A 57,671-nucleotide genomic window follows, 5' to 3' on the forward strand; every position below is an offset into this window, starting at 1 on the left:
GTGGCGATAGCGAAAAGGTCACACCCGTTCCCATACCGAACACGGAAGTTAAGCTTTTCAGCGCCGATGGTAGTTGAGGGTTTCCCTCTGTGAGAGTAGGACGTCGCTAGGCAAAGAAAAAAGCACCTGAGTGGGTGCTTTTTTGTTGTGTGTGTTTCTAATTGACTGTATGCTCGTATTTTTGTCTTTGAAGGTTAATTAGAAAGGCTCTATCTACCCGTAAGCAACTCCAGTTGCCTCAAATATTCAAACAGGAGGACTCTATCTGCCCGCAAGCAATTCCTTACCCCGCAAACGGTCAAATAGAAATGCCAAATGCCCAATGGTCAATCTACTGTCTCGTAAAACAAAAGAGCACCCTCACAGGTTAACGGGTTCTGTTACCTGTCACAAAAATCCAAAATGTATATTAAAATGACCATCAATTTGTATGTGAATTTGAGGGTCATTTTTTATTGATATAACGCGAATAATTATAAAAATAGACCTGAAACTGTAGTCCAATTTGTATATCAAAATGTAAGGTTACAGAGATTTCTGTTACCTCGCAAATTGGACTGCAAAATGCTGTGTTTTTTATTTACAAAACCACGTTTTTCTTTTGACTTTGGCTCTGTAATTATTCATTGATGATTTCGTATAGGTAAGAGAATTAATAGGCGGAGAATTTCCGGCTAATGTATATAGAGGAAGCTTAAGAAGCAGAAATAAGCGGAGGAATTCCGGTTAACTGCTCTAAATAAGCCAAAATTCAAAGATTTGGATCACATAAGCGGAAAAACTCCGCTTATTCTTAAGGAAATATGGGTATTTCCCAATTTAAACGGAATTTTTCCGGTTATTTTTCAAACTTAGAGAAATCAACATCAGTTTTATAACAGTACCTTGGCCATAAAATGCATGGCACTTTGTAATATTCTTACACAACAAAAAGCCCTGCATTTTGCAGGACACAATGTATAACAAAATAAGGAGATTTTTCAAACGTATTTTTTTAAAAAGTGACAGGTATCTGAACCCGTTACGCACAGGTGCTTTTTTTCGACCTCACCTAATGCTTCAAATGATACGGCAAGGTCGAAACAATAACATTTTTTCTATAAAGCAAGAAGGAACGGATTAGAAGGCTTGATTGGTTATGGAGCATATTATGCCAGCCTTTTTTCGGAATGAACTGAGGGATTAACACAGTTACCCGGTAATTAGACTCACTGGCTTTATGCTCGACTGTGTCGACAAATTTGGTGAGTGGGTGAATAATGCTTCTATAATGAGAATGTAAGGTGACCAATCGTACGTCAGGCTGCCACTTCTTCCATTTTTCTTCAAAGCGTTTTTCTTCTTCACGATCAAAGGCTACGTACACAGCAATTACTTGGCTTGCTGATAGTGACTTAGCATAGTTAATGGAATTCTCCACTACATGGGTAATGCCAGCCACAGGTACGATGATGACATTTCCTTCGATGGGAAGTGCTTCTTCACAAGTGGTGACCCGAAGCTGATCCGCAATTGCCTCATAGTGCTTATGGATTTTATGAAAGATCAGTACAATCACGGGAATAAAAACAAGAACCGGCCATACCTGGCTAAACTTTGTGATAAAAAACATTAAAGTAACCACGAAACTTATAAGAGCACCGGTTGTATTTATCGCGAGCTTTGATACCCAGCCGGTTGGCTTTTCGCGAATCCATTTCACCATCATTCCAGTTTGAGAAAGGGTAAATGGTATAAAGACACCCACCGCATACAATGGGATTAAATTTTCTGTATGTCCATGAAAGATTATAATTAGCAAGATGGAAGCAAAACCTAAAATAATAATACCATTTGAATAGCCTAGTCGATCGCCTCGAAGTGTAAACATACGAGGAATAAATTTATCATTTGCTAAGTTTACGGCTAATAATGGGAACGCCGAGTATCCTGTATTTGCCGCTAGTATTAAAATTAAAGCGGTTGTCCCTTGAATGAAGAAGTACATAAATGTTCGACCAAAGGTTTGGCTAGCAATTTGTGAGACGACGGTTTCTTCTGCCTTTGGTGTAATGCCGTAATAATAAGCTAAGACGACAATTCCAGATAATAGAATCGCGAGCAGTGTACCCATTAACATAAGTGTCCTTGCCGCATTTTTTGGTGCCGGATCTTTAAAGTTTGGAATGGCATTTGATATAGCTTCGACACCTGTTAGCGCAGAGCTACCTGATGCAAATGCCTTAAGTAAAAGGAATAAGCTAATTCCCGCTACTGGTGTTCCAATGGGCGTATGCAGTTCAGGAGGTACCTGACCTGTAATCACCTTAAATAAACCAACTCCAATTAAGAGAAATAAGGCTAGAACAAATAAGTAAACTGGATAAGCAAGAATAGAGGCAGATTCTGTTACGCCTCTTAAGTTTAGAATCGTTAAAAAGATAACAAAAATAATCGCAATTTCCACATTATAGTCATGTAAAGCTGGGAAGGCTGAAGTAATCGCATCGGTACCTGCTGAAACACTTACAGCCACTGTTAATATATAGTCAACCAATAGGGACCCTCCGGCCACTAGTCCTGGATTTACACCCAGATTGGTCTTAGATACCACATAGGCACCACCACCGTGGGGGTATGCATAAATGATTTGTCGGTAAGATAATATTAGGGCCGTTAATAAAAGAAGAACGCCAATCGCTATGGGAATAGAGTACCAAAAAGCAATGGCACCTATAGAAACGAGAACAATAAGTATTTGCTCTGGTCCATAGGCAACAGATGATAAAGCATCCGATGATAAAATCGCTAATGCTTTTGTTTTATTTAACTTTTGTTCACCTAACTGGTCAGACTTCAAAGGTCTGCCAATAAGTAATCTCTTAATAGAAGAGACCATGTTTTACACCACCATCTAGCAAGATATAATGAAAAAAATCCACAAAAAAAGTCTACAAGCCATCAAGAAATAAGACTTGTAGACATTAGCAATTTTGCTCCACAAGCTTCACCTTCCTTCTCAAAAAACGCTTACGAGGTTAGCTGTCGGATTCGGGCCTCATGAGTAGCCCTACCTATTAAAGGATTCACCCCCGGACATTTTGGGTCCCCCGTACCAATGGTTTCAGCGATTTAAGAATATGAAACTTTGATTATCATACTCCCGCAATTTAAAAATGTAAATGAAAATTTTGTTAACTATTTTGGGGCTTAAGTAAGCACAAAGTAGACTTCTATTACCCCGTATAAATGGGTATAATAGGTTAACTATTAAAGGACATTGAAAGGACTATTTAACATGACAAAACCAAAAAAAGCCATTTTTGAAGTTGAGGAAAACGAAACATTAAGTGATTGTCTTGAACGAATGTCGAAAGAAGGGTATACTCCTGTAAAAAGGACAGAAAAGCCAGTTTTTCAAGAGGTAAAAGATGCGGGTGAGGTTACTTATGAGCCGATCGCCAGGAAAATCGTATTCGAAGCTCGGTTAATAGAGTAAAACACGAACATTAACTATACTTAAATTATAAACGTTCGACAATTTCATTGACAGATTATATAACAGATTGTAATATAGACATGAGATTAAATTCAGAAATAGCCCTCGTATAATAATGGGAATATGGCCCATAAGTTTCTACCCGATTACCGTAAATGATCGGACTATGAGGAAATGTGATATGCCCGGAGTAAGAGGCGCTTCTTTTGTGTCTCTTCCATCTTGTATGAACAAGCCCGGACAGATTCCTTTCCTCGTCATGGAAAGAATCTGTGTGGGCTTTTTATATTATTTAGCTAGGAGGGGTACAATGGAAGCACTAGTTGGAATTATTATGGGAAGCAAATCCGATTGGGAAACTATGAAACTAGCGTGTACAGTGCTAGACGATTTAAATATACCGTATGAAAAGAAGGTGGTATCTGCACATCGAACTCCAGACTTGATGTTTGAATATGCAGAAACGGCTCGAGATCGTGGAATAAAGGTAATTATTGCAGGAGCAGGTGGAGCAGCTCACCTTCCTGGAATGGTGGCAGCAAAAACAACTTTACCGGTTATTGGTGTTCCAGTTCAATCAAGGGCGTTGAACGGTTTAGACTCCCTACTATCGATTGTGCAAATGCCTGGAGGTGTTCCGGTAGCAACTGTTGCAATTGGAACGGCTGGTGCAACAAATGCTGGATTGCTTGCAGCTCAAATTTTAGGAGCATTTAATGAAGAGATTGCTTTAAAGCTTCAGGAGAAAAGAGAAGCAACCAAACAAACCGTTTTGGAAAGTAGTGATGAACTTGTCTAATCCAGTGATTTTACCAGGACAAACGATTGGGATTATCGGTGGTGGACAGTTAGGCAAAATGATGGCCTTATCGGCAAAAGCTCAAGGGTACCGAGTGGCTGTCCTTGATCCTGCGGAGGATTCTCCTTGTGGCCAAGTATCTGATATTAGCATTGTGGCAGGGTATAACGATCTTGAGGCAATCAAAGAACTTGCGAGTGTGAGTGATGTCATCACATATGAGTTTGAAAATATCGATGCAGAAGCTTTAAAATGGCTTGCAGAGCATGCCAATGTACCACAAGGAACCCAATTACTAGAAATCACTCAAAATCGAATTACAGAAAAAGCTGCCATTGAAAAGGCTGGAGTGAAGGTGGCTCCTTATGCGGTCATCCTATCTGTACAAGACATTTATGATAATATAAAAAGGCTTGGATTTCCTGCTGTTTTAAAGACAGCTACTGGTGGATACGATGGCAAAGGTCAACTGGTCATCAAGACTGAAAAGGATCTGCCATTGGCTGAGAAGTTACTAGAACATGGTTCATGTGTGTTAGAGAAGTGGATTCCTTTTGAAAAGGAAATTTCAGTAATCGTTGTTCGCAGTGCAATTGGGCAGACTGAAGTGTTCCCAATTGGAGAGAATATACATCGAGACAATATTTTACATGAGACAATTGTTCCGGCTCGAATTAGTAGAGATGCAGCTGAAAAAGGATTTGAGCTTGCTGAAAAGCTTGCATCAGCCTTACAGTTGGTTGGCACTCTTGCAGTTGAGATGTTTCTTACAAAAGATGACGATATTTATATCAACGAGCTGGCACCACGTCCACATAATTCAGGGCATTACACAATTGAAGCATGTGAAACCTCACAGTTTGAACAGCATGTGCGTGCGGTATGTAACTTGCCGTTAGGACGTACGACTCTCTTAAAACCAGCAGTCATGGTAAATATTTTAGGAGAGCATCAAGAAGCTGTGATTCAAGCCATTCCTTCCGTAACCGATTGGAAGATTCATCTTTATGGAAAGATCGAACCGAAGTTTAAGCGGAAAATGGGGCATATTACCTTGCTTCGAGAAAACGTAGAAGAAGCACTAGCAGAGATTGAAGACAGTGGGATTTGGAGTAAAATTGAAGAATTGATCGGAGGATAAAACATGATTGATCGTTACACACGCCCGGAAATGGGAGCTATTTGGACAGAGGAAAATCGCTTTAAGGCTTGGCTTGAAGTAGAAGTCCTTGCATGTGAAGCATGGGTAGAGCTTGGTGAAATTCCGAAAGAGGATGTTGAAAAAATCCGTCAAAATGCTTCTTTCAATATTGACCGTATTAATGAAATTGAACAAGAAACACGTCATGACGTAGTCGCTTTTACAAGAGCAGTTTCAGAAACGCTTGGAGAAGAGCGTAAATGGGTACATTACGGACTAACTTCAACAGATGTGGTGGATACGGCACTTTCATATATGCTTAAGCAAGCGAATGATATCCTTTTAAAAGATCTAGAGAACTTTGTTGAGATCTTAAAAAATAAAGCTCAGGAGCATAAGCATACGGTTATGATGGGGCGTACACACGGAGTACACGCAGAGCCTACGACATTTGGTTTAAAGCTTGCTCTTTGGTACGAAGAAATGAAACGTAATTTAGATCGCTTTAAGCAAGCAGCTGAAGGCATCGAGTACGGGAAAATTTCAGGTGCGGTTGGAACCTATGCAAACATTGACCCGTTTGTTGAAAAGTATGTTTGTGAAAAGCTTGGAATTAAGCCAGCTCCAATCTCTACTCAAACCCTACAGCGTGACCGTCATGCACATTATATGAGCACGATTGCTCTCATTGCTACATCGATTGAAAAATTTGCAACCGAAGTTCGTGGGTTACAAAAGAGTGAAACGCGTGAAGTGGAGGAATTTTTCGCAAAAGGCCAAAAAGGATCTTCGGCTATGCCACATAAGAGAAACCCAATTGGGTCTGAAAATATGACAGGACTTGCTCGTGTGATTCGTGGATACATGATGACTGCTTACGAAAATGTTTCCCTTTGGCATGAAAGAGATATTTCACACTCATCTGCTGAAAGAGTCATTCTTCCAGACGCAACGATCGCATTAAATTACATGTTGAACCGTTTTGGAAACATTGTAAAGAACTTAACGGTTTTCCCTGAAAATATGAAGAGAAACATGGATCGTACACTTGGATTAATCTACTCACAACGTGTTCTTCTAGCTTTAATCGACAAAGGATTAACTCGTGAGGAAGCATACGATACCGTTCAACCAAGAGCAATGGAAGCTTGGGAAAAGCAAGTTCATTTCCGCTCACTAATCGAAAGTGACGAACTTATTACTAGCAAGTTAAGCCCAGCTGAAATCGATGATTGCTTCGACTACAACTACCATATCAAGTACGTAGATACAATTTTTGAAAGATTAGGTTTATAAGAAAATCGGAAGCGTCCCAGCGGCGCTTCTACTCAAAAAATTGCCAATATTCCGATTCAGGAGGTACGATTGCTAATGGAAAAAGGTTCCTTATTATACGAAGGCAAGGCGAAACGGGTGTACAAAACGGATGATGAACAAATCGTTTGGATTGAGTACAAGGATTCAGCTACTGCTTTTAATGGTGAAAAAAAGGCAACGATTGATGGGAAAGGGCGCTTGAATAACGAGATTACTAGTTTGTTATTTTTAAAGCTTCATGACGCAGGTATTCCTTCTCATTTTGTAAAGCGCCTTTCTGAGACTGAGCAGCTTGTTCAAAAGGTGGAGATTGTTCCTCTTGAAGTAGTCGTTCGTAATGTGGCAGCTGGAAGCTTTTCAAAACGCCTTGGAGTAGAAGAAGGCAAGGAGCTGTCAAAGCCATTAGTGGAGTTTTATTTAAAGGATGATGCATTAGGTGATCCGCTTATCACAGATGATCATGTAGAAGAATTAAAGCTTGCCACTCCTGAAGAGGTAGCACAACTAAAAGAGAAAGCACTGACTGTAAATGCGACTTTATCAAGCTTTTTCAAAGAGCTAGGAATTCGCTTAATCGATTTCAAACTAGAATTCGGGAAGAACGCTGCAGGAGAGTTATTACTTGCTGATGAAATTTCCCCAGACACATGCCGACTTTGGGATGCAGTCACAAATGAAAAGTTTGATAAGGATGTATTTCGCCGCGATTTAGGAAGTTTAACGGATGCATATGAAACAATTCTTGAAAAATTAGGAGGACCACAACATGTATAAAGTTAAAGTGTTTGTAACGTTAAGAGAGAGTGTATTAGATCCACAAGGAACAGCTGTTGTTCATTCTTTACATTCGTTAAATTATCAGGCGGTATCAGATGTTCGTATCGGAAAATATATGGAGTTAACAGTAGAAAAATCAGACCGTGATGTAGAAGAAGTAGTAAAAGAAGTATGTGAAAAAATCCTTGCTAACACGGTTATTGAAGACTATCGCTATGAGATTGAGGAGTGTGTTGCACAGTGAAATTTGCGGTAATCGTGTTTCCTGGCTCAAACTGTGACATCGATATGTATCATGCGATTAAGGATGAACTAGGAGAAGAAGTAGAATACGTATGGCATGACGCAACAAGCTTAGACGGATTTGATGCCATCCTTTTACCAGGCGGATTTTCTTACGGTGACTACCTAAGAACGGGTGCTATTGCTCGCTTTAGTAATGTCATGCAGGAAGTCGTGAAGGCAGCTGAAGCTGGTAAGCCGGTACTCGGTGTATGTAACGGATTTCAAATTTTGCTAGAAGCAGGTCTTTTACCAGGGGCTATGCGCCGTAACGAAAGCTTAAAGTTCATTTGTAAAAATGTTGAGCTTCGTGTGGAAAACAATGAAACGATGTTCTCTGGTAGCTATAAGCAAGGAGAAACCATCCAAATTCCTGTCGCTCATGGTGAAGGAAACTATTATTGTGATGAAGAAACATTAGCTAGATTAAAAGAAAACAAGCAGATCGTTTTCACATATACAAATAATCCTAACGGTAGCTTAGAGGATATCGCTGGAATTATGAACGAACAAGGAAATGTACTAGGAATGATGCCACACCCTGAAAGAGCTGTTGATGAGCTATTAGGTGGAGCAGACGGAGTAAAGTTATTCCAATCGATCGTTAAACAATGGAGGGACTCACATGTTGTTAAAGCTTGAGCCAAGTCCGGAGCAAATTAAACAAGAGAAAATTTATTCACAAATGGGCTTGTCTGACGAAGAATTTCAAATGGTGGAAGACATTCTTGGACGCACGCCGAACTACACAGAAACAGGTTTGTTCTCTGTTATGTGGTCAGAGCATTGTAGCTACAAGAACTCAAAGCCGGTTCTTCGCAAGTTCCCAACATCGGGTCCACGTGTTCTTCAAGGTCCTGGAGAAGGTGCAGGGATCGTGGATATCGGTGACGAACAAGCGGTAGTTTTTAAAATTGAAAGTCATAATCACCCATCTGCCATCGAGCCTTACCAAGGAGCAGCTACAGGAGTAGGCGGAATCATCCGTGACGTGTTCTCTATGGGTGCAAGACCAATCGCGTTGTTAAATTCTCTACGTTTCGGTGAGTTAGATGCATCGAGCCGTGTTCAATATTTATTTAAAGAAGTGGTTGCTGGAATCGCTGGTTACGGAAACTGTATCGGTATCCCAACGGTTGGTGGAGAAATTCAGTTTGATGCTTGCTACGAAGGCAATCCACTAGTTAACGCTATGTGTGTCGGCTTAATTGACCATAAGGATATTAAAAAAGGTCAAGCGCACGGTGTTGGTAACACGGTTATGTATATAGGAGCAAAAACAGGTCGTGATGGAATTCATGGTGCCACGTTCGCATCAGAAGAACTAACGGAGACATCAGATGAGAAGCGTCCAGCCGTTCAAGTAGGAGATCCATTTATGGAGAAGCTGCTTTTAGAAGCTTGCCTTGAGTTGGTCAAATGTGATGCTCTTGTTGGGATTCAAGACATGGGGGCTGCGGGTCTTACTAGCTCATCAGCGGAGATGGCTAGTAAAGCGGGATCTGGTATCGAAATGAATATGGATCTTGTACCACAGCGTGAAAAAGGCATGACAGCTTACGAAATGATGCTTTCTGAGTCTCAAGAGCGTATGCTAATTGTTGTTGAAAAGGGCCGTGAACAAGAAATTGTTGATATTGTCGCTAAGTACGATTTAGATGCAGTTGCGATCGGTGTGGTGACAGATGATAAGATGCTTCGTTTAATTCATAACGGTGAAGTGGTTGCGAATGTTCCTGCAGATGCTCTTGCAGAAGAAGCTCCAGTGTACCACAAGCCATCTGCTGAACCTGCGTATTTCCGTGAGTTCCAAGCGATGGAGAACACAGTACCAGAAGTAAAAGATCATAACGAAACGTTAGTGAACCTTCTTAAGCAAGCGACGATCGCAAGTAAAGAATGGGTTTACGATCAATACGACTATATGGTTCGTACAAGTACGGTTGTCGCACCAGGAAGCGATGCAGCAGTCGTTCGTATTCGCGGAACAAGAAAAGCATTAGCCATGACAACGGACTGTAATTCTCGCTACCTTTACTTGGATCCAGAAACAGGCGGGAAAATCGCGGTTGCTGAAGCGGCACGTAATATCGTTGCTTCTGGTGGAGTACCACTTGCAATCACGGACTGCCTAAACTTTGGAAATCCAGAGAAGCCAGAAATTTTCTGGCAGATTGAAAAATCGGTTGATGGAATGAGCGAAGCGTGTAACGTGTTAAGCACACCAGTAATCGGTGGGAACGTATCACTGTACAATGAAAGAAGTGGAACGGCTGTTTATCCAACACCGGTAGTTGGTATGGTTGGATTAGTGGAAGATATCGATCATATTACGACACAAAGCTTTAAAGAAGCGGGAGACCTAATCTATTTAATAGGGGAAACGAAGCCAGAATTCGGTGGAAGTGAGCTGCAAAAGCTTACAAACGGCGAAATCTTTGGTAAAGCACCTGAACTGAACCTAGAAGTAGAAGAGAAAGCTCAAAAGCAAGTTCTTTCAGCGATTCGTGCAGGAGTGGTAGCATCTGCTCATGACGTGTCTGAAGGTGGAGTAGCAGTCGCACTTGCTGAAAGCTTAATGGGTAGCGAAAACCTAGGAGCAGAAGTAACCCTTCAAGGCGAAGCAACAACAGCACTATTTAGTGAGTCACAATCTCGCTTCGTATTAACAGTGAAAAAAGAAAACCAAGCTCAATTTGAGATCTTAGTAGATGCAACATATATCGGTACAGTAACAGATTCTTCTGATTTAAAAATAACTTGTGGTGATGAATTGGTGGTTTCACAACCAGTTTCTACGCTAGAAAAGGCTTGGAAAGGGGCAATCCCATGCTTGCTGAGCTAAAGGGGTTAAATGAAGAGTGTGGTATCTTTGGTATTTGGGGCCATCCGGACGCTGCACAACTCACGTATTACGGATTGCATAGCCTTCAACACCGTGGTCAGGAAGGAACGGGAATGGTCGTTTCTGATCAAAAGAGATTGAAGGGCTTAAAAGGGGAAGGTCTTGTTGCCGAGATCTTTACGGCCAAGGCGATGGAAGAAATGACGGGAAATGCGGCAATTGGGCATGTTCGTTATGCAACAGCTGGAGGAGGCGGTTATGAGAATGTTCAACCGCTTCTCTTCAACTCACAGACGGGCAGCCTTGCTCTTGCACACAATGGAAACCTTGTGAATGCGAATCAGCTGAAGCTTCAGCTTGAGGGACAAGGAAGTATCTTTCAAACGAGTTCCGATACAGAAGTGCTTGCACATTTAATTCGTCGCGGTGGATTTTCATCGATTAAAGATCGTGTGAAAACGGCTTTAACGATGTTAAAAGGGGCGTATGCCTTCTTGATTATGACGGAAGATGAGTTAATGGTTGCCCTTGATCCGAACGGCATGCGACCATTATCCATTGCCAAATTGGGTGACGCGTATGTGGTTGCATCAGAGACTTGTGCCTTTGATGTAGTAGGCGCCGAGTTCGTTCGCGATGTATTGCCAGGTGAGTTAATTACGATTAATGCAAATGGCTTACATTCAGAAATGTATTCACATGCATCGAACCAAGCAATGTGTACGATGGAATATGTGTATTTTTCAAGACCGGATAGCAATATTCAAGGAATTAATGTGCATACGGCAAGAAAAGCAATGGGGAAAAAGCTTGCCTTAGAAGTGCCGATTGAAGCGGATGTCGTAACGGGTGTGCCTGATTCTAGTATTTCAGCCGCGATTGGATATGCAGAACAATCTGGTATTCCTTATGAAATGGGCTTAATTAAAAACCGTTATGTAGGCCGTACGTTTATTCAGCCATCACAAACTTTGCGTGAACAGGGAGTGAAGATGAAGCTTTCTCCAGTTCGTGGAGTGGTTGAGGGCAAGCGTGTCATTATGGTGGATGATTCGATTGTTAGAGGGACAACAAGCCGTAGAATTGTAACGATGTTAAAGGAAGCAGGAGCGAAGGAAGTACATGTGGTAATTAGTTCTCCTCCTATACAAAACCCATGTTTCTATGGAATTGATACCTCTACAAGAGAAGAGTTAATTGCTTCAAAGCTATCGCCTGAAGAAATTCGAGAGATGATTGGTGCGGATTCACTCACATTCTTGAGTGTGGAGGGAATGCTTGAAGCAATCGGGAAGGATCCACGAGAGGATCAATGCGGACAGTGCTTAGCTTGCTTTACTGGTAAATACCCAACGGAAATTTATCCAACGGAACTAACACTAGAAACGGTCAAATAATGGCAGCAGCACATGCTGCCTTTTCTTTGGAAGATAAGAAAGTATAAAATATTAAACTTTGAACAGTGTCTAGCTCCAGCGCCCAGCGACTAGTGTACTTCGCTCTCTTCCCTACGATAAGTCAACATCGGATCGCTTGCGCTCTCCGTGTTTCCTTTATCTCAGTCAGAGCGCTCCAGTCCATACGTCGCTAGACGGGCGCTTGCGCTTTTCTTATTACTTTGAAAAATGTCTAGCACCGGCGTCTACTTAAGACGCTTGCGCTTTTCTATGGAGGGTTTTTACAATGGCAAATGCTTATAAACAAGCTGGGGTAGATATTGAGGCTGGATACGAAGCTGTTTCCCGTATGAAAAAGCATGTAGAGCGTACAATTCGTCCAGGCGTGCTTGGAGGCTTAGGTGGGTTTGGCGGTATGTTTGACCTCTCGAGTCTAAACCTGAAGGAGCCGGTGCTCGTCTCTGGAACGGATGGCGTTGGAACGAAGTTGATGCTTGCGTTCATGCTCGATAAGCATGACACAATTGGGATTGATGCAGTGGCCATGTGTGTGAACGATATCGTTGTTCAAGGGGCAGAGCCACTTTACTTTTTAGATTATATTGCTTGCGGAAAAGCAGAGCCTAGTAAGATTGAAGCAATTGTTAAGGGGATTGCAGACGGTTGTGAACAAGCAGGTTGCGCACTTGTTGGTGGAGAAACAGCTGAAATGCCTGGTATGTACAGCGAAGAAGAATATGATCTTGCTGGATTCTCGGTAGGAGCTTGTGAAAAGTCGGCTTTAGTCAACGGTGCTTCCATTCAGCCAGGTGACGTGCTTATTGGACTTGCATCAAGCGGTCTACACAGCAATGGCTTTTCATTAGTTCGTAAAGTATTGTTAGAAAAAGCAGGACTTGACCTTACTCAGTACGTGGATGAACTAGGACGTACCCTTGGTGAAGAATTACTACAACCAACAAAAATCTATGTGAAGCCTCTTTTAGCAGCATTGAGAAAGTTTGAAATTAAGGGAATGGCTCATATTACTGGCGGTGGATTTGTAGAGAACATTCCACGTATGCTGCCAGAGGGGTTAGGAGCCGATTTAGAAGAGTCAAACTGGACGGTACCAGCAATTTTTAACCTGCTTGAAAAGCATGGTGAGCTTGACCGTAAGGAAATGTATAATATTTTTAATATGGGTACTGGCATGGTAGTAGCAGTGAATAAGGAGATTGCAGACGACGTAATTCGCTTCTTTAACGAAAGTGGAGAAGAAGCTTATGCAATCGGAACGGTATCAAGCCAAGAGGGAATACACATCGGGTAAGTGGAGGACAGTATGAAAAATATTGCTGTATTTGCATCAGGCTCGGGCAGTAATTTTGGTGCGATTTTAGAAGCGGTTCAAGGTGGCGAGCTCAGGTGCCAGGTGCAGCTGTTAGTATGTGACCAGCCGAGTGCATACGCCATTCAAAGAGCAGAAGAGGCAGGCGTTCCGACGTTTGTGTTTCGGGCGAAGGACTATTCTTCAAAAACGGAGTATGAGCAAGAGATTTGTGCTCTTCTTACAGAGAAAAACATTGATCTTGTGGTATTAGCAGGGTATATGAGATTAATTGGTTCTACCTTGTTAACTGATTTTGAAGGAAAAATCATCAATATTCATCCATCTATGCTCCCGGCTTTTCCGGGTAAGGATGCGATCGGTCAAGCGTTAGCTGCCAATGTGAAAGAGAGCGGAGTTACTGTACATTACGTGGATGCAGGTATGGATACGGGTCCCATTATCGCTCAACAGTCAGTAGTGGTTGATGAGGGAGAAACAAAGGAAAGTCTACAGAAAAAAATACATGAGGTGGAGCATAAGCTCTATCCAGCAGTAATCAGCGAGCTTTTAAAGGGTGAAAGGAGAACGGAAAGTGAAAAAACGAGCATTAATAAGTGTATCTGATAAAACTGGGGTTGTTGAGTTTGCCCGTCATTTAAGCGAATTAGGATATGAGTTAATTTCAACTGGAGGAACAAAGAATGCCTTACAGGCAGCGGGTGTTCCGGTTATTAGCGTAAGCGATGTAACGGGGTTTCCAGAGATTCTTGAGGGCCGGGTAAAAACACTTAACCCATACATTCACGGAGGCCTTTTAGCCAAGTTTTCAGATGAAAACCACCAAAAGCAACTAGCTGAGCATAAAATTGATCCAATCCAAATCGTATGTGTAAATCTTTATCCGTTTCAACAAACGATTGCTAAGCCTGATGTGACGGTTGAAGATGCAATCGAAAACATTGATATCGGTGGACCAACGATGCTTCGTGCTTCAGCCAAAAATCATGAGTTCGTAACTGTGGTTGTCGACCCTACTGATTACGAAGTAGTCCTAGAAGAGCTTAAAGCTTCAGGTGATGTAGAGAAAGCCACTCGTCGTAAGCTTGCTGCCAAGGTATTTAGACATACAGCTGCGTATGATGCGATGATCGCTGAATATATGACGGATCTTGCTGGTGAAGAAAACCCAGAAAAAATGACCGTTACTTATGAATTAAAGCAAAGCCTTCGTTATGGAGAGAATCCACATCAAAAGGCAGCCTTTTATCGTAAGCCACTAGGCTCTGTTTTCTCGATTGCTAATGCAACTCAACTTCATGGCAAAGAGTTATCATATAACAATATTAATGATGCGGATGCAGCTCTTCAAATCGTAAAGGAATTTACGGAGCCTGCTGCGGTTGCCGTTAAGCATATGAACCCTTGTGGTGTAGGAACAGGAACGGATGTTTATGATGCATTCACAAAGGCGTTTGCTGCTGACCCTGTATCGATCTTTGGTGGAATTATTGCCTTGAATCGTGAAGTGGATAAACAAACAGCTGAAAAGCTACATGAAATCTTTTTAGAAATTATTATTGCTCCTTCTTATTCAGAGGAAGCTTTAGAGGTATTAACAAGCAAAAAGAACCTGCGCTTGCTAACGATTCCGTTTGATGAAAAAGCAAAGGTAGAAAATAAGCATGTTTCAATTGAAGGCGGACTACTTGTTCAAGATCAAGACCGTTTTACGCTAGAAGATGCCACTGTATCGGTAGCAACGAAGCGTGAACCTAGTGAAGAGGAATGGAAAGCACTAAAGCTTGGCTGGAAGGTTGTTAAGCATGTGAAATCCAATGCGATCGTTGTCAACGATGCAGACATGACACTTGGAATTGGTGCTGGTCAGATGAACCGTGTAGGTGCAGCGAAAATTGCTTTAGAACAAGCAGGAGAAAAAGCAACGGGTGCGGTACTTGCTTCGGATGCATTCTTCCCAATGGATGACACCGTTGAAGCAGCGGCAAAGGCTGGAATCACAGCGATTATTCAACCAGGTGGATCCATTCGTGATGAAGATTCAGTGAAAAAAGCAGATGAGTACGGAATTGCGATGGTATTCACTGGAGTTAGACATTTTAAACACTAATTTTCGAGTGGGGGTACAAACCATGAACGTTCTAGTAGTAGGTCGTGGAGGGCGTGAGCACGCTATTTGCTGGAAGGTAAGCCAAAGTCCTTCTGTGAAAAAGGTGTTCGTCGCTCCTGGGAATGTAGGAATGACAGACGTAGCAGTGCGTGTGGATATTTCTGAAGAGGAACAAGACAAGTTAATTGATTTTATAAAAAAAGAAAATATCGGTCTTACGATCATCGGACCTGAAGCACCTTTACAAGCGGGACTTGCCGATCGAATTCGCGCGGAAGGGCTAGCCGTTTTTGGTCCAGATCAAAAAGCAGCTGTAATTGAAGGCAGCAAATCATTTGCAAAAGAGCTTATGGAGAAGTACCAAATTCCAACAGCTGCTTATCAATCCTTCACAAACTTTGAAGAAGCGAAAGCCTATGTTGAGGAAAAAGGAGCTCCTATTGTTATCAAGGCGGATGGTCTTGCGGCAGGCAAGGGAGTAACCGTTGCTCTAACATTGGAAGAAGCGATTGACAGCCTGAAAGAAATGCTTGTGAACAGCAAGTTTGGTGCAGCTTCTGCGAAAGTAGTGATTGAAGAGTTTTTAGAGGGAGAAGAATTCTCGCTCATGGCATTTGTGAATGGTGACGTTGTAGTGCCAATGGAAATTGCTCAAGATCATAAGCGTGCTTACGATGGTGATCAAGGACCAAACACAGGTGGAATGGGTGCTTATTCTCCTGTTCCACAAATCAGCCAGAAGGCAGTTCAAACAGCAGTTGAAACGGTCCTAAAGCCAGCAGCTAATGCCATGATAGCAGAAGGAAGAAGCTTCTGTGGAATTCTTTATGCTGGTCTAATTCAAACCACTCAGGGCCCTAAGGTAATTGAGTTTAATGCCCGATTCGGTGATCCAGAAACACAAGTAGTCCTGCCAAGAATGGAATCGGATCTTGTGGAAGTAATTCTTGCAGTGTTGAACGGAGAAAAACCAACGATTCATTGGTCAACTGACTCAGTGGTTGGTGTCGTTGGCGCGGCAAAAGGCTACCCTGAAGAGCCAATAAAGGGCAGTGTCATAGAAGGTCTTGATCTAGTGAAGAACGCACTTGTTTTCCACGCTGGAACAGAGGAAAATGAGGCAGGAAAGATAGTTACGGCAGGTGGACGTGTATTGCTTGCAGCTGCTAAGGCAGACACTCTTCAAACAGCACAAGAGCGTGTGTATGCCGAGTTATCAAATGTGTCGAGCGATGGACTTTTTTACAGAAAAGATATTGGACATAAAGCCATTACGTTTGCCGCTTGCCAGACTTCTTGATATAAACAAATAGAAGAGCAACGATACTTCCAATCAAAGCGATCAGAACGAAGGACATGTCGCTAACATATTCCCAAAACATAACAGTGATAACTCCTTTCAATAGTGAGATTCCCCCTCTAAACAAATAGAGGGGGTTTTTTTATTGTCCAGCTTCAGCGCCCAGCAACTAGTGTACTTCGATCTTCTCCCTACGATAAGTCAACATCGAATCGCTTGCGCTCTTAGTGTTTCCTTTATCTCAGTCGAAGCTCTCCAGTCCATACGTTGCTAGACGGGCGCTTACGCTTTTTTTATTGGGTGCTGTACGGTAAAAACTGTTCCGTCATTGATTTTTCGTTAGAAGATTGATTTTGATTGCTTCTCAAATTTTGTTCTCTTTCATATAGGGCAACGACTGGACAATAGCGAACAATACCCTCTGCTACCTTCATAGCACCTAAAACTCCTAGCAATACATAGGAATCTCTCCAAGGCATTTTTGAATGTTTCGCTGTACTCCATGCTAAGACACTTAAACCAATGGTAATACGGACAAGAGCATTTAAGATACCGATATTGGGCTTTACATTCATGGAATTGTCACTCCTTTACATTTTTTTAAAAAATTTAGTAATTCTTTACTGCGTTAAACAGTGAAATATGATACTATAAAAACCAAACCTATAAAATGTAAGGGTTTTCATTTTGTGTAGGTAGAGTTGTATTTCTAACAAGATATTTAAAAAACTGTGTGAAAAAATCTTACAAACCAATGGTAGATTTTTGATATTTCAACTATTGTTACCCGTAATATGACAAAATTTTTCTAAGATAACAACACTGCTTAAGGAGGGACATACATGCTGGATCAGCGATATCGATGGAAAAATAAACATATTAGAGAACATATTTCCGTTCTAGATGGAAATGTTTCTCCGACTATTCTATTAACAAATGCCAAGTACTTAAATCAAACGTTTCGTGCTTGGATGACAGCAAATATATGGATATACGACGACCGTATTATTTACGTTGGCGACAAATATCCTGACAATGTAGAGCGTTGTGAAATCGTGGATTGCTCAGGTCTTTTATTGGTGCCAGGCTATATTGAGCCGCATGCCCATCCCTTTCAAATATATAATCCCCATTCGCTTGCGCACTATGCATCACAGTGTGGCACGACAACACTAATCAATGACAATATGGTGCTTGCGTTGCAGATGGAAAAAAATAAAGCGTTCTCATTTATGAGGGAGATGCGTAAATCGCCAACCTCCATGTATTGGTGGTGCCGCTTTGATGCACAAACAGAGATTCGAGAAGAGGAACAAATATTTTCACATAGCAATGTGAAATCTTGGCTCGAACACGATGCGGTCATTCAAGGAGGAGAGCTGACCGGTTGGCCTAAACTCCTTGATGGTGATGATATGATGCTTCATTGGATGCAAGAAGCCAAACGAATGAGAAAGAAAGTGGAAGGTCATTTTCCAGGTGCATCTGAAAAAACATTGGCGAAAATGATGTTATTTGGTGCGGACTGTGACCATGAAGCGATGACAGGAGAAGAAATTTATAATCGTCTGATGCAGGGTTATATGGTTTCTTTAAGACATTCATCCATCCGTCCAGATTTACCTGTCCTTTTAGATGAAATTCATCAACTGGGTATTACCATGTACGATAAATTTATGTTTACTACGGACGGGGCATCTGCTCACTTTTACGAAAATGGAATCATTGATGAAATGATTCGTATCGCCATTGAAAAAGGAGTACCAGTCATTGATGCATACAATATGGGGACGATCAATGTAGCACGCTACTATAATGTAGAACACTTGCATGGAAATATTGCGACAGGAAGAGTAGCAAATATTAACTTTTTGACAGATGAACATAATCCAACTCCTGTATCTGTTCTTGCAAAAGGACAGTGGGTGAAAAGGGACGGAGAAGACACCAATGCCTATGAGCCACTAAATTGGGTGGACATGGGGTTTGAACCGTTAAAGTTAGACTGGGAACTATCCATGGATGATTTTCAGTTCTCCATGCCATTTGGAATTAAAATGGAGAATGCGGTGATTACAAAGCCATATTCTGTGTCTATTGATGCAAATTACGATGAGCTTTCGTATGACCATGATGAGTGCTTCTTCATGTTAATTGATAAACAAGGAAAATGGAGAATCAACACGATGTTAAAAGGATTCTCTAACAAGGTGCAGGGCTTAGCTAGCTCGTACTCGAATACAGGAGACATTATTTTAATTGGAAAAAACAAGTATGAAATGATGAATGCCTTTCATCGAATGGTCGAGTTGGGTGGAGGAATTGTCATCAGTGAAGAAAGAAGGATCGTGTTAGAAATTCCACTGCCATTAAGTGGAGTGATGAGTGATCACTCGGTTGAGAGACTGGTGGAGGAAGATAAGGAATTGCTTGCTTATCTGAAAACAAAAGGGTACGCGTACTCCGATCCTTTTTATACCTTGCTTTTCTTCTCATCTACTCATCTACCGTATATCCGAATTACCCAGCAAGGGATGTACGATGTGATGAACAAAATGATACTCTTTCCAACGATAATGCGTTAAAATATAAAAGGGCATCATAGAATGAGCATATAAAAAGATTATTAGGGGTGTAATGATGCTTAGGAAATGGATAACAGTCGGGTTAGCATCTGCCTTTTTACTAACTGGCTGTAATAAAGTAGAAGAGGTTCAACAGGAAAGTGAAAAACCAGTGGAAGAGGAAGATCAAGTCGTAGAAGAAGCAGAAGAAGTAACAAAAGCTTTTGAAGCTCCTTTAACTGGTGTTGAACTATCAGAAGAACCTTCTGGTCGAGCGTTTGGTGTGATGATCAACAATGATCCAAAAGCAAGACCACAGTCCGCACTGAACCAGGCAGACATCGTTTACGAAGTGTTAGCAGAAGGCAATGTAACGAGATTTCTGGCCATTTTTCAAAGCGAACATCCTGAAAATATTGGGCCAGTGAGAAGTGCAAGGGATTATTATATCGACTTTGCCAGCGGGTTTGATGCGTTATATATCGCTCATGGGTACAGTCCTGAGGCACAGGAAATGCTTACGAGTGGTGTAATAGATAATTTAAATGGAATGCAGTATGACGGTACGCTTTTTAAACGTGCGAGCTTTAGACAGGCACCACATAACAGTTATATTTCATACGAAAATATTGTAAAGGGAGCAGAACAAGTCGGTTATGACATGACAGAAGCTCCAGAGGCTCTACCTTTTTATGAGGAAGACGAGTTAGCCAGTATCACAGGTGAGGCTGCTGAGAATGTGACAGTTGCCTATTTAAAGAGTAATCTGTTTAAGGTCGACTACAAATACGATAACAGTAGCAAAAAATATGCTAGATATTCAAATGATGAACAAACGATAGATTTAGATTCAGAGGAGCCTGTACTACTCGACAATGTCTTTATTGCTGAGATGGAGCACACTTTACTGGATGACTCTGGAAGAAGAGAGATTGATTTAACCTCTGGCGGAAAAGGGTATTTGCTACAGCAAGGAAAGCTTCTTCAGGTAGAGTGGAAAAATGTTGATGGAAGAATTCTACCTTTCTTAGATGGCGAAGAGGTAAAGTTTGTTCCAGGGAAAACATGGATCAATATCGTTCCAACAAGTCCAGGATTGGAACAAACCGTTACGATACAATAATAAAGGAGTCTATATAATGCAAATTGATAAATTAAGGGGCAAAGAGCTCGACCAGTTATTTAAGGCGGTATTAACGTTAAAGGATTTAGAAGAGTGCTATAAGTTTTTTGATGATTTATGTACGGTAAATGAAATTCAATCATTAGCCCAACGGTTAGAAGTAGCTCGTATGCTACGTGAAGGGAAAACCTATCATAAAATCGAAACAGAAACAGGTGCTAGTACAGCAACCATTTCACGTGTAAAGCGTTGCTTGAATTACGGGAACGATGCGTATGAGATGGCACTAGAGCGTGTAAAGGAAGAAGAAGCAGGGACGATTTCAGAGTAATAACTATAAACTTCACAGTATATTTCACAGTCAAAAAGGATTAGAGATGCAAATATCTCTAATCCTTTTTTGAATTTCCTTCTTTATACAAGTTCGTTAGCCACTAAAGCGAGTTTGATAAATAAGCGGAGAAATTTCTCTTAATTAGGAAATTGCACTGAAAATAGCCAAAATAGACGGAGAGAATCCGACTATTGACTCAAAAAACGTGAAAATGGGTAAATTTGCTTTGCTTAATCGGAAAACCTCCGCTTATATATCCCAAACCAAGCTCTATTCTGGAGTCTAACCGAAAAATCTCCGCTTATTTTAAATATTACCTTCAATAATTATTTCATACCCTGTGATTTACTATGTGAATCAAGACAAAATAAGCAATTAAAATTTGCAAAAATGTCAATAAATCAATAAAAATCGCAATGTGAATTATATCGTGAATTCAAGTGCTTTTTCATAAGAAATCTTCGGTTTTATTTTTTAGAAACTTTCGCTAGTGCTATAATGGTGTAATGGAATAGTAGAATGGAGGGTTACAGCATGTACGATGCAAGAGAATGGCGTCATGCTTTTAAATTAGATCCTGATAAGGAAATCTCAGATGAAGCGCTGGAGAGAATATGTGAGTCAGGCACAGATGCCGTCATTGTTGGTGGGACTGATGGGGTAACGGATGAAAAGGTATTGGATTTGATGGCAAGAATCAGAAGATACACGGTGCCTTGCGTGCTGGAAATCTCAAACCTTGAGTCGATTACACCAGGTTTTGATCTTTATTTTATCCCTACTGTCTTAAATAGTCCTGATGCGAAATGGATTGTTGATTTACATCATCAAGCAGTTAAGGAATATGGGGAGATTATGAATTGGGATGAAATTCTTGTTGCAGGATATTGTATCTTGAACGAAAATTGTAAAGCAGCCAAACTAACCCACGCACAAACATCTTTAACAAAGGAAGATGTGGTTGCTTATGCACAAATTGCTGAGAAGATGTTTCATTTGCCTATTTTTTATTTAGAATACAGTGGAACCTATGGTGACCCTGAGATTGTGAAGGCTGTTAGTCAGTCAACTCAGGAGACAACCGTGTTTTACGGTGGAGGTATTCATACATTAGAGCAGGCGAAGGAAATGGCTGAACTAGCAGATGTTATTATTGTGGGGAATGCTGTTTATGACAATTTAGAAGAAGCCCTTCAAACGGTGGAAATTAAATTGATTAAAAGGTAGTATAAAGGTAAAATAGAATAAGAACATATGTTTGTATGGTGGTGAAAATATAGTGCAATACTTAACAGATAAATTATTAAATGGTTTAAATCCTGAACAACAGCGAGCGGTGAAAACGACTGATGGGCCTCTGTTATTGATGGCTGGTGCGGGTAGTGGAAAGACTAGGGTACTAACGCATCGTATTGCCTATTTGATGGTAGAGAAACAAGTGAATCCGTACAATATTTTGGCGATCACGTTTACGAATAAAGCGGCGCGTGAAATGAAGGAACGTATTTATTCCATGATGGGTGGAGTGGCAGATGAAATCTGGGTATCTACCTTTCACTCGATGTGTGTACGCATTTTAAGAAGAGATATTGACCGACTAGGATACAATCGTAATTTTACGATTCTAGATACAACGGACCAACAATCCGTTGTAAAGACGATTTTGAAAGAAAAAAACCTTGATCCAAAAAAGTATGATCCACGTGCGATTCTTGGGGCCATTAGTTCAGCCAAAAACGAACTGATCGGTCCGGAAGAATTCGCGAAAAATGCGGGCGGTCATATGGATCAAATTGTTGCTGACGTGTACGAGCTTTATCAGAAGCGATTACGCAAAAATCAAGCACTTGATTTTGATGATTTGATCATGACTACGATTCAGCTTTTTCAGCGTGTTCCAGAAGTACTAACTTTCTATCAACGGAAGTTTCAATACATTCATGTGGACGAGTATCAGGATACAAACCGTGCACAGTATATGTTGGTCAAACTTTTGGCTCAACGCTTCCAAAATTTATGTGTTGTCGGTGACTCGGATCAGTCGATATATCGCTGGCGTGGGGCAGATATCGCCAATATCCTTTCTTTTGAAAAGGATTATCCACGTTCGGAAGTCATTCTTTTAGAACAAAACTATCGCTCTACAAAAAGGATTCTTTTTGCTGCGAACGAAGTAATTAAGAACAATTTAAATCGTAGAGACAAGAATCTTTGGACGGAAAATCCAGAAGGAAATAAGATTTTTTATTATCGTGCAGACAGTGAGCAAAGTGAAGCTCAGTTCGTAGCAGGGAAAATTAAGGAAGCCGTTCAAAGCGGGGAACGAAAATACTCCGACTTTGCCATTCTGTATAGAACGAATGCCCAGTCCCGTGTAATGGAGGAAGTGTTACTAAAGTCGAACATTGAATACTCCATCGTCGGTGGGGTGAAGTTCTATGACAGAAAAGAAATCAAAGATACGCTTGCTTACTTACGCTTGATTGCAAACCCTGATGATGATATCAGCTTAACACGTGTCATCAATGTTCCAAAAAGAGGGGTCGGATCTAGCTCGGTTGATAAAATTGCCAACTTTGCGGACATGCATGATATGTCCATGTTCCAAGCACTTGGATCGATTGAGTTAATTGGCTTAAGTCCGAAAATCACAAAGGCTTGTCGAGAGTTTTACGACTTGATTAATAACTACACGCATATGCAAGAGTATTTATCAGTTACAGAGCTTGTGGAAGAAGTGTTAGAGAAAACGGGCTATTATGAGATGTTAAAAGCAGAAAAATCGATTGAAGCACAAAGTCGACTAGAAAACTTGGACGAATTCTTGTCCGTTACGAAAAACTTTGAAGAAGGAAATGAAGATAAAAGTCTGATTGCCTTCTTGACCGATCTTGCCCTTGTTGCAGATATCGATAAGCTGGATGAGGACGGGAAGCAAGTTGATACCGTAGTGTTGATGACCTTGCACTCCGCAAAAGGTCTTGAATTTCCTGTTGTGTTCCTATTAGGACTAGAAGAAGGAGTGTTCCCTCATAGTCGATCTCTTATGGAAGAAGCGGAGATGGAGGAAGAGCGTCGCTTGGCTTATGTAGGAATCACAAGAGCGGAGGAAGAATTGTTTATAACGAATGCACAAATGAGGACGTTGTTTGGGCGTACAAACATGAATCCACCTTCTCGATTTATTGGAGAGATACCAGCCGATCTTATCGATGGATTAGAGCCGAAAAAGACACCATTACAATCACAGTCAGCTAGTCCTTTCGCTGCTAGACAAGCAGCAGCCGTACGCAAGCCAGTACTCCGTCCAATGACGAACTCAACGGGTGGAGAAGAGCATGGATGGAAGGTGGGCGACAAAGCCGTGCACGGAAAATGGGGCACAGGTACAGTTGTTAGCGTAAAAGGCGAAGGAGAAGGAATCGAGCTTGATATCGCATTCCCTAAACCAGTTGGAATTAAACGACTACTTGCAAAGTTTGCTCCGATAACAAAAGGGTAAACATTTCAATCAATCAAGCGATTGATTAGAATTGCTTAAGGCTTTGATACAACTGGCACGAAAGCAATTCAATCAAACGTTTGATTGAAAATTATTTTTCTATTTTAAAATAATTCTGATGGAAGGGTTGAGTACATGGATCAACAAGCTGCGGAAAAAAGAGTACAAGAGCTGCATGTCCAGTTAAATCAGTTAAATTACGAATATCACGTATTAGACCAACCAACCGCTTCAGATGCTGAATATGATCAATTATTAAGAGAATTAATCAATCTTGAAGAAACTTATCCTCAACTGAAAAGTCCAGACTCCCCTACACAACGTGTAGGTGGAGCCGTCTTAGATATGTTTGAAAAGGTACAGCATCAATCTCCTATGCTTAGTCTCGGCAATGCCTTTGGAGAACAGGATTTACTGGATTTTGACCGACGTGTACGCCAAGCGGTTGGAGATCAAATTTCCTATGTGTGTGAATTGAAAATTGACGGTCTAGCGGTTTCGCTTCGTTATGAAAATGGATTATTTATTCAAGGAGCAACAAGAGGAGATGGAACGATTGGGGAGGATATTACTTCTAATTTACGTACAATCAAATCCATTCCCCTTCGAATAAAGGATCCTGTGTCTATCGAGGTTCGTGGAGAAGTATATATGCCACGAAAATCCTTTGAAGCATTAAACGTATTGAAGACAGAACGAGGGGAAGAGCTGGCAGCAAACCCTCGTAATGCAGCGGCTGGTTCACTACGACAGCTGGACCCAAAGATTGCTGCGTCTCGTAACCTTGATATCTTCCTCTACAATATCGCGGATGTTGGGGAGACCGGTGTCGTCTCACATAGTGAAGGATTAGACTTATTAGAAAGCCTTGGCTTTAAAACCAACAAGGAAAGAAGAAAATGCTCTTCTATTGAAGAAGTGATTACATACGTCAATGAGTGGACGGAGCAGCGACCAAATCTTCCGTATGATATTGATGGGATTGTGATTAAGGTCGATACCCTCGCACAGCAAGAGGAGCTAGGAACGACTGCAAAAAGTCCACGTTGGGCCATTGCTTATAAATTTCCTGCCGAAGAAGTTGTGACCACACTAAAGGCAATCGAATTGAGTGTTGGTCGAACAGGTGTCGTTACGCCAACCGCAATTTTAGAGCCTGTTCGTGTAGCAGGAACTACCGTACAACGTGCCTCTTTACATAATGAAGATTTGATACGTGAAAAAGATATCAAAATTGGCGATCAGGTGGTTGTAAAAAAAGCAGGAGATATTATTCCAGAGGTCGTAAATGTTCTTGTTGAGAGGCGAACAGGAGCAGAGGAAGAGTTCCGTATGCCAACTCATTGTCCGGAATGTGAAAGCGAACTGGTAAGGCTCGAAGATGAAGTGGCCCTGCGTTGTATTAATCCAAAATGTCCGGCACAAATCAGAGAAGGATTAATACACTTCGTATCTAGAACCGCTATGAATATTGATGGTCTTGGTGAAAAGGTTATCAGTCAGTTATTTGCAGAACAATTGATTGAAGATGTCGCGGATATTTACAAACTTACCTTTGATCAGTTGATTCAATTAGAGAGAATGGGAGAAAAGTCAGTTAACAATCTGATCGAGGCCATTGAAGCTTCAAAAGCCAATTCTCTTGAAAAGCTACTGTTCGGGTTAGGCATTCGTCATGTGGGAGCCAAAGCAGCAAAAACTCTTGCACAAGAATTTGAAACGATTGACCGACTGGCGTTGGCTACTGCTGAAGAGTTAACATCAATTAACGAAATCGGAGAAAAAATGGCTGATTCGGTGGTCGCTTATTTTGAGCTTGAAGAAGTGAAAGAGTTAATCGAAGAGCTAAAAGAAGCCGGAGTTAATACCATTTATAATGGACCGAAAAAGGTTGCTGTTGAAAACATCGATCATTTCTTTGCCGGGAAAACCATTGTCCTAACAGGAAAGCTAGAACAGCTTTCTCGTAATGATGCAAAAGAAAGAATAGAAGCATTTGGTGGCAAAGTCGCTGGAAGTGTAAGTAAAAAGACAGATTTGGTGATCGCTGGGGAAGATGCTGGATCCAAATTAACAAAAGCAGAACAGCTTGGAATTGAAGTATGGAATGAAGACAGATTAGTGGAAGAATTGAAGAAATAGAGGTGATACCATGAGGAAGATTCTAATGGTTGCTCTTACCGTTCTCTTGAGTTTAACAGCCTGTGCTCCTAACCTTCAGAAGCAAGAAGAGGTTGTACAGGAAAACGATGATACAAAGGAAAAGGCCATAATACCGAAGTATCAGATTTCTGATCAATACTATCGGACAATCCTACCTTTCGAGCCATCACAAGCAAGAGGGCTAATCGTAAATAACTTAAACACAAGATACGATATTAGTGAGTTTGAAACAGGGTTAATGAGGCTTGCGCAAACGTCCTTTGGTCCAGATAAGTACCTTTTTAAGGAAGGGCAAAATCTTGACCGGGAAACGGTTGGTTTATGGCTGAATCGGAAAATGACGGCGGGGCAGCTGCAAGATGCTGGTTTAAAAGAAGATGAAAACATTGGTTTGAATCCGCAAATTCCTGAAGGTGGAGATATAGCAGCGAATAATGAACAGAACCCGATTTATTTAGCCCATCTTTTAGAGCACAACTATCTTCTTAAAGATGAAGACGGAACGGTTCGTCTCGGAGGCGTGGTGATCGGGCTGGCATTAAACTCTGTCCACTATTACCAAAAGGAAGCTTACGGTGCCACATTTGAATCCGAAATTTCTCAAGCAAAACTTGAAGAAGAAGGAAAAAGAATCGCTGGAGAAGTACTTACTAGACTTCGTGGAATGAAGAACTTAGCGAATGTCCCTATTACGATTGCGCTTTTTAAACAGAAGAGTCGATCTTCTGTTGTTCCAGGGAATTTTATCGCTTACGCCTCAGCAGATAAAGGAAGTTCAAAATTGGGAGCTTGGCAAAGCCTAAACGAAAATTATTTCCTATTTCCTTCTACAGAAGCGACAAATGCCCATCGTGACGATGTTACATTCTTTTTGAATTTTAAACAGGACGTGGAAACGTATTTTCCGAACTTTAACGGCGTCATTGGTCAGGCGTTTTATGTAGGAGATCAACTTCAAGAGTTGAAGATCGATATTCCGATCCAGTTTTACGGAAAAGCAGAAGCAGTTGGCTTCACGCAATACGTAACAGGCTTAGTGATGGAACATTTCCCTGACTACTATTCAGTAGAGGTAAACATCACTTCCGTCAACGGACAAGAAGGTCTGATCGTAAAAGAGGCTGGAGACAAAGAACCATTTGTTCATATTTATCAATAATCCTAAAGACAAGGTGAATGCCTTGTCTTTTTTCTCTTCATTTGAAGGTCCATTCATTTCCATGCTAAAATGGAGTGTGAAACGTTTTCATACATAAGGAGGCGGAAGAAATGGTACAACAGTATAAACATGAACCATTCACAGACTTTTCTAATGAACATGAACGCGAAGGATTTTTATTAGGCTTAAAGACAGTAGAAGGATATCTTGGCCAAGACTATGATTTAATCATTGGTGGCGAGCGAGTTTCTACAGAAGATAAAATTGTTTCATATAATCCATCACATAAAACAGAAGTAGTTGGACGCGTCTCCAAGGCGAATCGTGAACTAGCAGAAAAAGCCATGCAAGCGGCTGTGGAGGCATTTAATACCTGGAGAAAAGCAAAGCCAGAATTACGTGCAGATGTGCTCTTTAAAGCAGCTGCCATCATACGCCGTCGCAAACACGAATTCTCTGCCTTGTTAACAAAGGAAGCTGGGAAACCTTGGAGAGAAGCGGATGCTGATACAGCTGAAGCGATTGACTTCCTAGAATATTACGCGCGTCAGATGCTGCAACTTAAGGACGGTGTACCAGTAAATAGCCGACCAAATGAATTTAACCGTTATGACTATATTCCGTTAGGTGTTGGAATCATCATCTCTCCTTGGAATTTCCCGCTAGCCATCATGGCTGGAACAACCGTAGCCGCGATCGTATCGGGGAATACGGTTCTTTTAAAACCAGCGTCTACCACACCTGTTGTGGCAGCGAAATTTGTGGAAGTAATGGAGGAAGCGGGATTACCGAAGGGTGTACTCAACTTTGTACCTGGTAGCGGAGCAGAAGTTGGTGACTACTTGGTAGATCACAAGGATACACGTTTTATCTCCTTTACGGGCTCAAGAGATGTGGGACTACGAATTTTCGAGCGTGCCTCTAAATTAAATGAGGGCCAAATCTGGTTAAAGCGTGTGGTTGCAGAGATGGGTGGAAAAGACACGATTGTCGTTGATAAGGAAGCAGACCTTGAGTTAGCGGCACAATCCATTGTTGCCTCGGCATTTGGCTTCTCTGGTCAAAAATGTTCTGCGTGCTCTCGTGCAGTAATCGTCGAGGATGTTTACGATACCGTATTAAAGCGTGTGGAGGAACTAACCAATCAGTTAACTCTTGGCAACCCTGAAGAGCAAAGCACGTATATGGGACCAGTGATAGACCAAAGTGCTTTTAATAAAATCATGAGTTATATTGAGATGGGAAAGAAGGAAGGCCGTCTAGTCGCTGGAGGAGGGGGAGATAACTCTGAAGGCTTTTTCATTAAGCCTACCGTATTCGCAGACTTAGCCCCGAATGCACGATTGATGCAAGAAGAAATCTTTGGACCTGTTGTTGGCTTTACAAAAGCTAAGGACTTTACAGAAGCGATTGAGATAGCAAATAACACAGAATATGGATTAACGGGTGCCGTTATAACAACCAACCGTGAACATATGCAACAAGCACGGGAAGACTTTCACGTAGGGAATCTATACTTTAACCGTGGCTGTACAGGTGCGATTGTAGGGTATCAACCATTCGGAGGCTTTAATATGTCAGGAACCGACTCAAAAGCGGGCGGCCCTGATTACTTATTGCTACATCTACAGGCAAAAACAACATCTGAATTGTATTGATTAATGTGCTAGCACCACTCCAGATTTGGGGTGGTGTTTTTTTGTGAGTTGAATGCCTTGGAGTAAGGGGAGGGGGTTATGACGTGAGAGTAAGGGGGAAACGAGAGAGAGGAGTCATAAGAAGAAGGTTATGACGTGAGAACAAGGGGAAAACGAGAGCAAGGAGTCATAAGATCAGAGTTATGACATCATGGCAAGAAAAACATAACTTAAGAAGTCATAACAACAAGAAAATGTAGGACTAAGTTCACTAGAATTCGCCCCAAAAAGCCCATTTTTACAACTTAATTTTATAAATTTCAATGTATACATATCAGTAAATGATAAGCTGAGCCCTATAATCATACAAATACTATGAATATTTATAAATTAATGGATTAGTTTTCAGATAATTCAGTTAGATAGAACCCAATATGTATGCTACGCTTGTTATGTTGGTTCGGCCACGGCAAGAAATCATGTGTATAATTTTACAGAAAAATTGTATGAGCCAATAAAATAGTGAGAGGGGAAATGTGAAAAAAATATGGAAACAGCTACGTTAGTTACTTTTATTGTGTATCTAGTTGGCATGCTGATCATTGGTTTGATCTCGTTTAAGCTAACTAGTAATCTATCGGACTATGTATTGGGAGGAAGAAGTCTTGGACCAGGTGTGACTGCTTTAAGTGCTGGTGCTTCTGATATGAGTTCATGGCTACTGCTTGGATTACCAGGTCTTGCTTATGCGACTGGATTGGATTCCATTTGGATGTGTGTGGGTTTACTCATTGGTGCCTATTTAAATTGGAAATTTGTCGCTTCAAGACTTAGATCGTACACTGAGGTTGCAAATGATTCGATTACTGTCCCCGATTTTTTTGAAAATCGCTTCAAAGATCAATCACGTTTACTACGAGTTATCTCCGCGTTAGTCATATTAATCTTTTTCACCTTTTACGCGTCTTCAGGTTTAGTAGGAGGAGCATTGTTATTCCAAGAAACATTTGGAATGTCTTATAATACAGCTCTCTTTATTGGAGCAATTGTTATTATTTCGTATACTTTCTTAGGAGGCTACTTAGCGGTCAGTTGGACGGACTTTTTCCAAGGTTTATTAATGTTCTTAGCATTGGTGATTGTTCCGATTGTCGCAATTGTTAAATTAGGTGGTTGGGGTGAATCGATGGACGCCATCCGCAGTATTGATCCATCCTATCTCAATGCATTTGATTCAGTGACGGCAATGGGGACGATCTCATTACTTGCGTGGGGATTAGGATACTTCGGTCAACCGCATATTATTACCCGCTTTATGGGGATTCGTTCCACGGAGGAAGTAAGAAAAGCAAGATGGATTGGGATGAGCTGGATGACCATTTCGATTGTTGGAGCGATCATTGTCGGGTTGGTCGGAATCGCTTATTTTGCTGATAATCCACTTATTACAGCGGATGTAAATAATAGTGAGAAAGTGTTTATTTTTTTCTCAGACATCTTGTTTAATCCTTGGGTTTCAGGAATTCTGCTTGCTGCCATTCTTTCGGCAATTATGAGTACCATTGATTCACAGCTATTAGTATCTTCCAGTGCGTTAGCCGAAGACTTCTACAAAGCGCTGTTCCGAAAGAATGCTAGTGATGCAGAATTGGTGTGGGTTGGTAGAGCGGGAGTAATCGTTATTGCTCTTGTGTCCATTGCACTTGCTTATACAGGCAATCCTGAAAATGGTGGAGCGTCTATATTAGACCTTGTTAGTTATGCTTGGGGAGGATTTGGAGCGGCATTCGGTCCGGTAATCATTCTGTCTCTCTATTGGAAGCGAATGAACCGAAATGGTGCTCTAGCGGGTATGATAACAGGTGCAGTGACCGTGGTTGTGTGGAAGCAATTAACCACGGCTGGTATTATCCCGTTTGAGTTATACGAAATTGTACCAGGATTTATCTTAGCAACCATCGCCATTATCGTGTTCAGCTTAACAGGAAACGAACCAAAGAAAAGCATTAAAGAAGAGTTTGTTGAAGCGGTTGAGAATGATATTGAAAGTAAATGATGCATGAACCACTCGCGTGTTTGCGAGTGGTTTTTAATATATTAATAATTTGTAAAGATTAAAAACAGAGAATAGGGTGAATTTTAATTCTTATGACACAGTAAATGGAATTTTTCGGTTAACGAATTACTTGATTTGTCGAAAAATAGTCCTTTTTTACTGAAATTGTAAATTTACAAAACTAGTAAACTAGCTTAATGATAGCTTCATATTTATTTCATAACATATTCCTTGTGAAGAAAAATATGAGGGGGAAATTCAATGTTTAATAAAACTTTCAAAAAGAAGATCATTCCGTTTGCAGCAGTCACAACGTTGGCTTTAACAAGCTTAGTAGGATCATTCTCTACTACTGAGGTAGAAGCAAAATCTAGTACAAGCAATGATGCAGAAATCAAAAACGTTATTTTCCTAATTGGAGATGGAATGGGTGTTTCCTATACATCAGCCTACCGTTATATGACGGATAGCGATAACTCAAAATTTGTAGGAAAATCTGAATTTGATAATTACCTAGTTGGGCAACAAATGACCTATCCTGAAGACCCTTCTCAAAACGTAACAGACTCAGCTTCTGCAGCTACGGCTATGTCAGCTGGTATTAAAACGTACAACAATGCGATCGCAGTGGATAATGACGGTTCAGAAGTAAAAACGGTGTTAGAGGCAGCGAAAGAAAGAGGCAAAGCGACTGGATTAGTAGCAACCTCCGAAATTACGCACGCAACACCAGCATCATTCGGTTCTCATGATGAGAGTAGAAAAAATATGAATGCCATCGCAGATGATTATTTTGATGATTTAATTAATGGAAAGCAAAAGGTAGACGTCCTACTTGGTGGTGGTACAAGCCTGTTTGATCGTGCAAATCGTGATTTAACAGCAGAATTCCAGGAAGCTGGATATAGCTATGTAACAAATAAAGAAGATCTACTAAATGATACAAATGATCGAATTCTAGGATTGTTTGCAGAAGGCGGACTTCCGAAGATGATCGACCGTACGGAAGACATTCCTTCATTAGAAGATATGACAAATACAGCAATTGATCGTTTATCAAAAGATAAAGATGGCTTCTTCTTAATGATTGAGGGTAGTCAAATTGACTGGGCTGGCCACGATAATGACATCGTTGGCGCCATGAGTGAAATGGAAGACTTTGAAAAGGCATTTAAAGCAGCTATTGAGTTTGCTAAGAAGGATAAGCACACGTTAGTCGTGGCAACAGCTGACCACTCAACGGGTGGATACTCAATCGGTGCTGATGGAGTCTATAACTGGTTCGGTGAGCCAATTAAGGCAGCAAAGCGCACTCCTGACTTCATGGCAGCTGAAATCGCAGCAGGAGCGAATGTAAGAGAAACACTAACAAAATATATCGACCAAAGCATCCTTGCTTTAACAGATGCTGAAATTCATTCTGTAGAGGCTGCAGCTTCTAAGAAAGCTGTGGATATTGATAATGCAATTGAAGAAATTTTTAACGAGCGCTCTCACACTGGATGGACAACTGGTGGACATACAGGAGAAGACGTACCTGTATATGCATATGGTCCTGCTAGTGATCGTTTTGCTGGTCAAATCGACAACACCGATCATGCGAAAGTCATCTTTGACTTATTAGAAAAAGGCCAAAACAAGACAGTTATTAATGACAAGTAATAAGCAAGAAGAATCCCGTTGGAAAGCAGCGGGTTCTTTTTCTTAAAAGATAAGAAGGCATAAATTATTGAACTTTGAACAATGTCTAGCTCCAGCGCCTAGCTCCTCGGTGGAATAATCTAATGCCATTATTCTTTGGTCATAAGCCAAAGCCCTCCAGAGGTCAGGACCTCTTGCGGTCTCCGTCTTATGCCTGTCGGAGCTTACCAAGGCGCTTGCGCTTTTCTTATAAGGAGGCAGCTATGAAAAGAATATCTATAGCCATTATTTTGTTACTTTTATCTGTTGTAACAGCTTGCAATAACGAGGATAAGCTGAGTGAGGAAAAGGTATCAGCAACAGCAACAGCTACTGCTAAAGAACCAACAAAAGGCACAACCGAGTATGTTCCAAACCCTCAAGTACCAGATGATCGTGAACTGGATGAAGTAGGAGAGGTTATTACTGATCGTAAAGGAGAAATTACGCTTCTTAGCCAGTTGACACCGAATGAAGCGGTTGATCTTGGATCTATTCAATTGGTTGTAAAAGATGTAAAGACTATTCACTTACGTCCCGATTATGGAATGATTGATTATTTTCATATGCTAACTCATGATGAAGAATTTGATTTTGTTAAGGTGTTTTTTGAAGTAACAAACACCTCCAACGAAGAAGTAAACTTCGGTCCTGTTGCACTTGTTGAAACAAGTGAAGGAGAAAAGGTCACATGGGAAAAAGATATTTATTTAGACGGGTTACACGGTGTGTATGCTCCTGGCGAAAAGAAGCAGGGGAACGTCGGATTTATTTTAGAGAACTCTAATATTCAATCAGTAAAAGTGCTAACTAGTGATGTCTACGATGCGAACGAAAAGCTAATACAAAAGGCTACGGAGCTTGAGTATAAGTTTAGTGAATAATAATGTGTGTGCCACTCTTAGGAGTGGTTTTTTTGTTTAGGAGATTAAACAACAGAAAGGGTCGAGAGACAGCGAATAAACTTTTGAGGATAGCAAATAAGAGTGCTGGATCGCAAATAAATTCTGAGGATAGCAAATAAGAGTGCTGGATCGCAAATAAATTTTGAGGATAGCAAATAAGAGTGCTGAATCGCAAATAAATTTTGAGGATCGTAAATAAGAGTGCTGGATCGCAAATAAAATTTTGAGGATAGCAAATAAGAGTGCTGGATCGCAAATAAATTTTGAGGATCGCAAATAAATTCCTGGAATCGCAAATAAAAATTCAGGATCGCAAATAAATTTCTAGAATAGCAAATAAATTTCTAGAATCGCAAATATATTTTCAGAATCGCAAATATATCCTGAAAATCGCAGATAACCATCTAAAAAGAGAGCTCTAGGGGAAAAATTTGTTCAAAAGTGATCGAGTTTCGATGAAATATTCCTCTAGAGCAACAAAAAGTACTGGCCGAATGCAATTTCGGCCAGTTTTTTGTTGATTATCTTCCGATTTTGACTCACCTCCGCTTTTGGATTCGTCTAGCTCCAGCGACTCGCCTTACGCTTGTCGGGGCTGACGGTTAAATTGGGAGGTTCTAACTGCCCGCTGGAGTCCGACTGAGTGGATGATGGTCAAATAGAGAGGTCCTAACTGCCCGGTTGAGTCCGAATAGGTGGCTGACGGTCAAATAGAAGAGATCTAACTGCCCGCTGGAGTCTGACAGGGGGCATGACGGTCAGATAGGAAGGTTCTAACGGCCCATCAGAGTCCAAGTGAGCAACAACCGGTCAATTAGAAAGTGTCATCTGTCGCCCTAAACAAGCCGCTTCCACTTTTGGTGTCGTCTAGCTCCAGCGGCTAGCCCCTCGAGGTCGTAAGTCAATCCCTTTCAGAAAGCAGGCTTTCTTGCAGGGCTCGCCTTACGCTTGTCGGGGCTGTTCAAGCCGCTTCCGCTTTGGAGATTTTGTCGAAATAATAATCTGAAAATTTTAGAAAAAGTGGTTCCTATCTCCAAATATCTGTTATATAATACAACATGTAAATATAACTGTATTATAACAATGGGGACAAAAACGAAGGGAGAGGTTTATACAATGACAAATGAAAGAGTAAGAGAGTTACAGGAAAGCTGGGAAATGGATGCGCGTTGGAAGGGGATTGAAAGACCATATTCTGCAGAAGAGGTAATTAAACTAAGAGGCTCCATTGATATTGAACATACGCTGGCTCGCCGGGGAGCAGAAAAACTGTGGAAGCTTGTGAAGGAAGAAGACTTCGTAAACGCACTAGGCGCATTAACGGGCAATCAAGCGGTTCAACAGGTGAAGGCGGGATTGAAAGCCATATACTTAAGCGGTTGGCAAGTAGCAGCAGATGCAAATCTTTCTGGACATATGTATCCAGATCAAAGCTTGTATCCAGCCAACTCTGTACCAAGTGTGGTAAAGAGAATTAATCAAGCGTTACAACGCGCTGACCAAATTACTCACTCTGAAGGGGACGACTCGATCGATTGGTTTGCACCTATTGTGGCAGATGCTGAGGCTGGTTTTGGTGGACAATTAAACTGTTTTGAATTGATGAAAGGCATGATTGAAGCAGGGGCTGCTGGTGTTCACTTCGAAGATCAACTTTCTTCTGAGAAAAAATGTGGTCACTTAGGCGGAAAAGTACTACTTCCAACGCAAACCGCTGTACGTAACCTCATTGCGGCTCGTCTTGCTGCTGATGTAATGGGTGTTCCAACTGTACTAGTGGCAAGAACGGATGCGAATGCTGCTGACCTGATTACAAGTGATGTGGATCCGGTTGATGCTCCGTTTATTACAGGTGAAAGAACACCAGAAGGATTTTTCCATACGAAGGCTGGACTCGATCAAGCCATTGCTAGAGGGTTAGCATACGCACCATACGCAGATCTTATTTGGTGTGAAACATCGGAGCCAAATATTGAAGAAGCACGTAGATTTGCCGAAGCCATCCATGAGAAATTCCCTGGAAAGCTTTTAGCATATAATTGTTCTCCATCGTTTAACTGGAAAAAGAAGCTCGATGATGACACGATTGCGAAGTTCCAAATCGAGCTTGGTAAGATGGGCTACAAGTTCCAGTTTGTAACGTTAGCTGGTTTCCATGCCCTCAACCACAGTATGTTTGAACTTGCTCGTGGGTATAAGGATCGTGGGATGGCAGCGTATTCAGAGCTTCAGCAAGCAGAGTTTGCTAGCGAAGAAAATGGCTATACGGCTACAAGACATCAACGAGAAGTGGGTACAGGTTACTTTGACCAAGTCTCAATGGTGATTTCTGGTGGTACTTCTTCCACAACTGCTTTAAAGGGGTCAACGGAAGAAGAGCAGTTTACTGCAACAAAGTAAGTAGCTTCAAACTTGTTTTACACCTTTATTTGTAACCTCCATTTTGTCCTTCTCTTTCTAATGAAAGGGGAGGAATTTTTTTGTTCCTTACGATTGGGTTATACTTTATATACGAACAATTATTAGGGGATCTACATACAAATTTAAGGAGGAGGGATGATAGTATGCGACCTGATATTGATGAGTATCTTCAGCAAGGGATTCACGGGAAAAAGGAAATCAATCCTGATGAAAGACGCCGATTTTTAGGAACATTACGAGAACGTGTCGTCATTGCCTTAAAACAACCACAGCTGATTGAACCAGGCATCTATCCAGAAGTGGAGGCAGCTCTAAAAGAAAATAAAAAAGCCCATCTCTATTTGAATGGCAACATGACCTACGAGTATTTATCTAAGTATAAAAAAGTAGCCGATCAGTATGATGTAGAGTATACGCTTGTGACAAACAAAGAATATGACTCGGAACTCGGGCTTGTTCTTGCTTATGATTATGCAATAGATAAGGAAAGCATCTATGTCGAAAAGAAAATAAGCATAGATCCAACTCCAAAGAAAAAGGGCTTCTTTGGAAAGCTATTTGGGAATTAACTTGGCAGTCACGAAAAGTAGACTGCTTTTTCTTAAGAGACAATAAAGTATAAATTCTTGAACTTTGAACAGTGTCTAGCTTCAGCGCCTAGCTCCTCGGTGGAATAATTTAATGCCATTATTCCTTGGTCATTAGCCAAAGCCCTACAGAGGTCAGGACCTCTTTCGGTCTCCGTCTTATGCCTGTCGGAGCTTACCAAGGCGCTTCCGCTTTTAATAATCCCTTTGCCCAAAGCATAAAACTTTGATATCATCAGTGTATTATTGTGTGAAAAGTTCAAAAAAATTTATGGAGGTGAGAGGATGTCAAGAATATCCATCGAAGAGGTAAAGCATGTGGCGCATTTAGCGAGACTTGCCATTACAGAGGAAGAAGCTGTGAATTTTCAAAAACAGCTAGATGCAATCATTACATTCTCGGAGCAATTGAACGAGCTTGATACTGAAAATGTGGAACCGACATCCCATGTTTTAGATATTAAAAATGTATTAAGAGAAGATGTTTCAAAAGAAGGCTTGCCACAAGAGCTTGTCTTAAAAAATGCACCAGATCAACAGGACGGACAAATCAAAGTTCCGCCGATTATTGAGTAAGGAGGACAATATGAGCTTATTCGATCAAAAAGTATCTGACCTTCATGAGCAGCTACATAAAAAAGAAATTAGTGTTACAGATCTTGTAGAAGAGTCGTATAAAAGAATATCAGAAGTCGAGACCCAAGTGGCCGCATTTTTAACATTAGATGAAGAGCGAGCACGAAGCCAAGCCAAGAAACTAGATGAAAAGCTAGGAACGGACGAAGCAAAAGGTTTGCTATTCGGTATGCCAGTTGGGGTTAAAGACAATATTGTAACAAAGGATTTACGTACAACAGCAGCAAGCCAAATTCTACATAACTTTGATCCAATCTATGATGCAACAGTTGTGAGAAAGCTTCAGGAAGCTGAAACCATTACGATTGGGAAACTAAATATGGACGAGTTTGCCATGGGATCGTCAACGGAAAACTCTGGGTTTAAAAAGACGAAAAACCCATGGAATATTGAAACCGTTCCTGGAGGATCTTCAGGTGGTTCAGCAGCAGCCGTAGCAGCCGGTGAGGTTCCGTTTTCACTAGGTTCCGATACAGGTGGATCTATTCGTCAACCTGCTAGTTTTTGTGGAGTGGTTGGTTTAAAGCCTACGTATGGACGAGTATCTCGATTTGGGTTAATTGCTTTTGCTTCTTCACTAGACCAGATTGGCCCGATTACTAGAACCGTTGAAGACAACGCATACGTATTACAGGCCATTGCTGGTGTGGATCCAATGGATTCAACGTCTGCCAATGTTGAAGTTCCATCGTATGTGAACGCCTTAACAGGTGAAGTAAAAGGGTTAAAAATCGGAGTTCCTAAGGAATATCTTGGAGAAGGTGTAAATCCAGAGGTTCGCGAATCTGTCATGCAGGCGTTAGCAACCCTTGAAAAGCTAGGAGCCACTTGGGAGGAAGTTTCATTGCCTCACTCAAAGTATGCTCTTTCAACGTATTACCTACTAAGTTCTTCCGAAGCTTCTGCTAACCTAGCACGCTTTGACGGAGTTAGATATGGCTATCGTTCTCCGAATTCGGACAACTTAATGGATCTGTATAAAAACTCAAGAGCTGAGGGCTTTGGAGATGAAGTGAAACGCAGAATTATGCTTGGGACCTTTGCTTTAAGCTCAGGCTATTATGATGCGTATTATAAGAAAGCACAAAAGGCACGTACATTGATTAAAAAGGATTTTGAGGATGTATTTGCGAAGTATGATGTCATTGTTGGACCAACAACACCAACACCTGCTTTTAAAATTGGTGAAAAGACAAGTGACCCACTAACGATGTATGCTAATGATATTTTAACCATTCCAGTAAATCTTGCTGGGGTACCTGGAATTTCTGTGCCATGTGGTTTTGATCAAGGACTGCCATTAGGTTTACAAATTATCGGTAAGCACTTTGACGAAGCAACTGTCTACCGTGTAGCTCATGCATTTGAGCAGGCGACAGACTTCCACAAGCAAAAGCCAGGTCTGTAAGGGGGATAAGAATGGAATTCGAAACGGTAATTGGACTTGAAGTCCATGTAGAGTTAAAAACAGAATCAAAAATCTTCTCTGCAAGTCCCAACCATTTTGGTGCGGAACCTAATACAAATACAACGGTGATTGACCTTGGATATCCAGGTGTTTTGCCGGTATTAAATAAAAAGGTTGTTGACTACGGGATGAAGGCTTGTATGGCCTTAAACTGTAACGTCGCAACCCATACGAAGTTTGATAGAAAAAATTACTTTTATCCAGACAACCCGAAGGCATATCAAATTTCTCAATTTGATCAGCCAATTGGTGAACATGGCTATATTGAAATTGAAGTAGATGGATATAAGAAGAAAATCGGCATCACAAGAATTCATTTAGAAGAGGATGCTGGGAAGCTGAATCATGAAAATGGATACTCTCTATGTGACTACAATCGTCAGGGAACACCTCTTATTGAGATTGTATCAGAGCCGGATATTCGTACAGCGAATGAAGCATATGCTTATTTAGAAAAATTAAAATCGATTATTCAATATACAGGAGTATCTGATTGTAAGATGGAGGAAGGCTCCTTACGTTGTGATGCCAATATTTCGATTCGTCCAGTGGGACAAGAGGAATTTGGGACAAAAACCGAGTTGAAGAACTTAAATTCATTTAACTTTGTTCGCAAAGGAATCGAATATGAAGCGAAGCGTCAGGAAGAAGTGGTTCGAGCTGGAGGAAGTATTCAGCAGGAAACACGTCGTTATGACGAGGCAACCAATACCACTTTATTAATGAGGGTAAAAGAAGGTTCTGAAGATTATCGTTACTTCCCTGAACCAGATTTAACGGATTTGTATATTGATGAGGAATGGAAGGCCCGCATTTCTGCAGAAATTCCTGAGCTTCCAGATTCAAGACAGAAGCGTTATACCGAAGAGTGGGGATTACCAGCGTACGATGCGGCTGTTTTAACGGTTGTAAAGGAAACAGCTGACTTTTTTGAAGCAACTGTTGCTGCTGAAGCGGATCCGAAACAAGCTTCCAACTGGATCATGGGTGAGTTATCGGCCTACTTGAATGCAGAGCAAAAGGAGCTTGCTGATGTAGCTCTTACACCAGAAAGTCTTGCTGGAATGATCAAGCTCATTAGCGACGGAACCATTTCTTCTAAAATTGCGAAGAAGGTATTTAAAGAGCTTGTTGAAAAAGGCGGAAGTGCTGAGAAAATTGTAAAAGACCAAGGTCTAGTACAAATTTCTGATGAAGGTGCTCTACTAAAAGTAATTGCTGAAGTTCTTGATGCCAATCCACAATCCATTGATGATTTTAAAAATGGTAAGGAAAAGGCGATTGGTTTCCTTGTTGGTCAAATCATGAAAGCCACAAAGGGCCAAGCAAACCCACCACTAGTAAACAAACTATTACAACATGAAATAAGAAAACGCTAATAAAAAAGATTCCCTTGCTTAGAAGTAGCAAGGGAATCTCTTTATAGTTAGGCTTTTTGTTGGAGAAGGTCTGCCCCTTTTTTGAAAACAGTTTTGCGAAGGAAAGGAACAACCCAATAGTCTAAGCCATAACGTCCTGCATTGAATCCGGCAGTTAGAATAATCACACCCATTAGAATGTCTGTAGGGTTATGAGATACAGTACCTGCAAGCATGAAAGAGAAGTTCATGACTAGACCAAAGAACATAGCAGCAGTTGTAAAGCAACCAAGAATTAATCCTAAACCTACTAGAAATTCACCCCAAGGTACAAGGAAGTTAAATAGATCCACGTTCGGTAGTGCCACACCTTCAAGGAAAGATACATACCAGCTATAAACAATTCCATCTGGACCAGCGACAGGGTTTGCAATAGAACCTTTTAAGAATCCAGCAGCATCAAAACCACCACCAGTTATTTTGCCCCAGCCTGCTGTCATCCAAGCATAACCGAGATACACACGTAATAGAGTAAGAAGCGCTGCAGAAATCTTGTTTTCTCTTAAAAATTGATTAAACATAAATGATTCCGCCTTTCAAAATGGATTTAAATGAATGATTACACTCATAATATACAATGTTGTGATAGTGAAAAGAACAGTTTTGTGAAACAGTTCACAAATTGGTTAAAATCTTTTGAACGAATTGTTAACAATGTCCATTTTTGACTTAAGCCTTGTTCGGAAGAATGTTTGCATCCTTCTTAATAAATGTTTTACGAAGGAAAGGAACAACCCAATAGTCTAAACCATAACGTCCTGCATTGAATCCGGCAGTAAGAATAACCACACCCATTAGAATGTCTGTAGGGTTATGAGATACGGTACCAGCTAGCATGAAAGAGAAGTTCATGACTAGACCAAAGAACATAGCAGCAGTTGTAAAGCAACCAAGAATTAATCCTAAACCGACTAAAAACTCGCCCCAAGGTACAAGGAAATTAAATAGATCCACGTTCGGTAGTGCCACACCTTCAAGGAAAGATACATACCAGCTATACACAATTCCATCTGGACCAGCGACAGGGTTTGCAATAGAACCTTTTAAGAATCCAGTGGCGTCAAACCCGCCAGTTATTTTGCCCCAGCCTGCTGTCATCCAAGCGTAACCGAGATACACACGTAATAAAGTAAGAAGAGCTGCAGAAATCTTGTTTTCTCTTAAAAATTGATTAAACATAAATGATTCCGCCTTTCAAAAATGATTTAATTAATGATTACACTCATAATATACGATGTGACCATAGTAATAAACATAGGGCTACAGTTAAGTTCACAGTTTGTTAAAAGCTTATTGACTGAAGTGTGAACTATGTCACTTTTATGAACAACATGAATAGACAAGTTTTGTGGAAATAAGTATGTATTTCCCAGGAAAAGAGTATTTCCGACAAAAAAACAACCCATTCGCTGTCGAATGAGTTGTTCAGTAATCATTATTTCTCTTCTTTTAATAACGCGATAGATTCATTAAATTCTTTTTCAATTTGATCGTTTTGTTTATATGTAAGAATGCTGACAATAATCGCAACGATCGCATTGAGGAGGAAGCCAGGAACTATTTCGTATAAGTCAAAAATTCCACCTTCGGCTTGTTTCCAAAGAATCACCGTAATGGCACCCGTAATAATACCTGAAATGGCACCCCAGTTCGTCATCTTTCTCCAGAAGAGACTGAGGATAATGACCGGACCAAAGGACGCACCAAATCCTGCCCAAGCGTATGCAACGAGTGAAAGAATCGTATTGTCTTGATCTAGAGCTAATAATAGGGCAATAACAGCCACTGTCAAAACGGCTAATCTCCCTAATAAGACATAATGCTTGTCGGTCGCTTCTTTCTTTAATAGTACTTTGTATAAATCTTCAATAAGAGCACTTGAAGTAACAATGAGCTGAGATGAAATGGTGCTCATAATCGCTGCTAAGACAGCGGCAAGTAAGAAACCGGCAATGATAGGATGGAACAAATATTGTCCAAGTTCAATAAAGACGGCTTCAGGGTTAGAAAGGGTTAACTCAGGATTTTTCTTAAAATACGCAATCCCAATCATCGCTGTAAATATCGTACCAATGAGAGAGACAATCATCCACGTCATACCAATACGTCTTGCACTCTTCACTTCTTTAACGGTAGTAATGGCCATAAAGCGTACGATAATATGTGGCTGTCCAAAATAACCTAATCCCCACGCCATTGCAGACACAACACCGATCAAACTAGCCCCTTTTAATAAATCCATAAATTGTGGATTCACAAGCTTGACGGTCTCAAAGGTTTCAGCAGGTCCCCCAGTTTGCATTACTCCAACAATAGGTACGAAAATAAGAGCAAGTAGCATCATAAGGCCTTGAATAAAGTCGGTGTAACTTACGGCTAGGAAGCCACCGAATAACGTATAGGCAACAACAACAGCAGAGACGATAAATAATCCAGTATGGTAGCTGACCCCGAAGGAACTTTGGAAGAATACGCCTCCAGATACCATTCCGGAAGAAACATAGAATGTAAAGAATACGAGAATGACAATACCCGAAACAATACGAAGAAGTAGGGTTTTGTCTTTGAAACGATTTTCTAAGTATCCAGGTATGGTGATGGAGTCATTCGCAACTTGAGTATAGGAACGAAGTCTTGGAGCAACTAGGACCCAGTTTAAATAAGCACCGATGGTAAGACCGATGGCAATCCATGCATCTACGATACCGTTTACATAAATGGCACCAGGCAATCCCATTAAAAGCCAGCCGCTCATATCAGCAGCCCCTGCACTAAGTGCTGTAACAGCAGGACCTAATGATCTTCCACCTAACATATAATCTGTAAGATTGCTAGTTTTACGGTAAGAATACCAACCAATAAAGAGCATTCCAGCCATGTAAATTGCAATGGAGATACCTTGATAAATTTCATTGGACATTCATCTTTCCCCCTTTTGTTCTTGAACACAATTGTATAAATATATGCAATATTCTATCAGTTTTATACAAAAGTGACTATATTTTTTTATCCGAAATAAATAGTGAAATAGGTAACATAATTGCGATCCGTAAAAATCAGTCTATCATTTTTTTGAATAATAATACATATACTAAAAAAATTCAATCAAACGTTTGATTGAATTTTTTAGCCATCATTTTATAGGTTTAGGAGGGATTCGATCATCCTTAAGCTTTTTATCATTAATTTTTAACTCCGTATGATTCAAATAATTACGGATATTGGAACGGTGTAAAAAGAACAGGAGAAGTAAGAATAAGAAAAAAATAAGATCAGTATGATGGCCTTGCTCAAAAAAAGAGTATATCAGCATGGCGAACCCAACGGATATCGAACCAAAAAATACATATTTTGATAGAAAAATAACTATGAAAAAGGTAAGGAATGTAATAAGAAATAGAACAGGATTATAAACGATTAAAAACCCAGCAGTGGTCGCAATGGCTTTCCCCCCGCGAAACCCTGCAAAGATCGGAAAACAATGACCGATCACCGCGATTAATCCCGCATACAAAGGATCGAGATTAGAATGGAATAGCATCGGTAAATACGTCGCAAGGGCTCCTTTGCCGACATCAACAAGAAGTACAATGATTCCTGCCTTTTTTCCAAGAACCCTGATGGTATTGGTAGCACCTGGATTGTTGCTACCGAGCGTTCGAATATCCACTTGGAAAAGCCATTTTCCAACTAATAATGCGGTTGGAATGGAGCCGAGTAAGTAGGCTATGATAAGTAGACCATACTCCATATGATTCCTCCTTACATATAATTGTTATAATGTCTAAATTTTACCATATTTTTACCGGTGCTGTTAGAGTTGAGATTTTTACTTTTACCTATCTCCATGATATGATAGATTGTCAACAAATTTGCAGGAATGTAAGCAGTGAGATATGATATTAATGTTAAATGATGGAATCGGCATCGGAGTATACATACTAATAGAAAAAGAACCTTATTTTTTGAAATAGGATGATGAAAATGAAAAGAGCAAGAATTATTTATAATCCTACCTCGGGGAGAGAAGCCTTTAAAAAGCAACTGCCGGAGGTACTGCAAAAGCTAGAAATGGCCGGTTATGAGACTTCTTGTCATGCAACAACGGGTGCAGGTGACGCGACAGAGGCGGCTAAAATTGCTGTTGCTCGAAAATACGATCTTGTTGTAGCAGCAGGTGGAGACGGGACGATCAATGAAGTGGTCAATGGACTTGCTGAGCAAGAGTATCGTCCAAAGCTAGGAGTCATTCCAGTTGGAACAACCAATGATTTCGCAAGAGCTCTGCATATCCCACGGGACATTGAAGCGGCAGCTGATATTATTGTTAAGGGAGATACGATTCCTGTTGATATCGGCCGAATCAATGACAAGTATTTTATTAATATTGCTGGTGGTGGCCGTTTAACGGAGCTAACGTATGAGGTACCAAGCAAACTAAAAACGATGCTTGGGCAACTGGCTTATTACTTAAAAGGCATTGAAATGCTTCCTTCGATTCGTGCGACAGATTTAAGTATTGAGTACGATGGAAAGCTTTTTGAAGGAGAGGTCATGCTGTTTCTTGTCGGGCTAACCAATTCAGTGGGCGGCTTTGAGCGACTCGCTCCGGATGCGTCGATTAATGATGGAATGTTTACTTTATTGATTTTAAAGAAGACAAACCTTGCAGAATTTATCCGCATCGCAACATTAGCTGTTCGTGGAGAGCATGTAAATGACCCGCATGTTATTTATACAAAGGCAAACCGTATTAAAGTCCACTCAGAGGAAAAAGTTCAGCTCAATCTGGATGGAGAATTTGGAGGCCTATTACCTGCTGAGTTTGTGAATTTATACCGACATTTAGAAGTGTTTGTACCGATTGATCAAATACGTGAGCAGGACCGACCAGCAGAGGGTTGGAATGTTTCAGGAAACTAATCACTATATAGGTGGTTAGTTTCTTTTTGTAGTTTCGTATCTGTGATGAAGTTATGATACAATTTTTCATATCGATAATGATAAAGGAAGTAACCAATGACAAAAACAATACCCGTTCAAAAAAATGATTATATAGAAGTTGTATTTGAAGACTTAACCCATGACGGTGCCGGTGTAGCTAAAGTAGATGGCTATCCGTTATTCGTCAAAAATGCTCTGCCTGGTGAAAAAGCAAAGATAAAGGTAATTAAGGTCAATAAGGGATATGGATTCGGTCGTTTAGAAGAAATCCTTGAAGAAAGCCCGTACCGTGTGGATGCCCCATGCCCGATTTATAAGGAGTGTGGAGGCTGCCAACTTCAGCATCTGAGCTATGAAGGACAGCTGTTGGCGAAGGAAAAACAAGTAAGAGACGTCCTTACCCGTATCGGCAAGCTAGAGAATGTAAAGGTTCATCCTGTATTAGGCATGAGTGAGCCTTGGAGATACCGAAATAAAGCACAAGTTCCTGTAGGTGAGCGTGAAGGCGGCTTGATTGCCGGTTTTTATCAACAGCGCAGCCATGAAATTATCGATATGGAAGCTTGTATGATTCAGCAGGAAAAAAATGACGAGGTCGTCCAGGCGGTAAAGAGAATCTGTACAAAATATGGGGTCACCGCCTATAACGAGCAGCGTCATAAAGGAACATTAAGACATATCATGGCTCGCCACGGACAAGTCACAAAGGAAGTCATGGTCGTTCTTGTCACACGTACGTCAGAGCTTCCAAACAAGGAAAAGATCGTTAAAGAGATCGTCGAAAGTGTTGATGGAGTTAAATCGATTATCCAGAATGTTAACTCAAAGAAAACCAATGTCATCCTTGGTGATGAGACTCGTGTGTTATGGGGAGAAGAGGTCATCTATGACTTAATCGGCAACGTCAAATTTGCGATTAGTTCAAGATCCTTTTACCAAGTGAATCCAGAGCAAACGAAAGTACTCTACGACAAAGCGCTGTCTTACGCTGAACTAACTGGTGAGGAAACCGTGATCGACGCTTATTGTGGAATTGGAACGATTTCACTGTTTCTTGCGCAAAAGGCTAAGAAGGTGTACGGAGTTGAAATTGTCCCTGAGGCGATTGCAGATGCGAACCGGAATGCAGAGTTAAATGGGATTGGAAATGTTGAATTCGCGGTAGGAGAAGCAGAGGTCGTGATCCCTAATTGGTATAAGGAAGGAATCGTCGCGGATGTACTTGTCGTGGATCCACCTCGTAAAGGATGCGATGATGCATTATTGCAAACCATTATTGAGATGAAGCCTAAGAAGGTGGTTTATGTGTCTTGTAATCCGGCTACTTTGGCACGGGATTTACGGGTGCTTGAGGATGGTGGGTATACGACGGTTGAAGTGCAGCCTGTTGATATGTTTCCACATACGACGCATTGTGAGGCTGTGGCGAAGATCGTTTTAAATGTAGAAGGAGCCTAATAAAAGGCTCCTTCTAATTGTTATTTTATTTCCTAAGTCAGTAGTGAGAAGTTGAGAAGTATTTGAAGCTAAGTGACAAACGGTGAAAAAAATACTTTCTCAACTGGTCGATAAAAAAATGCTGATTCCCGGATCTAGGACTAGGAAGGTACGCTCTTATCGGTTGGGAGATCAGGTTAAGCACCCTATCTGATAATAGACGGAAAAATTACGCTTAAGTAGTAAATAAAATTAAAAATAGTCCTAATAGACGGAGAGATTCCGCCTATTGGCTCGAAAAACGTGAAAATGGAGGATTTCGCTTTGCATAATCGGAAAATCTCCCCTTATATGCCCCGAAACGAGCACCATTCTGTATCTAACCGGAAATTCTCCGATTATTTTACTACTGCTAGGTTTTACATGACAAGGAGTTAGGTATTTTAAAATAGATTGAGCTTCCCCCGATGCTAACGAACTAGTCTCCTTATTGGTTAGCAACGCTAGCCTTTACTTTATTAGGAGAATCATTGGTTGATTTCGTCCAGAACCAAGTTAATACGATTCCCAAAGCTAATATGACAGTCGAAAAATAGTAAGGGTAATTAATATCTACATCAAATAAGACACCGCCAATAATTGGACCACTAATGTTTGCTAAACTTGTAAACATGGAGTTCATGCCACCAATAAATCCTTGTTCATTTCCGGCATTATTGGATAGATAAGAGGTAACTGCTGGTCGAAATAAATCGAACCCTACAAAAACAATAAATGTTACCAGTAAAATAGTGAAATACGAATGTGCAACCGTCATTAAAAAGACAAGCAATGCTGACAAAATTAAACTGTATTTAATTAGCTTAATTTCTCCCCAAATACGAGTTAGCTTATCAAACAAAATGACTTGTGAAACAGCACCAAAAATGGCTCCACCTGTAATAACAATAGCTATATCTGATGGTTGAAATTGAAATTTATGATCCACAAATAAACTAAAGAATGATTCAAACGCAGCTAAACCGAAGGATGTAATAAATATTAAAAGAAACGCATACGAGTACTTTGGTGCAAGAATTCTTTTGATACTAACCTTACCTTCTCGTTCTTTCTCATTATGGACCGCTGACCGGTCTGGTTCAGATAATAAGAAAATCGAAAGAACAGCAGCAAATGCACCTAGTCCACCTGCAAAAAAGAACGGAATACGTGTACCGAATTCCGCTAAAAATCCACCAATCCCCGGACCAATGATAAAACCTGTACTTATAGCGGCTGACATATAACCAAGTGCTTTTGGACGAGTTTCTAAATTTGTTATATCTGCAATAAATGCGGTTACTGCTGGCATAATAAATGCGGCACTAATCCCACCAAGCATACGAGATAAAAAAAGTATTTCAATTTCTGTTCCCATTCCAAACAAAAATTCCGAAGCACCAAAGATAAATAACCCTATGACAATCATTTTTTTTCTTCCAAACTTATCGGCAGCTTTTCCTGCCATCGGTGAAACAACTAATTGAGCAATGGCAAAAGCCGCTGTTAAATATCCAACAGTTGTTCCAGTGATGCCTAACTCATTCATGAGCGTTGGTAAAACTGGGATGACTAAACCTATCCCCAAAAATGCAATAAATAAATTCAATAGCAATAATCCTAAGGTGACTTTATGGGCCTTCATATACATTCTCCTTAAAAAGGTGATTACGGTAAATTCTCTTATTGTTTACAACTATCATCCTAATCTATATAGTAACTATATAGTCAAGGGGGGTGTATATATATGAGTAAAAAAGACAGTAAATATTTATCGACAGGTGAATTTGCAAGGCTTTGCAAAGTAAATAAACAAACATTATTTTATTACGATCAAATCGGACTATTATCACCCATATTAAAAAATGAAAAAGGGTATCGTTTTTACTCCATTCATCAAATAGAGTTATTTTTTGTTATTGATTTATTAAAGGATCTTGGAATGTCATTAAACGATATTCAAACCTACATGCAAAATAAATCTCCTGAAAGTTTTCTGTCATTGATGTATCAAAAAAAGGAGGAAATCGTAAAAAAACGGAAAGATATTGAGATGAAGGAAAAAATGATTGATGCTAATATAGCGTTAATGGAACAAGCATTTCATCTTGATTTTCACCAAGTGACGTTTGAACAATTACCAGAAGCAACTCTTTATCTAAGTAGAAATATTGAGGATGTAACTGATAAAGAATTTATAGAAGTCGTATCAGATTTTATTAATGAATTGAGTACTTCTCAGCTCGATTCAGGATATCCAATAGGTAGTATTACAAAACGGGAAAATGTACTAAAGGGAGAATTCTCTAATTATAGTTATTTATATATTGAACAACCAAATCCGAAAGAAGGCTATCCTTATTTTCAAGCGGTAAAAGGTGACTTTCTCATTGGATATCATATTGGGGATGAGACAACCATTAATGATACATACAAGCGACTTTTTTCAGAATTGGAACGGTTAGATTTATCCTTAGGAGATTATGTTTTTGAAGAATTTATATACGATTCAATTGTAAAAAATAATAAGGAAGAGTATGTAACCAAAATAATGATTCAAGTTAAAGAAGCTTAGTTTCCTAAAAACTTTATTAGCTCAATTCCAGGTTATCGGATATATGGTCTTAGAGAAGAGTTTGGTTAATTGGCATTTGGGGCTAGTGAACATAAACCAAATAATTCAATTAATAGTGATAAGAAGTAATTCTTTCGTTGGCGGGGGAAGAATGATTAACATTTTTCCCATCAAATCAACCTCTCTTTAACCTCAGTGCATCAGACATTAACAAAGCTTTTAAATATGTCACTGAAATGATTATCAAGGGTTATCCCAGGTCGTCCTGTTCCCATATCCAAAGTGTATACAGGTCCAATATGTTCCCCTTCTTTAATTTCTAACCCAAGTAAATTACTGTACCATTGTATGGAACGTTCTAAATCCGTTACATGAACAAAAATCGTATCAATCCTATTTTCTATTGGTTTATCCAAGTTTGTTCACCTCCAAAATATATACCATATAATTCCACATTCATTTAAATAATCCTTCAAATAGTACAGTAAACATTATGTTGTCTATGATCAGTATGGAGAGTCTTATTTTATAAAAGGAGCAGGTTTATGGAAGAAGGTTTCTAGCCAAATGGGAACTATGAATACTCTATGGACGTATTAATAGTAATGAGTAAGTTAATAGTCAAAGGAGCTTGTTTCTAAGTTAAAACATTTATAAAATTTTTATTTGAAAAGGGTAATGTCATTCGTATTGAAATGGATACCTATAAGCATAGCTTGTTATTTGGTATATTTATAGGGATTATGGTGGGTGTTTGTCCTTTAACTCTAAAAAAATCTAATTAAGTTAAGTAGTGTTGATCATTATAAACTAAAACTAAAACTAAAAAGTCAGAGGTATATACTATGAAATTTTTTATGAAATTCAGTGGATGGTTATTGATCCTAATTGCTGTTCTAGGGGGGATTGGAGCTGCAACAGACAGTAGTGGGGAAGAAGCCTCGTTTATCGTGTTTATGATTTCGTTTTTTGTTGTTTTACCCTTCCTACTAGGTTATTTCCTTATCCTAAAAAGTAATAGTATATCTTTAAAACAACACATGATAAATATTTACTATACTTTTAAAAAGGGAAAATCCTCCAACAAACAGAATGAAGACATCGATAACAAAAAAGAGATTAGTGCATTAGGAGCCTTTCTAAGGTTAATAGTAATCATCTCTTTTGTAGGATTTCTGTTTCTCACGATTATGTGGTTACCCTTATTTCTTCCTAAACTAATAGTTAAAGCAAATGGAATAATTCTATACGCTAGTGACATGGTAAATGTATTATTTGTTTTTATATTCAACGTTGTGTGGTTCTTCTCTACCCTTTATCTAGTAAAAAATGAGAAAATCTTTAGATGGCTTCTATTAGTTCCTGTTACTACTTATATCTTTCTGTTTTTTAACTATCAGTACATCGATGAAAAAGGTATTCATTCAAATGATTACTTCCAGTTAGCTACTACTCATTATAAGTGGGATAAAGTTAAAGAAGTACATTTTGTTCCAAGTGTATACGACGGAAAACGAAGTCACCGAACTGTAGAGATACAAATAGCATATCTAATTGGGGAAGAATGGTACTGGATTAATAACGCTAAAGATAGCCAAATTACGGGTTTAAAAACATACTTAAAGGGCAGAAAATATCCAAGTTCTTATATTCAACCTTTAGATAAAGAAACACTAGAAGAGTTAATTGATGAAAAACAAGACAATAAAGAACGTTATGAAAACCTAATTAAACTACTAGAAGTAAAAGATATAAAGAAACCACCGGCAGAAGTAATCCAAAATAATGATAAACAGTAAAGAAATTTCAACTAAATAGAGTGGGATACTCCCTATTACGAACGGGTGCTCTTGTTGAACAAGAAATGTCTGTCAGCAAGGACTGACCGGTTATGCTTTAGAAGGGATGCCATTATATTAAACAAATGGGGCAGCATTCCTGGCAATAAATTAAAGATGAGAATAGGATTAAAAGGAAAGATTGTGAACCTATACACTTAAATAATAGGGGGCAAGAGTTAAAGAAGAGATCGCTGCTGCGGTCTTTTTTCTTCTTCCACAAAAGGGGCAGGTTAGTTTAAGTGTAATGATTCACAATTAGCATTGTTTATTAAGAAGATGAAAGAACGTAATTTATTGTATAACTTCATACATGATGCGATGCTTCAATTGAGAAGGGGCGCTTTTCTTATTCAACAAACGGGCCCTACGATCGCTTGGCAATAAGATATTAGTTAGTATAAAGATTGTATATATTTCACTTAAACTAAACCGATTTCAGTGTGAACAATGTGGAGGAGAAATGGTCGCTGAATATTATAAAGGGATTTACGGGTAGGAGTATCGACTACAGGATTTCCAATAATTATGGTGGAAGAAAAAAGACCGGACGTATTTTGTACGGTTTTTCTTATATTTTTGTAAGATATTTGAGTTTATCACGTCTTATATGTAAGGAGGTGAGATGGTGACACAGATTGAGGATATTTATAATACATACTTTAAAGATGTATTTTTATATGTGTATAGTTTGTCTGGCGATAAGCATATCGCTGAAGATATCACTTCGGAAACTTTTATGAAGGCACTAACATCGCTAGACAGTTTCAGAGGGGATTGTGATATCCGTGTTTGGTTATGCAAAATTGCCAAAAACAGTTATTACTCTTACTTGGGTAAGAAAAAAAGCTTTGTAGATTTAGAGTCACTTCCGGAATCAGCTAGTGAAGACAATGTAGAACAAGAAATAACCACTTCGCAAGCGTCTATGAAGGTACATGAAATTATCCAGAATTTAAAAGAGCCATATAAAAAAGTCTTTACGCTCCGTGTATTTGGAGAACTGTCATTTAAGCAAATTGGCAAATTGTATGCAAAAAGTGATAACTGGGCTTGTGTTACTTATCACCGTGCTAGAGAAAAGATTAAAGCGCGATTGGGGGATTATCGATGAAAATTAGTTGTAATATGATTAGGGATATACTGCCTTTATATGTCGAGAATATGGCAAGTCAAGATACTAGAGATATCGTTGAAGAACATATAGCTTCTTGTGAAAACTGCAAAAAACGACTTGAAGAAATGAGGACGCTTGAAGAACCGCCAATAGATACCGATATAGCTCCCTTAAGAAACATACAAAATACATTGCGAAGGGAAAAGCTGCAAACGATTATTCTTTCAGTCATGGTAACATTGGTTTTTGCAGTGGTTACAATGGCTTATCTGACAGAGCCAGCATACATTTCTTATAATGAAAATGCGGTTTCGATCATTGAAAAGGATGACGGAACTGTACTTTTGAATTTTAGTGAAGAAGTCTCCGGATTCCATGTAGAACAATATCCAGCAGCAGACAATTCAGGTTATGTCTATGATATAACTACATGGGAAACGATTTGGCACCAGAAAATAAGCAAAAACAACCTAGAAAATACTGTCATAAACCCGAATGGAGAAACGGTCGCTTCAATCTATTATTACAATACCGATGGAAGTGAAAATATTTTAATTTATGGAGATCCAATAACGGATGGTTCTGTCATTACGTTACCTCGGCTAGTTTTAAGCTACTATGTGATGTTTGCTATAGGATTTTTACTTATTTGTGGAATTGGATTGGCCATATTCCGTAAGAATGAAAAAATAAGAAATGGACTAGAAAAAATTATTCTATTGCCTATCTCCTACCTGTTTGCTCACATAACTATAAAAGGTCTTCACTCTACAACTTACCTTGCTAGACGAGACTTTTATGCAATATTACTAGTCACAATTTCTTTATATTTTGCGTTGTTAGCTGGAAGGAACATATTTAAAAAAATATCAATCAAGAAGCCGAAAAGCACCTTATAATAGTTGTTGCTTTCACTGGTTTATAATAGACTCACCAATCAGCGATTTTTTTCTTAATTTCAGTTCTATTTTACTTGATTCGGAAAGGTTTCCTGATGGATTCAGATTTCTAAAACATGGCCAAAAAGTATCCTTTGAATTGGTTGAAAACCCAAATTCTACTGTCCAGGGGCAAGTTGCAGAAGATGGACTCATTATTTCTGATTAATGAGTCCATCTTCAACAAACGGGGGCAAGAGTTAAAGAAGAGATCGCTGCGGCGGTCTTTTTTCTTCTTCCACAAAAGGGGCAGGATAGTTAAAAAAGGGGTAGCGTCAGGAAAACGCAGATTTACGCCGATAAGTAATTCTGAATTTAGGAGCTGTTGTACTTGCAGTTCCTTCTGAGGAGTAAGGTATTATTAATCGTATAAGTAGTATTATAAGCCATCTAACCTACATACAACATTCTGGAACAATCCGATAAGAGGTTGGTCCTTTTTCAATTTATACCTTAGATTATAGAAGGTCATAAAAATCCAATATTTTTTCAAACCAAATGAAGGTTAGCTACGTCTATTATATGTGAGAGGGTGATAACAAGATGAATGGACTAAAACAACTGGCGGTGACAGATGAAAGTATGTTGCTTGAGAGAGAGGAAATAATTGATCAATTAATGCAAGAATATAGCGATGATATCCTGCATCTCGTATATACATATGTTAAAAATCGAACGACAGCAGAAGATTTAACGCAGGAGATATTTTTAAAATGTTATGAAAAGTTAAATCAGTTTAATCAGCAGGCAACACTAAAAACATGGGTATATCGTATTGCTAGTAATCATTGTAAGGACTACTTAAGAAGCTGGCATTATCGCAAAATAACCATTAGCGATAAAATTTTGGATTATATACCTTCGAAATCAAAACAGGTTGAAGAAGAGATTATCGCGAATAGTGAAGAAAACATCTTAACAAATGCTGTCATGAATTTACCTCTAAAGTACAGAGAAGTAGTATTTCTGCATTATTATGAAGAACTATCTTTAGCCGAAATAAGTAAGATTACGACAGTAAATATAAATACAATAAAAACTAGATTAAAGCGTGCAAAAGAATTATTAAAAGACAAGATGATCGAGGAGGTTTAGGAGATGAATGATCCATTTACTAACCTGAAGAGTTCGATGAAAAAATCAATTTTCAAGGATTTTTCTTTTTCCAATGAAAGAAAAAATGCGGTGAAAGAATCCATTCGTATGAGACAATCTCAATCACAATTTCATTCTTGGAAGATAGAAACCATCATAGCTATATTAGAATCGGTTCAGCATGAATTAAAGGATGGCTACAATATTTCTACCCAACTTTTTCAAAAAAATGAACGTACTTTCCAAAAAAATGAAGGGCAGCTTTATTCACTTCTACATCTACTAGAAAATAAAGAAATTCTTACTTCAAAATGGATAAACAAAAAGAAATATTACTCCTTAAATTCCAAAGGGGAAAAATACTTAGCTACCTATAAACAAGATAAATCAAAACAAGAGTTATCCCTTAAACACTTACTAGAGGAGGCGTCCTTATGAGTTCTCCCAAATTTGAAGAATTTTTAAGTAAAGTAACGTCCAAAGTGAAATCTAAGGAAGCCCACAACATGATAAAAAAAGAGCTTATTCATCATCTGCAAGAGTTAAGTCAATCTTACAAAAAGAGAGGGTATTCTAAAGAGGATGCAGAGGAAAAGGCGATTCAAGAAATGGGAAATCCATTTACCATTGGGGAGAGATTAAATCCCCTACATAAGCCGAAAATGGATTGGGTTCTAATTGTTTTATTTGTTCTTTTTGCTGGTATTAGTTTTCTCCCGTTAGTTGATGGGATTCCTGAATTTTCCCTATCAGGTACCTATTTTATGGGGAGACAGGCGATTTGGTACACCCTGGCTATTCTTGTAATCATTGGATTCCTTTTCTTTGATTACCAAAAGCTAAAGAACGGATGGATATACTTTTATGCGATAGGCCTATTGATCCATATATATCTTCATCTTTTTGGAATTATGACCAACGGAGCAAAGAAGTGGGTTTCCCTCCCAGGCCTGACGGTCGATGGAACCATGATGAGCTTATTTTTCTTTTTTCTTGCTTGGGCTGGTATTTTTAACAAAATAAATGAGTTTCGTAGTTGGAAAAAACAAGGTTTACTTTTTGTTTTATTTTGGATTCCCATATCGCTCTACATGATGGTGCCAGACTTTATGGTTAGTATTATTTACTTCTTCTGCATACTTGGGATGTTTGCTTTCGCTCGAATCCATAAGAAATTAGCTGTAAATCTGACCCTAACAAATCTATTGGCTGGTATTATTTTCATTATTATGTTCTACATGACCTCACGTCAAAGTTATTTGTTAACTAGATTATCTGCTTTTATAAACCCTACTGCCGATTCAAATGGAGCAGGATATATGTATAAGGCGGTTAGGAATGTCCTTTCAGAAGCGGGATGGTTCGGTAACGGACTTTCCAACGAGTTGAATTTTCAATTGTTACCAGAAGCACATACAGATTTTGCTTTTCCCTTCCTCGTCTATTCTCTTGGTTGGGCTTTCGGATTCGTTCTATGTTTGATCCTTCTGATATTTATTTCAAGGATCTCAAAAAATGCGTTTAAAACAAAGGACCTCTATGGGAGATTGATCGTAATAGGTGGTGCTACATTGTTTGCGGTTCCTACTACCTGGAACATCTTGATGAGCTTTGGAGTCGTGCCTATAATGGGGGTTTCTCTGCCTTTTATTAGTTATGGAGGCAGTGCGATACTCTTTTACGCTGCAGTTTTAGGACTCATTTTAAATGTTTATCGAAGAAAAGATCTTGTAGAACCCACTATTGCAGATGAAATTAAAAGTTAAAGTCGAACATGTAATTGCTGATAAAAAGGGCGACAGCTAAAGTAATAGTTGTCGCCCTTCCCTTATTGAACTATCGGGTGCGTTAATCCAGGAAGGATTAACCGCCTTTTTTATTGAATTCCTTATTAAGCAAACGAGCAGTTTAGTGAAAGAAGGAAATAAATTGGTAAAGTAAGAATATTTTATATGAAAAGATTCTATTCTTCAAGGAGGGTTATGATGATTGATAAAAAACCCATTAATGATGCAATGGAACATATGAGTAAAATTGAAGGTTATCCGACTGCTGTAGATTTAAAAAAGCTACCTAAACCACTAAGATATTTTGGTTACTTCTTTATAGGTTTCTTTTCACTAGCAATTCTTTTTATAATAATAGCTAAAATCTTGACTTGATCTTCAATCAAAGCTGCTCATTTTGAGTAGCTTTCTTCTTGTAGAAAAGAAGCTATAACAGGATAATTATGGTAGAATTAAAAAAACAATTAAAGTGGGTTAACTATTTTGGAGATCTTCACAGAGAAATTAATTTTAATATCCCTCTTCATATTCATTATTCATTCAATTGAAACACTTGCTTATGCCGTTAGACTATCTGGTGCAAGGGTAAGGTTATTAGCTTCAGCTCTATCCTTATTTAACTTAATGGTCATTGTCTCTAGAATGGCCAATATGATGCAACAACCCTTCACAGGAAGCTTAATAGATAATGCTCCCAAAGTAGATACCCTAGAATTTGTAGAATCTCAGTATAGAGTAATTATAGGGGCCTCAACGTTCGGAACGATTATAGGAATTCTATTGCTCCCTACGTTTATTGCTATATTTTCTAGAGCTATTATACACTTGTCTGAGGAACGAGGATCAATACCTTCATTGATAAAGAAGGGTTTCACTTTTGAATTTATGAAGCGAGGCTTTAAACACATTCATTTACCAAGGCCCTCTTATCTAGTGGGTATTAAGTTGAAGGATATTCCGATTAGATTGTTCATCATTAATATGGTTATAACTGCTATTTATACCATTGGTGTACTCTCAGCCTTGTATGCATCATTAATAGCTCCAGAAAGAGCATCGACTTCTATAATGGCATCGGGGCTTATTAATGGAGTAGCAACGATTTTACTCACAATATTTATTGATCCGAAAATTTCAATACTTGCAGATGATGTGATTAATCAGAGGGGGAATTATACCAATCTTAAGGCTGTGTCGCTTATGATGATTACCTCTCGCCTGTTAGGTACATTACTAGCTCAATTGTTCTTTATACCAGGCGCAGAATATATTGCTTGGTTTACTAAATTCATTGTGTAGGGAAAAACTACTGGCATTGATTCGGTTGGAGAATTAATGCCTTTATTGTAGAAAAGGGCACTTTAATTGAAGAAGAAAGATTGAAAATTAGATGGATTTTTGAAGTAATATGGAATATTTTAGTTTATTGGCAAGCTTATTGTGCTAAAGAATGTTAAAAGGGTCGTGGTATT

49 protein-coding genes, 1 rRNA gene and 2 riboswitches are annotated in these 57,671 nt (G+C 39.7%); of the genes, 41 read left to right on the forward strand and 9 right to left on the reverse strand.

The annotated features are described in order from the left end of the window. Window positions 1-112, forward strand: a 5S ribosomal RNA gene (rrf, locus tag ACRX5O_RS17235); the annotation flags it as partial. A gap of 939 nt (window positions 113-1,051) precedes the next feature. Here rrf and ACRX5O_RS17240 read toward each other — a convergent pair. After that, window positions 1,052-2,878 carry an APC family permease gene (locus tag ACRX5O_RS17240; RefSeq protein ID WP_433907070.1) on the reverse strand — a complete coding sequence of 609 codons (1,827 nt, stop codon included), beginning with the start codon at window positions 2,876-2,878 and terminating at the stop codon, window positions 1,052-1,054. Between the two features lie 112 nt (window positions 2,879-2,990). Further along, window positions 2,991-3,119, reverse strand: a riboswitch (cyclic di-AMP (ydaO/yuaA leader). Between the two features lie 158 nt (window positions 3,120-3,277). On the opposite strand from ACRX5O_RS17240, the gene ACRX5O_RS17245 reads away from it, so the two are divergent. From ACRX5O_RS17245 to purD, 13 genes are all read left to right on the forward strand, one after another. Then, complete coding sequence (locus ACRX5O_RS17245; RefSeq protein ID WP_433907071.1) at window positions 3,278-3,478, forward strand: NETI motif-containing protein; 201 nt, start codon at window positions 3,278-3,280, stop codon at window positions 3,476-3,478. 85 nt (window positions 3,479-3,563) lie between these two features. Further along, window positions 3,564-3,665, forward strand: a riboswitch (purine riboswitch). Window positions 3,666-3,788: 123 nt separating this feature from the next. After that, entirely contained in the window at window positions 3,789-4,277 is a 489-nt protein-coding gene (gene purE / locus ACRX5O_RS17250) for a 5-(carboxyamino)imidazole ribonucleotide mutase (protein WP_433907072.1), read from the forward strand. Then, window positions 4,264-5,418, forward strand: coding sequence for a 5-(carboxyamino)imidazole ribonucleotide synthase (gene purK / locus ACRX5O_RS17255; RefSeq protein WP_433907073.1), 1,155 nt, complete (start codon window positions 4,264-4,266; stop codon window positions 5,416-5,418). The genes purE and purK overlap by 14 nt, the downstream gene beginning before the upstream one ends. A 3-nt stretch (window positions 5,419-5,421) precedes the next feature. After that, window positions 5,422-6,714, forward strand: coding sequence for an adenylosuccinate lyase (gene purB / locus ACRX5O_RS17260; RefSeq protein WP_433907074.1), 1,293 nt, complete (start codon window positions 5,422-5,424; stop codon window positions 6,712-6,714). A 75-nt stretch (window positions 6,715-6,789) separates the two neighbouring features. Continuing rightward, a complete protein-coding gene (gene purC / locus ACRX5O_RS17265; protein ID WP_433907167.1) occupies window positions 6,790-7,509 on the forward strand; it encodes a phosphoribosylaminoimidazolesuccinocarboxamide synthase in 720 nt (239 codons plus the stop codon). Beyond that, a complete protein-coding gene (gene purS / locus ACRX5O_RS17270; RefSeq protein WP_119706435.1) occupies window positions 7,502-7,756 on the forward strand; it encodes a phosphoribosylformylglycinamidine synthase subunit PurS in 255 nt (84 codons plus the stop codon). Before purC ends, purS begins: the two co-directional genes overlap by 8 nt. Then, window positions 7,753-8,436 (forward strand): phosphoribosylformylglycinamidine synthase subunit PurQ, encoded by a 684-nt coding sequence (purQ, locus tag ACRX5O_RS17275; protein WP_433907075.1) that lies wholly within the window; start codon window positions 7,753-7,755, stop codon window positions 8,434-8,436. Before purS ends, purQ begins: the two co-directional genes overlap by 4 nt. Further along, window positions 8,420-10,639: a phosphoribosylformylglycinamidine synthase subunit PurL gene (gene purL, locus ACRX5O_RS17280; protein ID WP_433907076.1), complete on the forward strand. Its 2,220-nt coding sequence runs from the start codon at window positions 8,420-8,422 to the stop codon at window positions 10,637-10,639. The genes purQ and purL overlap by 17 nt, the downstream gene beginning before the upstream one ends. Next, window positions 10,624-12,036, forward strand: a complete 1,413-nt coding sequence (gene purF, locus ACRX5O_RS17285) for an amidophosphoribosyltransferase (RefSeq protein ID WP_433907077.1) — start codon at window positions 10,624-10,626, stop codon at window positions 12,034-12,036. The genes purL and purF overlap by 16 nt, the downstream gene beginning before the upstream one ends. 286 nt (window positions 12,037-12,322) lie before the next feature. Then, window positions 12,323-13,348, forward strand: a complete 1,026-nt coding sequence (purM, locus tag ACRX5O_RS17290) for a phosphoribosylformylglycinamidine cyclo-ligase (protein ID WP_433907078.1) — start codon at window positions 12,323-12,325, stop codon at window positions 13,346-13,348. A gap of 12 nt (window positions 13,349-13,360) precedes the next feature. Further along, the gene (gene purN, locus ACRX5O_RS17295) at window positions 13,361-13,972 is read left to right on the forward strand and encodes a phosphoribosylglycinamide formyltransferase (RefSeq protein WP_433907079.1); all 612 of its coding nucleotides are present in this window, start codon (window positions 13,361-13,363) and stop codon (window positions 13,970-13,972) included. Beyond that, window positions 13,941-15,476: a bifunctional phosphoribosylaminoimidazolecarboxamide formyltransferase/IMP cyclohydrolase gene (gene purH, locus ACRX5O_RS17300; RefSeq protein WP_433907080.1), complete on the forward strand. Its 1,536-nt coding sequence runs from the start codon at window positions 13,941-13,943 to the stop codon at window positions 15,474-15,476. The genes purN and purH overlap by 32 nt, the downstream gene beginning before the upstream one ends. Window positions 15,477-15,498: 22 nt before the next feature. Next, window positions 15,499-16,776 carry a phosphoribosylamine--glycine ligase gene (gene purD / locus ACRX5O_RS17305; RefSeq protein ID WP_433907081.1) on the forward strand — a complete coding sequence of 426 codons (1,278 nt, stop codon included), beginning with the start codon at window positions 15,499-15,501 and terminating at the stop codon, window positions 16,774-16,776. Here the strand turns inward: purD and ACRX5O_RS17310 are convergent. After that, complete coding sequence (locus tag ACRX5O_RS17310; RefSeq protein WP_433907168.1) at window positions 16,748-16,858, reverse strand: EYxxD motif small membrane protein; 111 nt, start codon at window positions 16,856-16,858, stop codon at window positions 16,748-16,750. The genes purD and ACRX5O_RS17310 overlap by 29 nt on opposite strands. A gap of 211 nt (window positions 16,859-17,069) precedes the next feature. Further along, entirely contained in the window at window positions 17,070-17,351 is a 282-nt protein-coding gene (locus ACRX5O_RS17315) for a YgaP family membrane protein (protein ID WP_433907082.1), read from the reverse strand. Window positions 17,352-17,618: 267 nt separating this feature from the next. Between ACRX5O_RS17315 and ACRX5O_RS17320 the strand changes: the two genes are divergently transcribed. The 16 genes from ACRX5O_RS17320 to gatB all read left to right on the forward strand — a co-directional run bounded on the left by ACRX5O_RS17320 (window position 17,619) and on the right by gatB (window position 40,390). After that, window positions 17,619-19,361: an adenine deaminase C-terminal domain-containing protein gene (locus ACRX5O_RS17320; protein WP_433907083.1), complete on the forward strand. Its 1,743-nt coding sequence runs from the start codon at window positions 17,619-17,621 to the stop codon at window positions 19,359-19,361. Window positions 19,362-19,416: 55 nt separating this feature from the next. Next, complete coding sequence (locus ACRX5O_RS17325; RefSeq protein WP_433907084.1) at window positions 19,417-20,463, forward strand: DUF3048 domain-containing protein; 1,047 nt, start codon at window positions 19,417-19,419, stop codon at window positions 20,461-20,463. Window positions 20,464-20,479: 16 nt separating this feature from the next. Continuing rightward, complete coding sequence (locus ACRX5O_RS17330; protein ID WP_066057816.1) at window positions 20,480-20,794, forward strand: YerC/YecD family TrpR-related protein; 315 nt, start codon at window positions 20,480-20,482, stop codon at window positions 20,792-20,794. Window positions 20,795-21,331: 537 nt separating this feature from the next. Beyond that, a complete protein-coding gene (pcrB, locus tag ACRX5O_RS17335; RefSeq protein WP_119706446.1) occupies window positions 21,332-22,024 on the forward strand; it encodes a heptaprenylglyceryl phosphate synthase in 693 nt (230 codons plus the stop codon). A 52-nt stretch (window positions 22,025-22,076) separates the two neighbouring features. Then, window positions 22,077-24,299, forward strand: coding sequence for a DNA helicase PcrA (gene pcrA / locus ACRX5O_RS17340; protein ID WP_433907085.1), 2,223 nt, complete (start codon window positions 22,077-22,079; stop codon window positions 24,297-24,299). Window positions 24,300-24,434: 135 nt separating this feature from the next. Continuing rightward, entirely contained in the window at window positions 24,435-26,441 is a 2,007-nt protein-coding gene (gene ligA, locus ACRX5O_RS17345; protein ID WP_433907086.1) for an NAD-dependent DNA ligase LigA, read from the forward strand. A 10-nt stretch (window positions 26,442-26,451) separates the two neighbouring features. Continuing rightward, window positions 26,452-27,621 carry a CamS family sex pheromone protein gene (locus ACRX5O_RS17350; RefSeq protein WP_433907087.1) on the forward strand — a complete coding sequence of 390 codons (1,170 nt, stop codon included), beginning with the start codon at window positions 26,452-26,454 and terminating at the stop codon, window positions 27,619-27,621. Window positions 27,622-27,731: 110 nt separating this feature from the next. Next, the gene (pruA, locus tag ACRX5O_RS17355; protein WP_433907088.1) at window positions 27,732-29,279 is read left to right on the forward strand and encodes an L-glutamate gamma-semialdehyde dehydrogenase; all 1,548 of its coding nucleotides are present in this window, start codon (window positions 27,732-27,734) and stop codon (window positions 29,277-29,279) included. 526 nt (window positions 29,280-29,805) lie between these two features. Beyond that, entirely contained in the window at window positions 29,806-31,314 is a 1,509-nt protein-coding gene (gene putP / locus ACRX5O_RS17360; protein ID WP_433907089.1) for a sodium/proline symporter PutP, read from the forward strand. A gap of 261 nt (window positions 31,315-31,575) precedes the next feature. After that, window positions 31,576-32,976: an alkaline phosphatase gene (locus ACRX5O_RS17365; protein ID WP_433907090.1), complete on the forward strand. Its 1,401-nt coding sequence runs from the start codon at window positions 31,576-31,578 to the stop codon at window positions 32,974-32,976. 242 nt (window positions 32,977-33,218) lie between these two features. Next, window positions 33,219-33,878 carry a hypothetical protein gene (locus ACRX5O_RS17370; RefSeq protein ID WP_433907091.1) on the forward strand — a complete coding sequence of 220 codons (660 nt, stop codon included), beginning with the start codon at window positions 33,219-33,221 and terminating at the stop codon, window positions 33,876-33,878. Between the two features lie 1,137 nt (window positions 33,879-35,015). After that, on the forward strand, window positions 35,016-36,299 hold the full coding sequence (gene aceA / locus ACRX5O_RS17375) for an isocitrate lyase (RefSeq protein ID WP_433907092.1): 1,284 nt from the start codon (window positions 35,016-35,018) through the stop codon (window positions 36,297-36,299). A gap of 164 nt (window positions 36,300-36,463) precedes the next feature. Continuing rightward, window positions 36,464-36,889 (forward strand): YueI family protein, encoded by a 426-nt coding sequence (locus tag ACRX5O_RS17380; protein ID WP_433907093.1) that lies wholly within the window; start codon window positions 36,464-36,466, stop codon window positions 36,887-36,889. 303 nt (window positions 36,890-37,192) lie between these two features. Further along, a complete protein-coding gene (gatC, locus tag ACRX5O_RS17385) occupies window positions 37,193-37,483 on the forward strand; it encodes an Asp-tRNA(Asn)/Glu-tRNA(Gln) amidotransferase subunit GatC (RefSeq protein WP_251522473.1) in 291 nt (96 codons plus the stop codon). A gap of 10 nt (window positions 37,484-37,493) precedes the next feature. Further along, the gene (gene gatA / locus ACRX5O_RS17390) at window positions 37,494-38,951 is read left to right on the forward strand and encodes an Asp-tRNA(Asn)/Glu-tRNA(Gln) amidotransferase subunit GatA (protein ID WP_433907094.1); all 1,458 of its coding nucleotides are present in this window, start codon (window positions 37,494-37,496) and stop codon (window positions 38,949-38,951) included. A gap of 11 nt (window positions 38,952-38,962) precedes the next feature. Next, window positions 38,963-40,390 carry an Asp-tRNA(Asn)/Glu-tRNA(Gln) amidotransferase subunit GatB gene (gene gatB, locus ACRX5O_RS17395; RefSeq protein WP_433907095.1) on the forward strand — a complete coding sequence of 476 codons (1,428 nt, stop codon included), beginning with the start codon at window positions 38,963-38,965 and terminating at the stop codon, window positions 40,388-40,390. Between the two features lie 47 nt (window positions 40,391-40,437). On the opposite strand, the gene ACRX5O_RS17400 is transcribed toward gatB, so the two are convergent. The 4 genes from ACRX5O_RS17400 to plsY form a co-directional block, all read right to left on the reverse strand. Then, window positions 40,438-40,950, reverse strand: a complete 513-nt coding sequence (locus ACRX5O_RS17400) for a DoxX family membrane protein (RefSeq protein ID WP_433907096.1) — start codon at window positions 40,948-40,950, stop codon at window positions 40,438-40,440. 148 nt (window positions 40,951-41,098) lie between these two features. Beyond that, a complete protein-coding gene (locus ACRX5O_RS17405; RefSeq protein ID WP_433907097.1) occupies window positions 41,099-41,608 on the reverse strand; it encodes a DoxX family protein in 510 nt (169 codons plus the stop codon). Window positions 41,609-41,864: 256 nt separating this feature from the next. Further along, the gene (gene putP, locus ACRX5O_RS17410) at window positions 41,865-43,349 is read right to left on the reverse strand and encodes a sodium/proline symporter PutP (protein ID WP_433907098.1); all 1,485 of its coding nucleotides are present in this window, start codon (window positions 43,347-43,349) and stop codon (window positions 41,865-41,867) included. A 213-nt stretch (window positions 43,350-43,562) separates the two neighbouring features. Then, window positions 43,563-44,180 (reverse strand): glycerol-3-phosphate 1-O-acyltransferase PlsY, encoded by a 618-nt coding sequence (plsY, locus tag ACRX5O_RS17415; protein WP_433907099.1) that lies wholly within the window; start codon window positions 44,178-44,180, stop codon window positions 43,563-43,565. Window positions 44,181-44,413: 233 nt separating this feature from the next. Between plsY and ACRX5O_RS17420 the strand changes: the two genes are divergently transcribed. Both ACRX5O_RS17420 and rlmD read left to right on the forward strand, forming a co-directional pair. Next, window positions 44,414-45,352: a diacylglycerol kinase gene (locus tag ACRX5O_RS17420; protein ID WP_160548517.1), complete on the forward strand. Its 939-nt coding sequence runs from the start codon at window positions 44,414-44,416 to the stop codon at window positions 45,350-45,352. A gap of 96 nt (window positions 45,353-45,448) precedes the next feature. Then, on the forward strand, window positions 45,449-46,831 hold the full coding sequence (rlmD, locus tag ACRX5O_RS17425) for a 23S rRNA (uracil(1939)-C(5))-methyltransferase RlmD (protein WP_433907100.1): 1,383 nt from the start codon (window positions 45,449-45,451) through the stop codon (window positions 46,829-46,831). 466 nt (window positions 46,832-47,297) lie between these two features. Here rlmD and norA read toward each other — a convergent pair whose 3' ends face one another. Beyond that, window positions 47,298-48,494: a multidrug efflux MFS transporter NorA gene (gene norA / locus ACRX5O_RS17430; RefSeq protein ID WP_433907101.1), complete on the reverse strand. Its 1,197-nt coding sequence runs from the start codon at window positions 48,492-48,494 to the stop codon at window positions 47,298-47,300. A 102-nt stretch (window positions 48,495-48,596) separates the two neighbouring features. On the opposite strand from norA, the gene ACRX5O_RS17435 reads away from it, so the two are divergent. Next, entirely contained in the window at window positions 48,597-49,424 is an 828-nt protein-coding gene (locus tag ACRX5O_RS17435) for a MerR family transcriptional regulator (RefSeq protein WP_433907102.1), read from the forward strand. Between the two features lie 200 nt (window positions 49,425-49,624). On the opposite strand, the gene ACRX5O_RS17440 is transcribed toward ACRX5O_RS17435, so the two are convergent. Next, window positions 49,625-49,840: a VOC family protein gene (locus ACRX5O_RS17440; RefSeq protein ID WP_433907103.1), complete on the reverse strand. Its 216-nt coding sequence runs from the start codon at window positions 49,838-49,840 to the stop codon at window positions 49,625-49,627. A gap of 429 nt (window positions 49,841-50,269) precedes the next feature. On the opposite strand from ACRX5O_RS17440, the gene ACRX5O_RS17445 reads away from it, so the two are divergent. The 8 genes from ACRX5O_RS17445 to ACRX5O_RS17480 all read left to right on the forward strand — a co-directional run bounded on the left by ACRX5O_RS17445 (window position 50,270) and on the right by ACRX5O_RS17480 (window position 57,498). Further along, window positions 50,270-51,223 carry a hypothetical protein gene (locus ACRX5O_RS17445; protein WP_433907104.1) on the forward strand — a complete coding sequence of 318 codons (954 nt, stop codon included), beginning with the start codon at window positions 50,270-50,272 and terminating at the stop codon, window positions 51,221-51,223. Window positions 51,224-51,887: 664 nt separating this feature from the next. After that, window positions 51,888-52,376: an RNA polymerase sigma factor gene (locus tag ACRX5O_RS17450; protein ID WP_433907105.1), complete on the forward strand. Its 489-nt coding sequence runs from the start codon at window positions 51,888-51,890 to the stop codon at window positions 52,374-52,376. Continuing rightward, entirely contained in the window at window positions 52,373-53,278 is a 906-nt protein-coding gene (locus ACRX5O_RS17455) for a zf-HC2 domain-containing protein (protein ID WP_433907106.1), read from the forward strand. The genes ACRX5O_RS17450 and ACRX5O_RS17455 overlap by 4 nt, the downstream gene beginning before the upstream one ends. 582 nt (window positions 53,279-53,860) lie before the next feature. After that, complete coding sequence (locus tag ACRX5O_RS17460) at window positions 53,861-54,412, forward strand: sigma-70 family RNA polymerase sigma factor (protein ID WP_433907107.1); 552 nt, start codon at window positions 53,861-53,863, stop codon at window positions 54,410-54,412. 3 nt (window positions 54,413-54,415) lie between these two features. After that, window positions 54,416-54,850 carry a PadR family transcriptional regulator gene (locus ACRX5O_RS17465; RefSeq protein WP_433907108.1) on the forward strand — a complete coding sequence of 145 codons (435 nt, stop codon included), beginning with the start codon at window positions 54,416-54,418 and terminating at the stop codon, window positions 54,848-54,850. Beyond that, window positions 54,847-56,178: an FtsW/RodA/SpoVE family cell cycle protein gene (locus ACRX5O_RS17470; protein ID WP_433907109.1), complete on the forward strand. Its 1,332-nt coding sequence runs from the start codon at window positions 54,847-54,849 to the stop codon at window positions 56,176-56,178. Before ACRX5O_RS17465 ends, ACRX5O_RS17470 begins: the two co-directional genes overlap by 4 nt. Window positions 56,179-56,397: 219 nt before the next feature. Further along, window positions 56,398-56,574, forward strand: coding sequence for an amino acid transporter (locus ACRX5O_RS17475; protein ID WP_433907110.1), 177 nt, complete (start codon window positions 56,398-56,400; stop codon window positions 56,572-56,574). Window positions 56,575-56,682: 108 nt separating this feature from the next. Beyond that, window positions 56,683-57,498, forward strand: a complete 816-nt coding sequence (locus ACRX5O_RS17480) for a lipid II flippase Amj family protein (RefSeq protein ID WP_433907111.1) — start codon at window positions 56,683-56,685, stop codon at window positions 57,496-57,498. The last annotated feature ends 173 nt before the right edge of the window (window positions 57,499-57,671 follow it).

This window comes from Robertmurraya mesotrionivorans, from assembly GCF_050971805.1.
Taxonomy (GTDB): Bacteria; Bacillota; Bacilli; order Bacillales; family Cytobacillaceae; genus Robertmurraya_A.

Coding starts and splice junctions, on each gene's coding strand:
- ACRX5O_RS17240 (WP_433907070.1), bottom strand. CDS start 2,878: ATGGTCTCTTCTATTAAGAGATTACTTATTGGCAGACCTTTGAAGTCT.
- ACRX5O_RS17245 (WP_433907071.1), top strand. CDS start 3,278: ATGACAAAACCAAAAAAAGCCATTTTTGAAGTTGAGGAAAACGAAACA.
- purE (WP_433907072.1), top strand. CDS start 3,789: ATGGAAGCACTAGTTGGAATTATTATGGGAAGCAAATCCGATTGGGAA.
- purK (WP_433907073.1), top strand. CDS start 4,264: ATGAACTTGTCTAATCCAGTGATTTTACCAGGACAAACGATTGGGATT.
- purB (WP_433907074.1), top strand. CDS start 5,422: ATGATTGATCGTTACACACGCCCGGAAATGGGAGCTATTTGGACAGAG.
- purC (WP_433907167.1), top strand. CDS start 6,790: ATGGAAAAAGGTTCCTTATTATACGAAGGCAAGGCGAAACGGGTGTAC.
- purS (WP_119706435.1), top strand. CDS start 7,502: ATGTATAAAGTTAAAGTGTTTGTAACGTTAAGAGAGAGTGTATTAGAT.
- purL (WP_433907076.1), top strand. CDS start 8,420: ATGTTGTTAAAGCTTGAGCCAAGTCCGGAGCAAATTAAACAAGAGAAA.
- purF (WP_433907077.1), top strand. CDS start 10,624: ATGCTTGCTGAGCTAAAGGGGTTAAATGAAGAGTGTGGTATCTTTGGT.
- purM (WP_433907078.1), top strand. CDS start 12,323: ATGGCAAATGCTTATAAACAAGCTGGGGTAGATATTGAGGCTGGATAC.
- purN (WP_433907079.1), top strand. CDS start 13,361: ATGAAAAATATTGCTGTATTTGCATCAGGCTCGGGCAGTAATTTTGGT.
- purD (WP_433907081.1), top strand. CDS start 15,499: ATGAACGTTCTAGTAGTAGGTCGTGGAGGGCGTGAGCACGCTATTTGC.
- ACRX5O_RS17310 (WP_433907168.1), bottom strand. CDS start 16,858: ATGTTTTGGGAATATGTTAGCGACATGTCCTTCGTTCTGATCGCTTTG.
- ACRX5O_RS17315 (WP_433907082.1), bottom strand. CDS start 17,351: ATGAATGTAAAGCCCAATATCGGTATCTTAAATGCTCTTGTCCGTATT.
- ACRX5O_RS17320 (WP_433907083.1), top strand. CDS start 17,619: ATGCTGGATCAGCGATATCGATGGAAAAATAAACATATTAGAGAACAT.
- ACRX5O_RS17325 (WP_433907084.1), top strand. CDS start 19,417: ATGCTTAGGAAATGGATAACAGTCGGGTTAGCATCTGCCTTTTTACTA.
- ACRX5O_RS17330 (WP_066057816.1), top strand. CDS start 20,480: ATGCAAATTGATAAATTAAGGGGCAAAGAGCTCGACCAGTTATTTAAG.
- pcrB (WP_119706446.1), top strand. CDS start 21,332: ATGTACGATGCAAGAGAATGGCGTCATGCTTTTAAATTAGATCCTGAT.
- ligA (WP_433907086.1), top strand. CDS start 24,435: ATGGATCAACAAGCTGCGGAAAAAAGAGTACAAGAGCTGCATGTCCAG.
- ACRX5O_RS17350 (WP_433907087.1), top strand. CDS start 26,452: ATGAGGAAGATTCTAATGGTTGCTCTTACCGTTCTCTTGAGTTTAACA.
- pruA (WP_433907088.1), top strand. CDS start 27,732: ATGGTACAACAGTATAAACATGAACCATTCACAGACTTTTCTAATGAA.
- putP (WP_433907089.1), top strand. CDS start 29,806: ATGGAAACAGCTACGTTAGTTACTTTTATTGTGTATCTAGTTGGCATG.
- ACRX5O_RS17365 (WP_433907090.1), top strand. CDS start 31,576: ATGTTTAATAAAACTTTCAAAAAGAAGATCATTCCGTTTGCAGCAGTC.
- ACRX5O_RS17370 (WP_433907091.1), top strand. CDS start 33,219: ATGAAAAGAATATCTATAGCCATTATTTTGTTACTTTTATCTGTTGTA.
- aceA (WP_433907092.1), top strand. CDS start 35,016: ATGACAAATGAAAGAGTAAGAGAGTTACAGGAAAGCTGGGAAATGGAT.
- ACRX5O_RS17380 (WP_433907093.1), top strand. CDS start 36,464: ATGCGACCTGATATTGATGAGTATCTTCAGCAAGGGATTCACGGGAAA.
- gatC (WP_251522473.1), top strand. CDS start 37,193: ATGTCAAGAATATCCATCGAAGAGGTAAAGCATGTGGCGCATTTAGCG.
- gatA (WP_433907094.1), top strand. CDS start 37,494: ATGAGCTTATTCGATCAAAAAGTATCTGACCTTCATGAGCAGCTACAT.
- gatB (WP_433907095.1), top strand. CDS start 38,963: ATGGAATTCGAAACGGTAATTGGACTTGAAGTCCATGTAGAGTTAAAA.
- ACRX5O_RS17400 (WP_433907096.1), bottom strand. CDS start 40,950: ATGTTTAATCAATTTTTAAGAGAAAACAAGATTTCTGCAGCGCTTCTT.
- ACRX5O_RS17405 (WP_433907097.1), bottom strand. CDS start 41,608: ATGTTTAATCAATTTTTAAGAGAAAACAAGATTTCTGCAGCTCTTCTT.
- putP (WP_433907098.1), bottom strand. CDS start 43,349: ATGTCCAATGAAATTTATCAAGGTATCTCCATTGCAATTTACATGGCT.
- plsY (WP_433907099.1), bottom strand. CDS start 44,180: ATGGAGTATGGTCTACTTATCATAGCCTACTTACTCGGCTCCATTCCA.
- ACRX5O_RS17420 (WP_160548517.1), top strand. CDS start 44,414: ATGAAAAGAGCAAGAATTATTTATAATCCTACCTCGGGGAGAGAAGCC.
- rlmD (WP_433907100.1), top strand. CDS start 45,449: ATGACAAAAACAATACCCGTTCAAAAAAATGATTATATAGAAGTTGTA.
- norA (WP_433907101.1), bottom strand. CDS start 48,494: ATGAAGGCCCATAAAGTCACCTTAGGATTATTGCTATTGAATTTATTT.
- ACRX5O_RS17435 (WP_433907102.1), top strand. CDS start 48,597: ATGAGTAAAAAAGACAGTAAATATTTATCGACAGGTGAATTTGCAAGG.
- ACRX5O_RS17445 (WP_433907104.1), top strand. CDS start 50,270: ATGAAATTTTTTATGAAATTCAGTGGATGGTTATTGATCCTAATTGCT.
- ACRX5O_RS17450 (WP_433907105.1), top strand. CDS start 51,888: ATGGTGACACAGATTGAGGATATTTATAATACATACTTTAAAGATGTA.
- ACRX5O_RS17455 (WP_433907106.1), top strand. CDS start 52,373: ATGAAAATTAGTTGTAATATGATTAGGGATATACTGCCTTTATATGTC.
- ACRX5O_RS17460 (WP_433907107.1), top strand. CDS start 53,861: ATGAATGGACTAAAACAACTGGCGGTGACAGATGAAAGTATGTTGCTT.
- ACRX5O_RS17465 (WP_433907108.1), top strand. CDS start 54,416: ATGAATGATCCATTTACTAACCTGAAGAGTTCGATGAAAAAATCAATT.
- ACRX5O_RS17470 (WP_433907109.1), top strand. CDS start 54,847: ATGAGTTCTCCCAAATTTGAAGAATTTTTAAGTAAAGTAACGTCCAAA.
- ACRX5O_RS17475 (WP_433907110.1), top strand. CDS start 56,398: ATGATTGATAAAAAACCCATTAATGATGCAATGGAACATATGAGTAAA.